The 57,671-nt window shown below is 33.9% G+C and carries 52 protein-coding genes, 2 tRNA genes and 4 pseudogenes (2 of these 58 running past the window's edge); 14 read left to right on the top strand and 44 right to left on the bottom strand.

The window, feature by feature from the left end:
- Positions 1-999 (top strand): annotated as a pseudogene (locus CALKRO_RS03875) (IS110 family RNA-guided transposase); it begins 247 nt to the left of the window's first position.
- A gap of 483 nt (positions 1,000-1,482) precedes the next feature.
- On the opposite strand, the gene CALKRO_RS03870 reads toward CALKRO_RS03875, so the two are convergent.
- From CALKRO_RS03870 to CALKRO_RS14060, 3 genes and pseudogenes are all read right to left on the bottom strand, one after another.
- Positions 1,483-2,256 carry a DUF1829 domain-containing protein gene (locus CALKRO_RS03870; protein WP_013429799.1) on the bottom strand — a complete coding sequence of 258 codons (774 nt, stop codon included), beginning with the start codon at positions 2,254-2,256 and terminating at the stop codon, positions 1,483-1,485.
- On the bottom strand, positions 2,257-2,649 hold the full coding sequence (locus CALKRO_RS03865; RefSeq protein ID WP_408605134.1) for a DUF6978 family protein: 393 nt from the start codon (positions 2,647-2,649) through the stop codon (positions 2,257-2,259).
- Between the two features lie 453 nt (positions 2,650-3,102).
- A pseudogene (locus CALKRO_RS14060) lies at positions 3,103-3,339 on the bottom strand (PIN domain-containing protein); the annotation flags it as partial.
- 197 nt (positions 3,340-3,536) lie between these two features.
- Here CALKRO_RS14060 and CALKRO_RS03855 point away from each other — a divergent pair.
- Positions 3,537-5,240: an IS1634 family transposase gene (locus CALKRO_RS03855; protein ID WP_013429287.1), complete on the top strand. Its 1,704-nt coding sequence runs from the start codon at positions 3,537-3,539 to the stop codon at positions 5,238-5,240.
- A gap of 946 nt (positions 5,241-6,186) precedes the next feature.
- Here the strand turns inward: CALKRO_RS03855 and CALKRO_RS13805 are convergent.
- Positions 6,187-6,282, bottom strand: a pseudogene (locus CALKRO_RS13805) (Uma2 family endonuclease); the annotation flags it as partial.
- A 91-nt stretch (positions 6,283-6,373) separates the two neighbouring features.
- On the opposite strand from CALKRO_RS13805, the gene CALKRO_RS03850 reads away from it, so the two are divergent.
- Genes CALKRO_RS03850 through arsB form a run of 3 tightly spaced genes read left to right on the top strand, consistent with a single transcriptional unit; the run spans position 6,374 to position 8,209 of the window.
- Positions 6,374-6,745 (top strand): ArsR/SmtB family transcription factor, encoded by a 372-nt coding sequence (locus CALKRO_RS03850; protein ID WP_013429797.1) that lies wholly within the window; start codon positions 6,374-6,376, stop codon positions 6,743-6,745.
- Between the two features lies 1 nt (position 6,746).
- A complete protein-coding gene (locus CALKRO_RS03845; RefSeq protein ID WP_013429796.1) occupies positions 6,747-7,160 on the top strand; it encodes an arsenate reductase ArsC in 414 nt (137 codons plus the stop codon).
- A gap of 2 nt (positions 7,161-7,162) precedes the next feature.
- Positions 7,163-8,209 carry an ACR3 family arsenite efflux transporter gene (gene arsB, locus CALKRO_RS03840; RefSeq protein ID WP_013429795.1) on the top strand — a complete coding sequence of 349 codons (1,047 nt, stop codon included), beginning with the start codon at positions 7,163-7,165 and terminating at the stop codon, positions 8,207-8,209.
- A gap of 112 nt (positions 8,210-8,321) precedes the next feature.
- Here the strand turns inward: arsB and CALKRO_RS03835 are convergent, their stop codons facing one another.
- The 3 genes from CALKRO_RS03835 to CALKRO_RS03825 all read right to left on the bottom strand — a co-directional run bounded on the left by CALKRO_RS03835 (position 8,322) and on the right by CALKRO_RS03825 (position 10,347).
- Positions 8,322-8,678: a hypothetical protein gene (locus CALKRO_RS03835; RefSeq protein ID WP_013429794.1), complete on the bottom strand. Its 357-nt coding sequence runs from the start codon at positions 8,676-8,678 to the stop codon at positions 8,322-8,324.
- A 5-nt stretch (positions 8,679-8,683) separates the two neighbouring features.
- Positions 8,684-8,890: a 4Fe-4S dicluster domain-containing protein gene (locus tag CALKRO_RS03830; protein ID WP_013429793.1), complete on the bottom strand. Its 207-nt coding sequence runs from the start codon at positions 8,888-8,890 to the stop codon at positions 8,684-8,686.
- A 269-nt stretch (positions 8,891-9,159) separates the two neighbouring features.
- Positions 9,160-10,347 carry an ISL3 family transposase gene (locus tag CALKRO_RS03825; protein WP_013429792.1) on the bottom strand — a complete coding sequence of 396 codons (1,188 nt, stop codon included), beginning with the start codon at positions 10,345-10,347 and terminating at the stop codon, positions 9,160-9,162.
- Between the two features lie 129 nt (positions 10,348-10,476).
- Between CALKRO_RS03825 and CALKRO_RS03820 the strand changes: the two are divergent.
- Positions 10,477-11,666, top strand: a pseudogene (locus tag CALKRO_RS03820) (IS1634 family transposase); the annotation flags it as partial.
- Between the two features lie 118 nt (positions 11,667-11,784).
- Positions 11,785-12,231, top strand: a complete 447-nt coding sequence (locus tag CALKRO_RS03815; protein ID WP_013429791.1) for a C-GCAxxG-C-C family protein — start codon at positions 11,785-11,787, stop codon at positions 12,229-12,231.
- An 83-nt stretch (positions 12,232-12,314) separates the two neighbouring features.
- Here CALKRO_RS03815 and CALKRO_RS03810 read toward each other — a convergent pair whose 3' ends face one another.
- The 20 genes from CALKRO_RS03810 to CALKRO_RS03715 all read right to left on the bottom strand — a co-directional run bounded on the left by CALKRO_RS03810 (position 12,315) and on the right by CALKRO_RS03715 (position 39,153).
- Positions 12,315-14,780: an MBL fold metallo-hydrolase gene (locus CALKRO_RS03810; RefSeq protein WP_013429790.1), complete on the bottom strand. Its 2,466-nt coding sequence runs from the start codon at positions 14,778-14,780 to the stop codon at positions 12,315-12,317.
- Between the two features lie 3 nt (positions 14,781-14,783).
- Positions 14,784-15,695 carry a DMT family transporter gene (locus tag CALKRO_RS03805; RefSeq protein WP_041741923.1) on the bottom strand — a complete coding sequence of 304 codons (912 nt, stop codon included), beginning with the start codon at positions 15,693-15,695 and terminating at the stop codon, positions 14,784-14,786.
- 122 nt (positions 15,696-15,817) lie between these two features.
- Positions 15,818-16,609, bottom strand: a complete 792-nt coding sequence (gene ehuA, locus CALKRO_RS03800) for an ectoine/hydroxyectoine ABC transporter ATP-binding protein EhuA (protein ID WP_013429788.1) — start codon at positions 16,607-16,609, stop codon at positions 15,818-15,820.
- The gene (locus CALKRO_RS03795) at positions 16,596-17,258 is read right to left on the bottom strand and encodes an amino acid ABC transporter permease (RefSeq protein ID WP_013429787.1); all 663 of its coding nucleotides are present in this window, start codon (positions 17,256-17,258) and stop codon (positions 16,596-16,598) included. The genes ehuA and CALKRO_RS03795 overlap by 14 nt, the downstream gene beginning before the upstream one ends.
- Before the next feature lie 17 nt (positions 17,259-17,275).
- Entirely contained in the window at positions 17,276-18,076 is an 801-nt protein-coding gene (locus tag CALKRO_RS03790) for an ABC transporter substrate-binding protein (RefSeq protein WP_013429786.1), read from the bottom strand.
- Between the two features lie 103 nt (positions 18,077-18,179).
- Positions 18,180-19,013, bottom strand: a complete 834-nt coding sequence (locus CALKRO_RS03785) for an S-layer homology domain-containing protein (protein ID WP_013429785.1) — start codon at positions 19,011-19,013, stop codon at positions 18,180-18,182.
- 36 nt (positions 19,014-19,049) lie between these two features.
- On the bottom strand, positions 19,050-22,655 hold the full coding sequence (locus tag CALKRO_RS03780; RefSeq protein WP_013429784.1) for a fibronectin type III domain-containing protein: 3,606 nt from the start codon (positions 22,653-22,655) through the stop codon (positions 19,050-19,052).
- 19 nt (positions 22,656-22,674) lie between these two features.
- Complete coding sequence (locus tag CALKRO_RS03775) at positions 22,675-26,472, bottom strand: fibronectin type III domain-containing protein (protein ID WP_013429783.1); 3,798 nt, start codon at positions 26,470-26,472, stop codon at positions 22,675-22,677.
- Between the two features lie 86 nt (positions 26,473-26,558).
- Positions 26,559-27,716, bottom strand: coding sequence for a non-hydrolyzing UDP-N-acetylglucosamine 2-epimerase (wecB, locus tag CALKRO_RS03770; protein ID WP_041741920.1), 1,158 nt, complete (start codon positions 27,714-27,716; stop codon positions 26,559-26,561).
- Positions 27,717-27,745: 29 nt separating this feature from the next.
- The gene (locus CALKRO_RS03765) at positions 27,746-28,648 is read right to left on the bottom strand and encodes a radical SAM protein (RefSeq protein ID WP_013429781.1); all 903 of its coding nucleotides are present in this window, start codon (positions 28,646-28,648) and stop codon (positions 27,746-27,748) included.
- A gap of 18 nt (positions 28,649-28,666) precedes the next feature.
- Positions 28,667-30,133, bottom strand: coding sequence for a coproporphyrinogen III oxidase (locus tag CALKRO_RS03760; protein ID WP_083789244.1), 1,467 nt, complete (start codon positions 30,131-30,133; stop codon positions 28,667-28,669).
- Between the two features lie 56 nt (positions 30,134-30,189).
- Positions 30,190-30,786 carry an MBL fold metallo-hydrolase gene (locus CALKRO_RS03755; protein ID WP_013429779.1) on the bottom strand — a complete coding sequence of 199 codons (597 nt, stop codon included), beginning with the start codon at positions 30,784-30,786 and terminating at the stop codon, positions 30,190-30,192.
- 37 nt (positions 30,787-30,823) lie between these two features.
- Entirely contained in the window at positions 30,824-31,273 is a 450-nt protein-coding gene (gene dtd, locus CALKRO_RS03750) for a D-aminoacyl-tRNA deacylase (RefSeq protein WP_013429778.1), read from the bottom strand.
- A 6-nt stretch (positions 31,274-31,279) separates the two neighbouring features.
- Positions 31,280-33,460 (bottom strand): RelA/SpoT family protein, encoded by a 2,181-nt coding sequence (locus tag CALKRO_RS03745; protein ID WP_013429777.1) that lies wholly within the window; start codon positions 33,458-33,460, stop codon positions 31,280-31,282.
- Positions 33,461-33,491: 31 nt separating this feature from the next.
- On the bottom strand, positions 33,492-34,019 hold the full coding sequence (locus CALKRO_RS03740) for an adenine phosphoribosyltransferase (RefSeq protein ID WP_013429776.1): 528 nt from the start codon (positions 34,017-34,019) through the stop codon (positions 33,492-33,494).
- 177 nt (positions 34,020-34,196) lie between these two features.
- Complete coding sequence (locus CALKRO_RS03735; protein ID WP_013429775.1) at positions 34,197-34,889, bottom strand: stage II sporulation protein R; 693 nt, start codon at positions 34,887-34,889, stop codon at positions 34,197-34,199.
- Between the two features lie 71 nt (positions 34,890-34,960).
- On the bottom strand, positions 34,961-36,256 hold the full coding sequence (locus CALKRO_RS03730) for a Ger(x)C family spore germination protein (RefSeq protein ID WP_013429774.1): 1,296 nt from the start codon (positions 36,254-36,256) through the stop codon (positions 34,961-34,963).
- On the bottom strand, positions 36,246-37,352 hold the full coding sequence (locus CALKRO_RS03725) for a GerAB/ArcD/ProY family transporter (RefSeq protein ID WP_013429773.1): 1,107 nt from the start codon (positions 37,350-37,352) through the stop codon (positions 36,246-36,248). Before CALKRO_RS03725 ends, CALKRO_RS03730 begins: the two co-directional genes overlap by 11 nt.
- A complete protein-coding gene (locus tag CALKRO_RS03720) occupies positions 37,349-38,944 on the bottom strand; it encodes a spore germination protein (RefSeq protein WP_041741551.1) in 1,596 nt (531 codons plus the stop codon). Before CALKRO_RS03720 ends, CALKRO_RS03725 begins: the two co-directional genes overlap by 4 nt.
- Before the next feature lie 14 nt (positions 38,945-38,958).
- Complete coding sequence (locus CALKRO_RS03715; protein ID WP_013429771.1) at positions 38,959-39,153, bottom strand: CLC_0170 family protein; 195 nt, start codon at positions 39,151-39,153, stop codon at positions 38,959-38,961.
- A 129-nt stretch (positions 39,154-39,282) separates the two neighbouring features.
- Here CALKRO_RS03715 and CALKRO_RS03710 point away from each other — a divergent pair, with 129 nt between their 5' ends.
- From CALKRO_RS03710 to CALKRO_RS03695, 4 genes are all read left to right on the top strand, one after another.
- Positions 39,283-39,735 carry an ACT domain-containing protein gene (locus tag CALKRO_RS03710; protein WP_013402750.1) on the top strand — a complete coding sequence of 151 codons (453 nt, stop codon included), beginning with the start codon at positions 39,283-39,285 and terminating at the stop codon, positions 39,733-39,735.
- Positions 39,736-39,764: 29 nt separating this feature from the next.
- Positions 39,765-41,021, top strand: a complete 1,257-nt coding sequence (locus CALKRO_RS03705; RefSeq protein ID WP_013429770.1) for a homoserine dehydrogenase — start codon at positions 39,765-39,767, stop codon at positions 41,019-41,021.
- 29 nt (positions 41,022-41,050) lie between these two features.
- Entirely contained in the window at positions 41,051-41,974 is a 924-nt protein-coding gene (gene thrB / locus CALKRO_RS03700; RefSeq protein WP_013429769.1) for a homoserine kinase, read from the top strand.
- Positions 41,975-42,070: 96 nt separating this feature from the next.
- The gene (locus tag CALKRO_RS03695) at positions 42,071-43,300 is read left to right on the top strand and encodes an aspartate kinase (RefSeq protein ID WP_013429768.1); all 1,230 of its coding nucleotides are present in this window, start codon (positions 42,071-42,073) and stop codon (positions 43,298-43,300) included.
- 58 nt (positions 43,301-43,358) lie between these two features.
- Here CALKRO_RS03695 and CALKRO_RS03690 read toward each other — a convergent pair whose 3' ends face one another.
- From CALKRO_RS03690 to CALKRO_RS03645, 10 genes are all read right to left on the bottom strand, one after another.
- Positions 43,359-45,050, bottom strand: coding sequence for a peptidase domain-containing ABC transporter (locus tag CALKRO_RS03690; protein WP_013429767.1), 1,692 nt, complete (start codon positions 45,048-45,050; stop codon positions 43,359-43,361).
- Positions 45,051-45,052: 2 nt separating this feature from the next.
- Positions 45,053-45,619 (bottom strand): hypothetical protein, encoded by a 567-nt coding sequence (locus CALKRO_RS03685; RefSeq protein WP_013429766.1) that lies wholly within the window; start codon positions 45,617-45,619, stop codon positions 45,053-45,055.
- Positions 45,616-46,350, bottom strand: coding sequence for a YhfC family intramembrane metalloprotease (locus tag CALKRO_RS03680; RefSeq protein WP_013429765.1), 735 nt, complete (start codon positions 46,348-46,350; stop codon positions 45,616-45,618). The genes CALKRO_RS03685 and CALKRO_RS03680 overlap by 4 nt, the downstream gene beginning before the upstream one ends.
- A gap of 12 nt (positions 46,351-46,362) precedes the next feature.
- Entirely contained in the window at positions 46,363-46,905 is a 543-nt protein-coding gene (locus tag CALKRO_RS03675; protein WP_013429764.1) for a PH domain-containing protein, read from the bottom strand.
- A gap of 160 nt (positions 46,906-47,065) precedes the next feature.
- Complete coding sequence (locus tag CALKRO_RS03670; RefSeq protein WP_013429763.1) at positions 47,066-47,275, bottom strand: hypothetical protein; 210 nt, start codon at positions 47,273-47,275, stop codon at positions 47,066-47,068.
- Between the two features lie 5 nt (positions 47,276-47,280).
- Positions 47,281-48,126, bottom strand: coding sequence for a PqqD family protein (locus tag CALKRO_RS03665; RefSeq protein ID WP_013429762.1), 846 nt, complete (start codon positions 48,124-48,126; stop codon positions 47,281-47,283).
- A gap of 2 nt (positions 48,127-48,128) precedes the next feature.
- Positions 48,129-49,505 (bottom strand): radical SAM protein, encoded by a 1,377-nt coding sequence (locus CALKRO_RS03660; protein WP_013429761.1) that lies wholly within the window; start codon positions 49,503-49,505, stop codon positions 48,129-48,131.
- Positions 49,506-49,516: 11 nt separating this feature from the next.
- The gene (locus tag CALKRO_RS03655; RefSeq protein WP_013429760.1) at positions 49,517-50,014 is read right to left on the bottom strand and encodes a hypothetical protein; all 498 of its coding nucleotides are present in this window, start codon (positions 50,012-50,014) and stop codon (positions 49,517-49,519) included.
- 25 nt (positions 50,015-50,039) lie between these two features.
- Complete coding sequence (locus tag CALKRO_RS03650; RefSeq protein WP_013429759.1) at positions 50,040-51,080, bottom strand: radical SAM protein; 1,041 nt, start codon at positions 51,078-51,080, stop codon at positions 50,040-50,042.
- 904 nt (positions 51,081-51,984) lie between these two features.
- The gene (locus tag CALKRO_RS03645; RefSeq protein ID WP_013429758.1) at positions 51,985-52,791 is read right to left on the bottom strand and encodes a sugar phosphate isomerase/epimerase family protein; all 807 of its coding nucleotides are present in this window, start codon (positions 52,789-52,791) and stop codon (positions 51,985-51,987) included.
- Positions 52,792-52,938: 147 nt separating this feature from the next.
- On the opposite strand from CALKRO_RS03645, the gene CALKRO_RS03640 reads away from it, so the two are divergent.
- A complete protein-coding gene (locus tag CALKRO_RS03640) occupies positions 52,939-53,337 on the top strand; it encodes a nucleoside triphosphate pyrophosphohydrolase family protein (RefSeq protein WP_013291047.1) in 399 nt (132 codons plus the stop codon).
- Positions 53,338-53,430: 93 nt separating this feature from the next.
- Positions 53,431-53,994, top strand: coding sequence for a DUF4364 family protein (locus tag CALKRO_RS03635; protein ID WP_013429757.1), 564 nt, complete (start codon positions 53,431-53,433; stop codon positions 53,992-53,994).
- 47 nt (positions 53,995-54,041) lie between these two features.
- On the opposite strand, the gene CALKRO_RS03630 is transcribed toward CALKRO_RS03635, so the two are convergent.
- Together CALKRO_RS03630 and CALKRO_RS03625 are read right to left on the bottom strand one after the other, a co-directional pair.
- Positions 54,042-54,117: transfer RNA gene (locus tag CALKRO_RS03630), tRNA-Ile, on the bottom strand.
- Positions 54,118-54,127: 10 nt separating this feature from the next.
- A tRNA-Asn gene (locus CALKRO_RS03625) sits at positions 54,128-54,202 on the bottom strand.
- A gap of 240 nt (positions 54,203-54,442) precedes the next feature.
- On the opposite strand from CALKRO_RS03625, the gene CALKRO_RS03620 reads away from it, so the two are divergent.
- Complete coding sequence (locus CALKRO_RS03620) at positions 54,443-55,060, top strand: GNAT family N-acetyltransferase (protein WP_013429756.1); 618 nt, start codon at positions 54,443-54,445, stop codon at positions 55,058-55,060.
- Positions 55,061-55,120: 60 nt separating this feature from the next.
- Here CALKRO_RS03620 and CALKRO_RS03615 read toward each other — a convergent pair whose 3' ends face one another.
- The 5 genes from CALKRO_RS03615 to panC all read right to left on the bottom strand — a co-directional run.
- A complete protein-coding gene (locus CALKRO_RS03615) occupies positions 55,121-55,402 on the bottom strand; it encodes a spore coat protein (RefSeq protein ID WP_013429755.1) in 282 nt (93 codons plus the stop codon).
- 20 nt (positions 55,403-55,422) lie between these two features.
- Positions 55,423-55,623 carry a hypothetical protein gene (locus CALKRO_RS03610; protein WP_013402742.1) on the bottom strand — a complete coding sequence of 67 codons (201 nt, stop codon included), beginning with the start codon at positions 55,621-55,623 and terminating at the stop codon, positions 55,423-55,425.
- A gap of 81 nt (positions 55,624-55,704) precedes the next feature.
- Positions 55,705-56,376, bottom strand: a complete 672-nt coding sequence (locus CALKRO_RS03605) for a L,D-transpeptidase family protein (RefSeq protein WP_013429754.1) — start codon at positions 56,374-56,376, stop codon at positions 55,705-55,707.
- 124 nt (positions 56,377-56,500) lie between these two features.
- Positions 56,501-56,887 (bottom strand): aspartate 1-decarboxylase, encoded by a 387-nt coding sequence (panD, locus tag CALKRO_RS03600; RefSeq protein WP_013429753.1) that lies wholly within the window; start codon positions 56,885-56,887, stop codon positions 56,501-56,503.
- Between the two features lie 5 nt (positions 56,888-56,892).
- A protein-coding gene (gene panC, locus CALKRO_RS03595; protein ID WP_013429752.1) for a pantoate--beta-alanine ligase crosses the window boundary here: on the bottom strand, positions 56,893-57,671 show its 3' portion. It continues 70 nt past the right edge of the window; only the last 779 of its 849 coding nucleotides appear in the window; the start codon falls outside the window, past its right edge; its stop codon occupies positions 56,893-56,895.

Genomic DNA, 57,671 nt, shown 5'->3' with positions numbered 1-57,671 from the left:
CTGAACTGCTGCTATATAAACCAACTTTTTATGTTCTCAACCCAAGCATAGTCAAAGGCTTTAAAAAAATCTACACTTTCTTGCCTAAAACAGATAGCATCGATGCAATTATCATCGCTGAATGTGTCAGGTTCAGCAAACTCAACCCAACACCTTTACCTGATTTTAAATATGCTACACTACAACGCCTTACCAGAATGCGCTATCATCTTGTTCACAATTTGACACGTGAAAAAAACAGAGCTCTCAATCTCATATACCTTAAATTCTCTACTTATTCTCAAGACTGCCCATTTTCAGATATATTCGGTAAAGCTTCTTGTGCTATCATCGAAAACTTTACACCTGACGACATTGCCTCCATGCCTTTAGAAGATTTAATTAAATTCGTATCCGATAACGGCAACAATAGACTCTCAGATGTCAATAAAATCGCTGAAATACTTAAAACTGCTGCTAAGCGTTCCTTTAGATTACATCCTCTGTTGGCTGAGGCAAATGACTTAGCTTTGTCTATGACTCTTGAAAACATCAGATTTATGCAAGAACAACTCAAAAAACTCGACAAAGAAATCTCTAAACTACTTAAAGCTTTCTCTCAAACCCTGACTACCATTCCTGGCATAGGAGATGTTCTTGCAGCTGCTATCTAGGCTGAAATCGGTGATATTAAACGCTTCAAAAATGAAGCTGCTTTGGCAAAGTATTCTGGCCTGGTTTGGACTCAGTACCAATAAGGCAACTTCAATGCCCAGGAAACCTCATTGGCTAAGTGTGGTAACCAATATCTGAGATATTATCTTGTTGAGGCTGCTAACTGTGTTAGGGTGCACACAGTACGCTACAAAGCCTTCTACAACAAGAAGTTCTCAGAGGTTACCAAGCACCAGCATAAACGTGCCCTCGTCCTAACCGCAAGACGCTTAATTCCTTTGATCTTTGCCATGCTCTAGCCTTGGTCAAATATATCAAGAAAGAGGTGATGTTTACAATACTTAGTTAGTCCCAATTTTTTAATTTAATAGTCCTTCCCAAACAAGCTGCCAGTTAAATTTTTCCATGCTGAGCGGCTCGGTATTCTATTGTCTTTTTTGCCCTAATTATCTAAAAAAAATTCTTTAAAAACCCCCTTGACATTATACCGTTTGTCTTCTTGGATATTTTTGTTTATATTCTGATTCTTACCAAGAAGGAGGTCCTTATACTTTACACAAAATTATTTATAGTCTCGTCTCTTCAATTCCATTGAATACTTCGCTATATCTTTCTTATAACTTGCTATCTCCACTATGCCTTCTCCAAACATATTTGAAAGTTTCTCTATCTTTGCTATAATATTATCAATTACTTTGCTCCCTCATTTGGTCCGTTTTCCTTTTAGTTTTTTTATTTTCACCACATTATTTTATATCATTCTTTCTTTTCTACCAAGAGGAGGGAGCTATTTTTCTATCTCAAATCCTATAAATATTTTACACTAAGTTATGCTGCTAACTCATCTATATACTTCTTTCTTTCTGTCCATTTTATAGGTGTTATCTCATACTCTAAAAAAGCTCTTATTATATCTGATGAAACATCGTTGTCTTCATCGTTTAAGATTGTATACAATTTTGTTTCACCAGTTCGCGTTACCTTTGTATCATTCCATGCAAATATTATTGACTTTGTAATATCTTTGGTAGGATTATTTACAGCTTTTATAAACCTCTCCGGAGCATTTTTAGAATATGGTATAACAAAATCAAATCTATAATTAAAACCACTTTTTCCAATTAAGCTAAAACCTGGGACATACCTAATATTATTTGCTTTTAGAAAATTCTCTACATCTTCTAAAAATATCGACATTACATTCTGGCGCGACAACATGAACATATCATTGATTGCTAATATTGCCTGTATTAAGTTATGCTTGTACAAAGGAAAAGTCTTTAAATCGCACTTAACTACCAACGCTTCCTTTTCTAGACTAATACCAAAGCCATTTAAAATAGTTTTTAGAATTTGTTTCCTTCTTTCTGTGTTCATTTCCATTCCTGACATGGCTAAATCATTTAGCGTATATCCACCGTCGGTCAAGGTCAGTTTGTCACCTTCTTTTACCACATAAATTTGGATATAGTCGTTGTGTCTATCAAGAAAGGGAGTAGTCAGTTCAAAAACATTATTCTCTAATTTTTTTATATCAGTATTCTCTTTTAACCATTTTAAATAAGAATCGATAAAAAATTTTGCTTCTAACACTTCACTCATCTATGTCATCACCGCCTGAACGGTAGGAATTTCTATGATATTGCAAAATCTACAAAATTCTACAAATGTTTGTATTAGGTCTTTAGGATTTTTGAAACACTTAAAGTCCTCTAATGGATAAGCCCACTTATCTCCATATCCTTCTTTGTATATATGTATGTGGTTAGGTCCAATAACTGTTCCATCTGGATTCCTGTGAGGTTTTGTATCAATATCCAATCTTACTAAGGTTATAACTGTCTGATATCTTTCGTTGTATGTACAACGTGTTAGTTTAAACGTACCCTTTCTATTAATATCTATTAATAGTCTTTCCGAAATATTATCTAAACAAACTACGTTTAAAGTTAACGAACTATCTACCATAGGAAAAACAATTTGTTTTTCAAGGATTGCTTTTTTGGTTTAAATCAAGTAATTAGCTAACTCCTGTTCAAGCAAAATAATTCCTCCTAAAACTAATACCATTACTCAAGATTATACACTAATCTTCTCACATTTTCTATAAATTCTTTGCTTGCCAAATAAAAGTTTTAACAATTCGTTAATCGTGTTCTGCACCTAAAATTCCTGTCTTCCTACTTAGCCTTCTTGCTATTTGCTTTAATAGCTTCAAATCTTCCTCCTACAGATTTTGAACCAGCAGCAACAACTCTTTTATATCGTCAGAGGCAGTTTCTTTGTTTGCATCTGATGGAGTTTGCAGTTGACAGTTTTTTGTGTCTTACTTTTCAGAAGAGCGCATATCAGTCCTGCATAGCAGATAATATATGTTTACTAAAAAGAAATCAGCAATTTTATTTAAGGGTGCTGAGGTTGGTTCTATGGATACCATTTTCACTATTCCTAATCTGTATTTAAAATTTCCATATCAAGTCTTGAAAAATGTTTCTTATCAAAAGTGAATATCTTGTTGTTCCCCAACTTTGCCATGTGATGAGAAAGATATGCATCAATGAAATCAACATTGCTTTCTTTGTAGCTTTTGAGTGCAAAAAGAACAACATCCCCTTCTTCTGCTTCAATACCATCAGAACATATGAAAGCACTTAAAATATCAGCTATCTCCTTCCTTGGTACCTCTTGACTTTGTCAATTAGGAGTGGTTATTGAGCTAACAAAAAATGACAAAGTCTTAATTTATGCGGGTTTTGAAAATAGAAAAATAAAAAATTTTAAAAATTGTAGTGGCAAATTAGAGTCTGAAATATGCTATAAATACTTGACATTTTGAATATTTTGTGGTACAATTATTCAAAATACCTTTGAGGAGCTACCATATGTTTGTCAAAATAACTAATGCTGGCGGTTACCAGTATGTTAGATTAGTCGAAAACTATCGTGAAAATGGCAAGGTTAAGCAAAGAGTGCTATTCAATTTTGGTAGACTTGATCTCCTCAAAAATGATCCTGCTTTTAGAAACATTGTAAAAAAACTATCTGATATTGTTGAAAGAACAACTACTGACAATACAGAAGCTGTTACTATTGAATCTGAAGAGGATGTATCGGATGCAGTTATAAAAAATTGGGGGTACATTGTATTCAGAAAGTTATGGGAAGAACTTGAAATAGATAAATTTTTAAAAGAGAGAGCAACAAGGGGGAGAAAGATAAAATTTGACGTAGACAAAGTAAGTTTTTTAATGACCATACAGAGATTGATAGAACCTATGAGCAAACTGAGAACTTATCATGAGAAGAATAGATATTTTGGATTTGAAGAGGATATAGATTTAAATCAATTATACAGGTGTTTAGATTTTCTTGACAGTATAAAAGAGGATTTAGAGACATACCTGTATCAGAGAAATAGGGATTTATTTAAGATGGTGGTTGATATAGTTTTTTATGACGTGACGACAATATACTTTGAGAGTTGTAGAGCCGATGAACTTAAAAATTTTGGTTTTAGCAAAGACAACAAGATAAATGAAGTACAGGTTGTGTTAGGGCTTTTGGTAGACAAAGAAGGCAGGCCGATAGGTTATGAACTTTTTCCTGGCAATACAATAGATAGCAAAACAATGGTAAAGATATTGAGGAAACTGAAGGAAAAATTTAGTATAGATAAGATAGTGATAGTAGCAGACAAAGGGCTCAACAGCAGATTAAATTTAAAGATGATAAAAGAAGCGGGATATGATTATATAGTAGCAAGCAGATTAAAGAATGCAAGTAAAGAAGTTTTAGATGAAGTATTTGAGCAAGAAGGATATAAAAGGCTTGATGGAAAAAGTTGTTTGAATGCTGAAGAAATTTATGGAGATGAATTCAAATATAAGGTATTGGAAAGAACAAATGTTATCAAGGATGAAGAGGGTAAAGAGTTTAAAATAGAAGAGAGACTGATAATAACGTATTCAAGCAAGAGAGCTAAGAAAGACAAAGAAGACAGGGAAAGACTTGTATCAAAAGCCAAAGAGCTTTTAGAGAACAAAGGAAGTATAACATCCTTAGAGAAAAAAGGTGCGAGGAGATATTTGAAGAAGAAATCAAAGACAGAAGAATATGAATTGGATGAGGAAGCGATAAAACGAGATGAGAAGTTTGACGGTTATTATGCAATACAGACGAGTAAAAAGGATATGGATGTAGAAGAAGTTTTAGGAGCATATCACGATTTATGGAAGATAGAACAGTCATTCAGAGTAATGAAAAGCTGTTTAGAAGTACGACCGATATATCACTTTACAGAAAGTAGAATAAAAGGACATTTTGTGATATGTTTTTTGGCATTTTTATTACAACGGACATTGGAATATATTTTGAGGAAAAAAGGTAAAGAGATAAGTAGTGAAAGGATAATGGAAGCGATAGATTCAATGAATTTTATTGAAATAGAGATAAAAGGGAAGAAATATTTGATAAAGCAAAGGACAGAAGGAGGAGCTATAGACATCCTGAATGTGATGAAGATAAAGGGGCCAAAAAATTTCATGACATATGAGGAAGGTTTAGGATTTATTGGCATTAACAAATGATGTAGTGACAAAATTGAGGTCCAAATTTTGTCAATCCCAGTCCTCCCAAGCTTTTTGAGTTTCAAACTGACAAAGTCAAGAATACCATCAGAACATATGAAAGCACTTAAAATATCAGCTATCTCCTTCCTTGGTACCTTATAAAACGATTCAAGAGTCCATACAACCTTCGCAATTGTAATTGGTGCAACAAGCAGTTTTAACTTCCCTTGCTCCGCCTCAAGCATAATCTTTTGAGACTTCTGAAAAAACTCCTGGTGGTCTTGCAAAAGATATCTCAAAATAACATTTGTATCAACCCAAACTTTTTCCATTATTGTGGCCCTTTCACTCTTTTTTCCCAGATCTCTTTTGTACTATTTGCTTCATGTTCCAAATACGTGAACGCAACTGATGACTTCAAAGACCCGCCAAGCTCTGATAGTTTTCTCTTCTTATTACTTCAATTACAACTTTGCCATCGTCCTGCATCGTGAAAAAGTACGGTGTTTCCTATCTCCCCACCAATAATTTTCCATATCTAAGCTGGCAGTTATACCTGACTCTTCCAGTAATCTTTGACGTTGCCTGTATCACCTAAAACATCTCTCTACAAAATTGTTCTGAGTTTATTATAATCCATGAAGTTAAAATCTCAATGAGTAGGTACATTGTTCATTGAATGCTGAATAATGAATAACTATATAACAAGAAAATAGGGTTCACCAACAAAAAGTTCAGCCATAAAAATAACCAATTTTTTATAAAACCTTTGCACAACCCCCAAACATACAATCAACTTACAAAAGTTTTCATGGGTTCTGCATAATTCACGTCATCTGTACCCTTTTTAAACCTCCAGAACATAAAATTAGGGAACCTTATTGTATTCTACAAGCTCGTTTACTCTGCAATAGCTTCCAGAATTATTTTCTTCATTGGTTGTTTGAACTGATTATTATAAGAATTTGAGAAAATTTTTTATCATTGTTGCAAGCTCTATAACAATTTCTTGGTGCACTCTTGAAGGTGCAGGGTTCACATCGTAAATAACGCCATTAATATTTTTATTTTAACTCTATTGACAAAAAAGTGTCAATCTTGTATTATATATGAGTGTAGTTGCATATAATCATAGAATGAAGGGGGTAATTATGAACTTAGCTGAAATTTTAAAAATTCTTGGTGATGAGTGCAGACTTCGAATAATCAATCTACTTTTGGAACAGAGGCTTTGTGTGTGCGACATAGAAAAAATATTGGGCACAACACAGTCTAATACTTCAAGGCATCTAAACAAGCTGAAAGTAGCTGGTGTTTTATCTGCTTCAAAAAAATCACAGTGGATATACTACAGTATGAACGAAAGGTTTTTACAAGAAAATGAAAAGTTAATTGAATTTCTAAAGGAAAAGTTTTCTCAGCAAGAGATTTTCAGAAAGGATCTAATTCGGTTAAAAGAGTTGAAAGAAAAAGGCGAAGAGTGTGAGCATGTTTTAACAAAAGTGCAAAGGAGTGATATTTAAAATGAAACCAAGAGTTGCTTTTGTATGTGTTGGCAATTCATGCCGAAGCCAGATGGCAGAAGGTTTTGCCAAACACTATGGAAAAGATTTGATTGAAGTATACAGTGCAGGAACAGATATCGCAAAAGAGGTAAACCCGCTTGCCATTGAGGTCATGAAAGAGGTTGGAATTGATATCTCTTCACATTTCCCAAAGACAATATTCGATATCCCCAAAGAGGTAGACTTTTTAATCACAATGGGCTGTGGTGTTGAGTGTCCGTTTATCCCATGCAAGGTCAAAGAAGATTGGGGACTACCTGACCCAGCAGGAAAGCCTATTGAAGAATTTAGAAGAGTAAGAGATGAAATAGAAAAAAAGGTATTGGAGCTGCTTGAACGAATTAAAAAAGAATATCATGGGGAGGGAAAATAAAAATGGAGCAGAAAAAAGGTTTGTCGTTTTTAGATAGATTTCTGACAGTTTGGATTTTGCTTGCTATGATTGTAGGTGTTCTGGTAGGGTACTTTTTCCCAAACTTTGCAAATGTGCTAAATAGGCTTAGCATTGGAACAACATCAATTCCCATTGCTATTGGGTTAATCCTGATGATGTATCCTCCTCTTGCAAAAGTAAGATATGAAGAGATAGGAAAGACAAAAACTGGCAAAAAACCTTTTGGTATTGCAATTTTATACAACTGGTTTGTTGGACCTGTTGTCATGTTTTTGCTTGCCATCTTGCTTTTAAGAGATTATCCGCATTATATGATAGGAGTAATATTGGTAGGCTTGGCTCGATGCATTGCAATGGTCCTTGTGTGGAATGACCTTGCAGATGGTGACAGGGATTTTGTTGCAGGGCTTGTTGCTCTCAATGCAATCTGGCAGGTTCTGACCTATTCAGTACTTGCATATGTGTTTATAAAGATACTTCCTCCACTTTTTGGAATAAGCACATCTGCAATTGCTCTGCATATTTCAATGAAAGAAATAGCAATTTCGGTGTTTATTTATCTTGGTATTCCTTTTATAGCTGGAGTATTGACAAGAATTTTTTTGGTCAGAAAAAATGGCAGGGAATGGTATGAAAAGAGTTTTGTGCCCAAGATAAGTCCAATAACTTTGGTTGCACTGCTTTTTACAGTCATTGTGATGTTCTCATTAAAAGGAAAGTATATTGTTACACTTCCACTTCATGTATTGAGAATAGCAATACCCCTTTCGCTGTATTTTGTTATAATGTTCTTGATAACATTTTTTACTTCATACAAAAGAAAGTATGATTATCCTGAAAGTGCGACTGTTGGCTTGACAGCAGCAAGCAATGACTTTGAGCTTGCAATTGCAGTTGCTGTTGCAACCTTTGGTTTAGGGTCTGGTGAAGCATTTGCAACAGTTATTGGTCCTCTGATTGAAGTTCCTGTTATGCTTCTTTTGGTAAATGTTGCTCTATTTTTGAAAAAGAAACTTTATGCTAAATAAAAGAGGAATTATTAAAGTTAGTGACATCCCTACAAACAGTAGGGATGTTTTTATTTTGAAATTCAAAAAATAAGCTGTCCGCACTTTTTTCGGACAGCCTTGAAAATATTTTTTATTTATGCTCTTCAACAGCCTTTTTAATTGCATCAATTGCTTGTTGAGTATCCATATTTCTGATTTCAACACCAATATGCTTTTCTTTTGGAAAACCCACTGCCTCAAAAGCATCACGGTACATTTTCTTTTGCATTGTTGGATCGCAGCCTGCCACATAAAGCTGATCTATCTCGGCACCTTTGAGTAGTTCTCTCAAATACTTATCACCATCATCAGAGCAAAGCTGTGGATGCAATCCTACCCATTCAAATATGCCTTCTCTTCTTAAACTGTTTAACACCTCGAAAATATCCATCTTATGAAATGAAGGACAGGTCCCCTGACAAACACATAAAAGCAATCCTCTTTTCATATTTTTCACCTCTCCTCTCCAAAATACTTTATAGCCTCATTAGGGCAGATTTTTTGACATCCTCTACAAAACTCAACACAATTATCAGGATTTTTTACATTTGGATATCCATCTTGACCTATCTCATAGACATCATGAGGGCAAAAATTTACGCATTGATAACACTGAATACATTTTTCTTTGTCTATGATAGGATACCAATTCTTAGCCAAAATTATCACCTCCCTTCTAAAACTTAAAAATTTCTGAGTTTTTAAATATGCGAATTATAAGTATATTTGAATAATCAAATATATTTGTCAAAAAAAAATCACGGCTCTTTGTCAAGAGTTGGGGTGGGTACTCTGAATGCCCACCTTTTTCAGTTTTATCAACCAAGCATTAATTGTAATATATGCCTATTACAGGTAAATAATTTTAAAAACCTAATATTGCCTTTCCCCGCGACTTTTGCGGGTTTTAAATATTCTCTTTCTAACTCCTAACTACCACAACTGTATAAAATCCTCTTTCTAAATCTCTCAAAATTTCTATATCCAAATGCATTTCTCTTTAAAACTTTTATCTTATTGTTAAAACCTTCTGTTACACTATTTGTATATGGAACATCAAATGAATTTACTATCTCTGAAAACCAGTTCCTAAAAACCTTTATACATCTGCAAAATTCAGAAAGGCCACTTCTCTCTGCTGCCTCTATCCATTTTTTTAATTCAACTTTTGCTTGTGCTGAATTACTGCTTTCCAAAACTTTTCTAAATTCTTCCTTGAGTCTATGCGCTTTCCTTAAATCTCTACTGTACCAAAACATCACTTCTAACTCTTCTCTCTGCTCCGCTGTAAGTTCTTCATAAGACTTTAACAGTAGTTTCCTGCTTCTCTTGAAATACTTCCTTAAATTATCTTCTAATTCCTTTTGTACTCTCTTCCTTACATTTTCTAACGCCCAATACACATATCTTGTAAAATGAAATTTGTCTATTACTATTTTCGCGTTTTTAAAATATATCTTTGCTGTCTCCACAAATTGTCTCCACATGTCACATACAAAATATTTTACTTTATCCCTATCCTTCAATCTCTTAAAATATTCAATCAAAACATCTTGTCTTCTGTCTTTTAAAATTTCTACTATCTGCTTTTTCACAGGGTCCACAATTATACACTGATATTTAGCTCCACCTACATTTCCTTTGAATTCATCTATGCATATCGCCTCAGAAGAAAAATCCTCTATTTTCTTGGTAGGACTTACCTTATCAAATAACCTCATAACTGTTGTAACTGATACATTTGTCTGTCTTGCCACTTCTTTCATACTGCTTAAGCTACTGAGCTGACTTATAATGTATGCTGCTAATCTATTTGTCATTCTTTGTCTCTTGCCTAAAAAATTTATGTGTTCAAAAAATTTCTTTCCACATTCTTTGCAAACATATCTTCGCTTTCTTAAAACTAAATATGTTCTCTTACCCATTATTGGTACGTCCTTTACTCTTTGGACACGATAATCATGTATCTTGCTTGTGATACTACCACACTTAGGACACTCGTGAGGTTTTTGCGTCTGACTTATGTGCAGTTCTACCTCCTTTTCGCTTTCTACTACTTGGTGGAGAATGATATCTTTTGATTTCAAAAGTTCTGTGATATAATTATGATTGAGCACTTATTCTGGATGCCTCCTTTCTTTTGTGTGTTTTTTTTATCTCTAAAAACAATTTTAATTATAGCAGGCATTCAGAATAAGTGCTATATTTTTTCTTTTCTTACCACCCCAATATTTATTATAGAGCCGACATACCTGTATCAGAGAAATAGGGATTTATTTAAGATGGTGGTTGATATAGTTTTTTATGACGTGACGACAATATACTTTGAGAGTTGTAGAGCCGATGAACTTAAAAATTTTGGTTTTAGCAAAGACAACAAGATAAATGAAGTACAGGTTGTGTTAGGGCTTTTGGTAGACAAAGAAGGCAGGCCGATAGGTTATGAACTTTTTCCTGGCAATACAATAGATAGCAAAACAATGGTAAAGATATTGAGGAAACTGAAGGAAAAATTTAGTATAGATAAGATAGTGATAGTAGCAGACAAAGGGCTCAACAGCAGATTAAATTTAAAGATGATAAAAGAAGCGGGATATGATTATATAGTAGCAAGCAGATTAAAGAATGCAAGTAAAGAAGTTTTAGATGAAGTATTTGAGCAAGAAGGATATAAAAGGCTTGATGGAAAAAGTTGTTTGAATGCTGAAGAAATTTATGGAGATGAATTCAAATATAAGGTATTGGAAAGAACAAATGTTATCAAGGATGAAGAGGGTAAAGAGTTTAAAATAGAAGAGAGACTGATAATAACGTATTCAAGCAAGAGAGCTAAGAAAGACAAAGAAGACAGGGAAAGACTTGTATCAAAAGCCAAAGAGCTTTTAGAGAACAAAGGAAGTATAACATCCTTAGAGAAAAAAGGTGCGAGGAGATATTTGAAGAAGAAATCAAAGACAGAAGAATATGAATTGGATGAGGAAGCGATAAAACGAGATGAGAAGTTTGACGGTTATTATGCAATACAGACGAGTAAAAAGGATATGGATGTAGAAGAAGTTTTAGGAGCATATCACGATTTATGGAAGATAGAACAGTCATTCAGAGTAATGAAAAGCTGTTTAGAAGTACGACCGATATATCACTTTACAGAAAGTAGAATAAAAGGACATTTTGTGATATGTTTTTTGGCATTTTTATTACAACGGACATTGGAATATATTTTGAGGAAAAAGGTAAAGAGATAAGTAGTGAAAGGATAATGGAAGCGATAGATTCAATGAATTTTATTGAAATAGAGATAAAAGGGAAGAAATATTTGATAAAGCAAAGGACAGAAGGAGGAGCTATAGACATCCTGAATGTGATGAAGATAAAGGGGCCAAAAAATTTCATGACATATGAGGAAGGTTTAGGATTTATTGGCATTAACAAATGATGTAGTGACAAAATTGAGGTCCAAATTTTGTCAATCCCAGTCCTCCCAAGCTTTTTGAGTTTCAAACTGACAAAGTCAAGAAAATATAGCAAATCTTTTATGGAGGTGCAGCATTTAAATGAACAGAAGTGAACTTGCCAAGGAAAAATTCCTAAGTGGATTTACCTGTTCTCAGGCAGTCTTTTCCACTTACAGTACTGAGCTCGGCTTGGACGAAAAAAACGCAGCAAAGATTGCTTGCCCTTTTGGTGGCGGTTTAGGAAGCTTAGGCCATGTATGCGGAGCAGTTACAGGCGCTTTGATGTTGATTGGATTAAAATACGGAAGTTCGGAGCCTAAAGACAAAGAATCAAAAGCAAATGCATACTCAAAGGTTAGGGAATTCGTAAAAAAGTTTGAAGAAAGAAACAAAACTATAATATGCAAAGAATTATTGGATTGTGATATCAGCACACCTGAGGGAAGAAAGTATGCAGAAGAAAATGGTTTATTTAAAAAGGTTTGCCCCAAATTTGTAAAAGATGCAGCTGAGATAATTGAGGAAATGTTATTTAAAAAAGAATAATGGCAGGGTTGGGATTTCTTGGTCCCAACCCCTTTTATATTCTAATTTTAAGCCAATCCTATTATATCCCTATAAGAAATTTATTAAATTTTAATGTAAAATCCCGTCCTTTCAAAAAATTCATCTGATATTTTTTTTAAAATTTCTTCCTGTACCCCTTCACTTAGTTTTATCTTTACCTCTCTTGTTGAAGGATAAATACTGGGATTTTTTTGAATCTCTACATTATATTTTGACAATATCTCTTTTAATATGTTTATCATCTCAACCTGATTTATTGACTGAGACACTTTTATATCCCATCCAGTTTTCTCTGATAGTTCCTCAATCTTGTCTTTATACCTCTCACCCACAAAAGGTGTCACAAACGAAAGTTCTATATATTTTCCACCTTCTTTAATGCTTTTTTTGTAAATTTTATCTTTTTCATTTTCAAAATAGAGGTCAATCAAAAGAAGTGCTTTGTTTTGCTCCATCCTTGGCTTTTGTAAATCTACAATTTCCTCTTGCTTTTTGCCCTCTACATCAAATATTAGATTAACTCTAGTTTCTTCCAAAAATTTCTCGGATATAGTCTTCATTGCTTCAAAATCTTCTTTTATTCTTACCACAATAGCATTTATTATAGGATTATACGAAAATTTCAAAAGCTTAACATTATAATCTCTTAGAAGATTTTTAACATATTCTGAAGCATATGTCAGATTAATATTGGGATTTATGTCAACTTTCCAGAGTGTCAATTTTTCAAATTCCTTTATTTTTTCTTCAATCTTTTTTGAAACAGCTGGAAAGTGAAAGTAAAATGTAACCACTTTGTTTTCAATATCCATACCAACCTTATACAGTCCATATTCTGAAAACATTCCAAATGCAAGCTCTCGCATTTTGTTCTGCTCCATAGGCTTTGGCTTTAACCTTTCTTCTACCTCTTGGGCAGATAAAATTCTAAACAAGTAGGGTTTTCTGGGATTTTGTTCAAAATAAACCGACTTCTTTAAAAGTTCAAATACTCTATTTACTTCCTCTTTTTCTAAAAATTCTTTCCCATTCCAAATCAAAATGGCATGTTCAGCAGTTATATGATTTGACTCTTGTTTATTCTCTACAAGGTACTGCCACAAAAGTTTCAAGTCCTCTTCATTTAAAAGTTCTGGATTGTTCAGTTTCTTAACATTGAAAAATGATAGCTGCTTTCTTGGCTTTTCAATTGAAATTGAATTTATCTCACCATTTTGTGGAACAATTATATTTGCTTCAAGCTCCTTTACTGCCATATCCGAAATCTGCGAAATTGCATCTTCACTGCCATGTGCAAAAATGACAGTCCTTGGTCTGAGCGTTACCAAAAATCCAAGTATTCTATCTCTGTCGCTATGTGCTGAAAGCCCATACTTTTCAACCCTGCACTTTACTTCATATTCTTTGCCATTTAGATCAATCTTTCTTTCATTTTCAGGCAGTTCTGCAAGCTCTAAAAGTTTTCTTCCGGGTGCTTCTTCGTCCTGATACCCTGTTATTGCAATCAGTGCATTTTGATTTTGCACAATCTTTTCAGCATAAAAAACAGAAGGTCCACCTGTGAGCATACCAGAGCTTGAAATTATAACACATGGGTCTGAAGAAGAAATTATTTCCTCTCTTTGTTTTTTATCAGATATAACATTTATGTTATCTGCTAAAAATATTTCTTCACCTTTTAACACTCTCTTGTAATATCGCGAAGACAAATAAGTAGGGTTATTTCTATAAACTCTTATAACTTCCCTTACCATTCCATCAATGAAAACATTAAAACTAACCTTTCTTTTTTTCATAAAGTTTCTGAGGATAAGAATAATCTCCTGAGCTCTTCCAATCGCAAAAGCAGGAATTAAAACCTTTCCACCTTGTGATATAACCTCTGCTACTGTGTTAAAAAGTCTTTCTTCTTCAAAATTTCTGTTTGTGTGAAGCCTGTCACCATAGGTTGATTCACATATGACAACATCAGGTCTAATTTTGGGAACTGAAGCTTTGTCAACAGTCAACTGTCTGTCTGCTGAAAAGTCGCCTGTGTAAAGTATGCTGCCTTCTTGAGTCTGAATAAATATCATGGAAGCGCCAAGGATATGGCCTGCCGGGAAAAATGTTACCTTAATTCCTTCAATGGGTTCAAATGTGTAGTTAAATCCATAGGTAAGGGTTCTATCAAGCAAATCTTCTACATTCTTTTCAGCATAAATAGGTATTTCATCCTCTGCAATCTCCATTATCCTCAAGCTATCATACAAAAGTACTTTTATCAAATCCTTTGTTGGCTGATTTGTATAAAAGAAAATATTAGGATATTCTCTTGCAATAAGAGGAAGGCTTCCTATATGGTCAAGGTGAGCATGCGAAATAAGACAAACATCAACACCGCCAAGCTCGCGAAGAAGTTGCAAGTTTGGGAGCTTGTCTTCTTTCATTCTTATACCAGAGTCAATTAAGATGTTCTTGCCACCAGCTTTTATTAAAACACAAGACGCACCAACCTCTTTAGCACCACCTAAGAAAACTATCTCCATTTTTTAACTCAACTCCATATCAAGATTTTTGTCAAAGTTCAGTTCAGCTACAACCATCCCAATTAAGATTAAACCACATCCTACATAAGAAATCAAAGGTAAAATCTCAGTTGTGTTGTTTGGTCCAGACGGTATTATGGCAGAAAAAATTGCACCAAAAACAGGCTCAGCAGAAAAAATGAGTGCCGTATGAGTGGGTGTTGTGTATTTCTGGACAAACACTTGAGCAGTAAACGCCAACGCTGTCCCTAAAATACCTGTTATCAAAATAGTAACAATAGCTATTAGATTTATTTTAATATTTGTAAGGTTGAGACCAAATATCATTGAAAATATTATATATAAAAAAGCTGCGCTCATCAGCTGAAAAATTGCAATGTTTATTGTATTTATATTATCTTTTGCGGTGAATATGTCAATAAAGATAATTTGAAACACAAACCCAAGGTCAGCAAGAAGGGTAAGAAAATCACCAAAATTAAAATTTGAAAATTTTGTACCACTTAAAAGCCAAAGCCCAGCAAAAGCCAACACTACCCCGGCAGTAACATTAATTTTGGGTATCTTTCTCTCAATCAGAGCTACAAATACAGGAACCAAGATGACAGTCAGCCCAGTTATAAAAGCTGATTTTGATGCATACGTATATTTTAGTCCTATAACCTGCAATAGCATCCCACTAAATAGAAAAAATCCAATGATACTACCATAAAGAACTTCCCTTAATTTCAACCCTCTTAGATTTTTCCAGAATATTACTAAAACTATCAGCCAGGCAAGTGTAAATCTGACAGCCAAAAATGCCACTGGGTTCATATCTAAAACTGTGTTTTTCATGAGTACAAACGAACTTCCCCATACCATTGTAACAAAAAGCAAAATGGCATCTGCTAAAATCTTTCGTTTCCCACTCAAGTTTTTTCTTCCTTTCTGTATAAAAATCTTTTCTATCAAGCTAAAAAGGGCTGCCACTAAAACCCAAAAGACAGCCCTCTTATTATTTCTATCAAATTTTAAACATTTTAACAAAACCATAATTACAGTATCTTTTGTAAAAACTGTCTTGTCCTCTCTTGTTTTGGATTTGTGAAAATTTCTTCAGGCAATCCTTCTTCCACAATCTTCCCTTTATCCATAAAAACAACTCTATCTGCAACCTCTCTTGCAAATCCCATCTCATGAGTCACAACAAGCATTGTCATACCTTCCCTTGCCAGCTCTTTCATAACATTCAAAACCTCACCCACAAGTTCAGGGTCAAGTGCAGATGTCGGTTCATCAAACAGCATTACTTTTGGTTTCATAGCTAAAGCTCTGGCAATTGCAACTCTTTGCTGCTGTCCACCAGAAAGCTGAGCAGGGTATGAATCTGCCTTATCTTTAAGCCCCACCTTTTCAAGAAGCTCCATTCCAAGTTCAACAGCTTCTTCTTTTTTCATTTTATTTACAACAACAGGTCCAATTATAACGTTCTCAAGTGCTGTCATGTGAGGAAATAGGTTAAATCTTTGAAATACCATGCCTATCTGTGAACAAAATCTTGCTATCTCTTTCGAGCTATGTTTTTTATGTTTTTCATGCAGCCCCTTGTCTTCGATGACAAACCCGTCAATTTCAATATACCCTGAATTGATTCTCTCTAAATGGTTAAGGCAGCGCAAGAAAGTGCTCTTGCCAGATCCAGACGGACCTATTATAACCACAACCTCTCCTCTGTTTACCTCTAAGGACACCTTGTCCAGCACAAGATTGTGCCCGAAATATTTAACAATCTCTTTTGCAATTATTATCTTTTTACTATTGTTATTTACTGCATTACCGTTGTTCATACTTCCCCAGCCTCTTTTCAAGCCAATTAAATATTGTAGAAAAAACTGTAGTAAGAGCCAAATATATCACAAGTGCAGCTAAATAAATTTCAGCGTCCCTTCCTGTTGCAGACGCTTTTAATTGTGCAGCGCGCATAAGCTCAACCATTCCTATTGTTGACACAAGTGAAGAGTCTTTCAAAAGCGCAATAAACTCATTGCCAATTGGTGGTATCAATCTCTTGTATGTTTGAGGAACAATTACATATCTCATGGTCTGAAGGTATGTCATACCAAGAGCCTTTGCAGCTTCATATTGCCCTCTGTCAATTGACAGAATTGCTGCTCTTATTATCTCTGCAGTGTAAGCACCAGAATTTATAATCAGAGCAATTGCACCAGCTAAAAACGCTGGCAGTGTCAGAGCAGGAACAATTTTGGGAAGACCATAGTAAATAAAGAATATCTGCAAAAGCAGTGGTGTACCTCTGAAAAGCCATACATAAAAGCTGCCAATATAATTCAAAAGCTTTATTTTAGAAATTCTAAAAAGAGCTGCAACCAGTCCAAACACAAGCCCAATTGTAACTGCAATCGCAGTAAGTTCAATTGTAACAACGCTTGCTTTCAAAAGAACAGGAAAGTATTTTATTATGACTATTTCGGTCAATTCATGCCACCTCTATTTTATTTTGTTATGTCTTCTCCAAACCATTTTTCAGATATTTTCGCAATAGTCCCGTCCTTTTTTAACTGGTCTAAAATCTTTTGGATTTCATTGTACAGGTCCTTGTCCTCTTTTCTTAAAGCTATTCCCACAGGTTCTCTTTCAAGCTGTGCAGGTGCTATGTCAAACTTTTCAGGATTTTGTTTTTTATAATAGTAAGCAACAACACTGTCTATCACAACTGCTTTTATTCTCCCAATGTCAAGGTCGTTGAAAGCATCAGTTATTCTTTCGTATCGTGTGACATCCTTTTCATAGTTTATAAACTTCATCTTTTGAACAGCATTGTCACCTGTTGTGTTTGCTTGAACGCCTATCTTAATCCCTTTTAAATCTTCAAAATTTTTGATGGAGCTGTCACCCTTTTTCACAGCAATAACCTGACGAATGTAAAGATATGGCCCTGCTAAATTGAAAGCTTTCTTTCTCTCATCTGTTATACTAAAGCATGAAATAATTGCATCAAACTTTTTGGATTTTAATGCGCTCTGGATTCCACTCCAGTCAACAGCAACAATCTTTAGCTTTGCACCAAGCTTTTTTGCTATTTCGTTTGCTAAGTCTACATCAAATCCCACTGTGTTGTTGTTATCATCAGTAAATTCCATTGGTGGAAATGTGTTGTCCATACCAACAACAAACTCTTTGGTCTTTTTTATCTTTTCTAAGGTTGTCATGTTTTGGTCATTTGAAGCACATCCGCTTAGAAACGGAATGAAAAGAGCTATTAATAAAACCAATGCTAAGGCTTTTTTATACATTTATAAATATCCCCTTTCGTTGATTTAATTTATAAACATACCTTAATAATTATACATCTATTTTGAATTTTATCAATATCAAAATTATGCAAAGTTACTGTTTCTATTTAAATACAGCCTTGCTCAAAATGTATGCAACCCACTCTCTTGTTGCAAAACTATTTAATTTTAAACCTTTTATCTCGTCGGCATTTATAAGTCGATTGTCCACAAAAGCATTTATATACTGATTCGCCCACGACTTATAATCATTTTTTGAGGTAGATTTAAGTTTAAGATACCTTGCCAAAATTGCAAATGCCTGCTCATACGTAACTCCATCGTTTGGCTTGAAAACGAGCCTATTTTGTTTATCTTTTATCCCTGTGATAATTCCCATCTTATAAAGAGTTTCTATCTCAGATTTTGCCCAGCAGTTTTGAATATCTGAAAAAGAATACTTTTTGATGTTCTTTTCTATTTTTATATCAAATACATTTACAAAAAACTTTACAAACTCCTGACGGGTAACAATATTTTTCGGTCTAAAAGTACCATCTTTATATCCATCAATCTTTCCAATACTTGCAAGATATAAAATATGGTCTTTGTATGGTGAATTTTTAATGTCACTAAACAGCAAAGAACCATCAGAAGGCATAAGAATTACTCTAACCGGCAGGATAAACATGCTCTGCGGAATCAAAACCGAATTTGACTCAGACGAAAAAGTTTTTTTGTCAGAAAAATAAACTGTTAGCTGTCTATCTGAATCTCTTGTAAATCCCTTTACATAGTAGCTCTTGTTTGTCTTTGAATATAGCACAACTTGCATATTGTTCGTTCCATTAACGTAGTATTCAACCCTACAAAATACATCTGCTGCAAAAATTTTTTGTTGCCATAAAATGACTGCCGCTAAAATCAAACAAATTAGAGCTTTTTGAAAACCTTTCATCTTGCTTTATCACCTTCTTGTCAACAATATTTTTTATTACATACTTGAAACAACGTAATAGAAAAAGGCTAAAACATATTCTCTTGTGGCTGTTTCTTTGGGATTGAAGGTAACATAATCAAAAAGCCAACCCATCTTGTATGCTTTTTTCAATGACAAAATATATTTGTCGCTGGCAGAAAGTTTTGTCCATGTAACATTGTCTGCTGAGATTTCATTGCCAGTGTAAATCTCATAAAACTTTACTATCATATCTACAGCAGCTTCTTTTGTCAGAAAAGAATTGTCCTGAGTATTTTCAATTAGTCCTGCCTTGTACGCTTTTTTAATATACTCATCAATTATCTCAAACCTGTAGAGTCTCTTCTTCTCTGCAAAATATACCAAAAAAGAGGCAAGTTCCTGTTTTGACACAGCGTTTTTTATTCCTATTGTATCGCTTGTATCATCGCTGGCAATAGTCTTAAAAAGATTGTAAAGTTTTGTTGCATAGCTGCTTGAAATTATATCTCTGTAAAAGCCTTTTCTTACAATCACAACTGCCTGAGGTGTTTGCAAATTAAAGGTCACACTTTTATTGTCACTTGCAAACACAGCGTTTTCTGGTTCTTTCCAAGAAAGAGAGGTCAAATCAAAAACATATGGTATCGCAGCAGACCACGGCTCTCTGTTTATGAGTGAAATTTTAATTGGCATTGGAAAATATGATATTCCAATCTGCTTTGTCAGGCTTGAAGCTGTGTATCTGATATCATACACTTCAGAGATAGCATCTTTAACGTTATATTTGTCAGATGCTCTTATAAATATCAGTTCAGTATAAATACTTGAGGGTGATACGCCAGACACTGTCAGTTTATTTATGTCGCTACTGTCGATGGAAGCAAAATTGAACTGCGAAGACGCTCCATCTAATGTGACAAAGCAATCTTTATTGAGCTTAACAAGTGCTTTTAAAACATCGTATCTTATTTTTATCACAAACTGAAAAATAGATGAACTTGTTCTCTTTGTAAAATCAATTAAAACAGGCTTTGAGTCCAAAGACTCATTGACATATCTATAGGTAATCTCTATTATCATCCTGCCACTTGCAGGGTCCTCTACTGTCACAAATGGCGGAGTTGTGTCCTGTACAGTATCAAACACACCTGTGTACTCGCTCACATCCTTTTTGGTTACAAAAGAGATAATTTCAGTTGACTGGGATAGCTGACCGTCAGAAGCTATAGCAAAAAGTCTTGCCCAGTACCTTGTGTTGGGTTTCAAGCCTGTTACTTTATACTCTGTCGCATCTGTGTCGGTTGTGTATTTCTGGGAGTTTGAAAATGAAATATTGTCAGCTATCTCTATGACATATTTTCTTCCTGTCTCGGCAATCTCCCAAACAAAAATGGCATAATCCTTTCCATACTCTTTTATACCAAAAGCAATTGGTGTTTTTGGAGGTGGTACCTTTTGTGTCCTGGCAAAAACAGGACTGCTAAACTCTGAATACACTTTCTGATTGTCTTTGATTATATATGCTCTTACCCTAAAATAGTAAAGAGTATCAGGTTTCAAGTTTTGAACTGTGAAATAACAAAGGCCGGTGGTGTAATCAACCTCTTTTATAGATGGTTTAAAACTGTCAGATACAACCTGCCAGGCATTTGCGTTTTTGATGTCTTCTGATACCTGAATTTCAAAATATACATTCTCTATGTAGCTCCATGAAAGCAGGGCAGAGTTATACGTTGTTGTCACAACGTTCAAATTTTCAACAACTGGAACAGTAGGAGGCAGCGGCACTTTATACTTTATTAGCGTTGTTGCCATTACAACATTAGATGGTAGTGAATAATAAACGCTACTGTCAATCTTTCTCACCGCTCTTACAAAAAATACATACCTTGTGTTTGGCAAAAGACTGCTTACCCTGAAAACTATCTTGCCCGTTTGATCTACCTGATAGTCAGAAAGTATTATCTTTTGAAAACCTGTTATATCAAGATTTTCTGGATTAGTAATATCCATTCCATCCTGGTACACTGCATAGTTGACCTCATAAAAGATGCTCCTGTCCACAGTCGGTGGCTGGACACCTGCAATATTTATAGGCTGCCATGACAAAATTACAGAGTCGTAAGTTGTATACACAACAGACAAAAGGGTTGGAGTGGTTGGCGGAGTTATGTCGCCTGACAGTGTATATGAAATTGTCAAAGCAGGGGTTGATTCCTTGTAAATGTATGTCCCCTGTTCATAATCATAAAACCTCTTCTTCACCACAACCTTCAAAACATAAACAGTGTTTTTTTCAAGACCTGTGATGTCAAACCTATAATATCCTGTGGGAAGATTGTTCTCATCCTTTTCCTCATCAGAACTTTTCATCTGATAATTGGATACATAGAGAGAAAAATCAGCATTGCTATCCGAATACTTTTTGTAATAAAAATCATACACAACCTCTTTGTCGGTTGGTATTTTGAACCGCAAAGAGATTGTATCTTGAGATTTTGGGAAAGCTGTTAAATTTTCTGCTGCAGGTGGTGCAAAAGGCAGTGTATATGGATGAACATACAGGTCTTTTGACCTGATAGACACCTTTCTGCCGAAACTATCAAAGACATCAACCTGTATCCTGAAAAATACATCGTCTGTTAAGCTCACAACAGCAAAAAACTCGTTTGCCGAAACCGTACCAATCAAAGTAGGTATCTGGTCTTTGCTACCTTTGTAAATCTCATAGTCATTCTCAGCTATTGACACTTTTGCCCATCTGAGCCACACAACATTGTCAGCAATCCTCTGAGCCTCTGCCTGAATGTATGTTGCCGCCTCACCAATTACCCTAATATTTGGTGGTGTGTATGTCTGTGGGTCACGCCAGATTACCTCTTGAGGCAAATTTCTCGGTAAAACTTTTACATAGTAAAGGCTGCTTGGCGAAAGTCCTGCTGCTGTATATTTGAGTTTCCTGCCCGGCAGAATTTCAACTCTTCCACCCGGTTTTTGGCTTTGAAGAAGGGTTATCCTGTCACCATCAATCTGATACTTTGTTGGTGTTGTAAAACTTATGTCCTTTGATAAATATATGTCATAATCTATTCTCTTGCCAGAATAGTAAACATCGTCCCAGACTATGTCAATGGCATCTTCAGCATTTGTATAACATTCAACAAAGATAGGTGTCAAAAACATAATAGTGTTTGAATATGAAGAGTAATAAACAACACTTCCCGTCTGCTCCTGCAAAACCCTCACACTTCTTATCTTGGCATAAAAAATTGTCCCGCTTGGAATCTTTTGCCCGTTTGGAAGACTTTGAACCTTATAGGTATAGCTCCCGTTTGAGCCTGTGAGGTTTGGGTCGTTTTTGTATATGGTATATCCATAAGGAAATCTTGTAGGGTCATCACCAAGATACAGCTCAAAGTAATCAAAGTCAGAATAACTGTATTGCCAAGAAAAATAAAGTGTTATAGTTCCATCCTGAGCTACTTCCATCCTCGGAAGATTATTTACAACTGCTATATTCAAACCCTGAGGTGCAGGAAGAACAATTGCAGGCTGTGCTATTAGATTTTGGGGAACCAAAGCAATCAAAAAAGATATTAAAAGGAAAATCGAAACTACTTTAATTGCGATGGATTTCATCTTGTCACTCACCCATTTTTTAATATTTCAAAATCTTTTCAAGATTAACTATATAGTGAACAAACTCATCAAGCTTTATTGTCTCATAAGGGTCAAAATCGTTATCTACAATCCCAAGCGACATCATAGCAAGGATAAACTTTTTGTACCTCCCATCGGGCACAAAGCTTGTTGACTTTGTAATAACAACGTTGTCAATCGAAGATGATGTCTTCTGTTCATACACCCTCGCCAGGATATATATCGCTTCTTGCCTTGTCAGATTCCCGTTTCTGACTTTATCAACATCAATACCAAATACTCTTGTTATAAGTTTGGTTGCATAATCCTGTGAAAGGTTCTTATTAAAGTCATTGTAAAGTTCATTTAAGTTGTATTTTTGAACAACATATGCTATATCATCTTTGTACTTGCTGAGAGTGTAACTTGACACAGTCTGAGTTTTCAGCACTCCAAATGTGCCAGGCTTTTCAACATTAAAAGTTATACTGTTTGAAAGACTGTCAGTTGAAAAACTGGTTACAAAGCTGCTATTCGAAAAATCATATACAGCCCTTGTTTGGTTTGCTTGACCAGACAAACTTGCAAGCTTCAATGTAATATTCACAGGTTTTGCAAAGCTTGATACAACTTGTTCATCATTTTGGTAATATCTGGCAGTTACCTTAAATGTCATCACATCAGAGTCAATGTCATACCCATATGAAGGTGGCAAAACAGAAACTGAAGAAAGTTCTATTAAAATCATCACCAATCCTTTGTCAATTCCATATCTTTTTGAAATATTTTCAATTTCAGAAACATTCAAAGCACCCGGTGGAAGTTTTAACATACTACTTTTGTATCTCAAAACAAAATTCTTCTGCAACTTCTCAAGCGCATCTGCTACCTTGTATGAAAACAAAACCTGCCCTTTAGCAGAAGAATAAAGAGCTTTTGTAAAGTCTATAACAAACTCGTTCGAATTGATTCGCTGAATTTCATCCAATGCGTTTTGGTCATTGATATAAAGATAGTACTTATCAGAACTATTTTCAAGTACAATAGTAACCTGTTTCTGATTTTGAATATCCCTTATTCTGTTTTGTTCTTCTTCTTTGAGCTTTTGCTGCTGATTTTCAAAGTCGCTCTGGTTAAAAACTGTTCTCGCTAAAACCTCTGCAAAAATTGAAACCTTTCCACTTGGAATATGAATGCTTCTTACTCTGATATAATACAATGTATTGGAGCTTAAATTACCAATGTAATATTTATATACAGCAACTTTTGACGACACTATAGAAACTGGCGAAATCGAACCAGAATATACCAAACTATACACAGTGGTATTTTCTTGTCTTATAAAAATCTGATAACCATAATTTGGATTGCCATTCCATTGAATTGTTAGTCCATGTCCACTCGAATCTCTTGATATTATCATCAAATTTTCAGGCTTTTCAATTGATGATGTTGTCACGGCAATGCTTCCCCAAAGCGACTCTCTGCCATTTTCTATAGCTTTTATAGAAAAATAGTATAGTGTGTTTGGAGCAAGGTTTTTAAATGTCACCGGAGTTGTGACATCAATATATATCTTTGCACCAACAGGCGAGTTTTGCGAATATACGTCATACACAACCTGTTCAACCACAAAAGCTGAATCAGATACCTGCCTGTAGATTTCAACCTTTTGCCTGAGTATTTTAACAAAGTAATCCTTGACCTCGTCTATACTGAGGTTATTGCTATCTAAAGGTTTTGAAGTTTGCAAAATGACATATGACTGACCCGGTTTTGTATCCCATCTGAGTTTAACAGAGGTTTGTGTTACAGCATCATCCTCAGGTGCAATCATGAAATTTTTAGGAATCTCTGGCTGTGAAATAGTAGGTGGCACCTGTTGAGGTTTTGTTAAAGCAACATATGCCTTACTAAATTCTGAAAGATAGTCTTTGTCAAGATAAACTCTTACTTTAAATCTGATATAATAAGGAGTATTACTTTTGAGGTTTGATATATCAATGTAATTTGAAATATTCTCTGATGGCAGCTCAAAATAAATCTTCACATTCTTTTCGTCCCAAGATGACTCACAAACATATACCTGATAGTATACCTTTTCGGAGACTGTAAGATTCCCAGAAAAATAAGCTGATTGCGACACATAATCCACTACAGCTTGATGAACTCTTGATAACAGGTCGTCCTGATACACATAAATTCTTATACCTGTCTCAGAAGTCACAATTTGTCTTACAAAATTGTCATCAACAGGTGGCACGTTTAAAATGGCAACAGGTTTTGTTGTCCCAACAAATATAAGTGAAAAATCAGACTTTTTCTGGTTAGTAGTATTTATTATTCTAATCTTGAAATAGTAAACTGTATTTGGTAGAAGATTTGATATTTTATATCTATACCTTGTGCCATCTAAAATTAAATCACTTGGCAAAAAACCATCTGTGTTTGGGTCATATGAAGAAGTAGTGTACACAAGCTTGTACACAGTAGGATTTCCACTTGCATCAAGAACATCTTTATATTCTGTTGAAATCCAAATCTGATATACATAACTTGAGTCGTCTGAAACTGGTTTATCAAACGAAACCTCAATCTCTGTCTGTGAAATAGTTTCAGCTCTGCAGTTTTTAGGTGTTGGTGGAATATCACCAAGCTCTGTAACAGAAACTTTTATGAGAGCAGAAGGAATTCGTGTACCATCTGCAAAAATGGCTTCTACTCTTATGTAATAGTATTTTGTGGTCATAGAAAGACCAGGAATGTATGCTTCGTTCTGGTTATATGAGGTTGTTGCAAATATGTTTTGTGGTGGAAGGTTGTCCCTCGGAAGCTCATTCGCGCTTGTCGCATAATATGCACGATATCTTATCTCATCTTGTTTGTAGTTTCCAGGGTCAACACCTCGCCACTGAACTCTTACTAAAGCTAAAGTCTTCCCATCTTTTTCTATCTCACCTATCTTTGCAGCACTGACCTGCATAAGCGTAGGACATGCAATGTTTGTAAGAGGCTTGTAAATCACTTTTGTACTATCCATTTTCGGATTCATAAGAATGTAATACATCGTACCTGGCACAAGTTCATATGTGTCAATTCCGTCATACTTGTCATAAACAGTCATATTTACTGTTTGGTTGATTTCCTGCGCAAATTGCTGAACACCTTCTTTATAAAGCTTTATAGGAATTGTAATATTGTTTTCCTTTTGATACTTGTAAATTTCATTTGTATTATTATCAACATAATACTGATTAGCATCTGATGCTGTTTGGCTTTTTCCTACAAAAATGTTGTAACCCCTAAATCCAATGTCTGGTTGAAAATCATCCGATACATTGATTTTGTTAAAGGTTATTAAAAGTTTTGGATGTTCACCGCCTGAGCCAAGAGGTACATCCTCTTCTTTTTCTGGGTCTGGTTCTGGCTGAGCATAAAGTTTAAACTCTGTTATAACATAAATTGATTGCGAAGTTATAATCTGTTCATCTTCATTTTTGGCAACTACAGTTATTTTATACACTGTGGCGCTTTTGAGCCCTGTTATATCGCAGTATGTATTCTGGGTTACCGTTTGAAAATCTACCTGGGAATTTGAAAATGCAGCGTAAACTTCATATAATACTGCATCTTCAATGGGATTCCATATTATAGAAATAGAATTTCTTGTTATTTTATAAACTCCACTATTATCTCTTTGCACAGTTATATTCAAAGATGTTGAAAGGGTTTGTGAAAATGATTGAATGTTAAAGTTGGAAAATAAAAATGAAATCAAAATTAAAATAGAAACCACTCTTTTTATGTTTTTAAACATTTTTTATCCCACCTTAAAACACACTTAGAATTTGTGTTTTTCAAAGATATAATCGGCAACAAATTGCCATTTTTAAAGCACATTTCTTACACAAACTTATCGCTTCCACAAAATTCCTCAGGTTTTTTACTGCTTTTCCCAAAATAAAATAAAAGTGCTTCTTTTATTCTTTTTGAGGCATTTCCATCACCATAAGGGTTTATAGCTTTTGCCATCTTAAGATACTCTTCTTCATCTGTTAAGAGTTTTGTAACAATCTGAATTATCCTTTCTTTCTGTGTCCCTGCAACTACAACTGTGTTTGCTAAAACAGCTTCTGGTCTTTCTGTTGTGTCGCGCAGAACAACTACGGGTTTCCCCAAAGACGGTGCTTCTTCCTGAAGCCCACCAGAGTCTGTTAAAACCAAATAACTTCTTGCAATGAGATTGTGCATATCATCAACATCAATCGGATTAATCAATTTTATCCTTGGATTATCTTTTAAAATCTTGTGAGCAACATTTTTGACATTAGGATTTAGATGTACAGGATATACAAAAACTACATCGTCAAACTCATTTGCAATTGTCAGGACAGCCTCAAAAATATTCTCAAGCGGTTTCCCAAAGTTTTCTCTTCTGTGGGCAGTGAGTAGAATTATCCTTTTTGAAAACTCTATATTGTTTAGGCTTTCTTCCTTGAAAACATAATCTGACTTAACAGTAATTTTGAGTGCATCAATCACTGTGTTACCTGTTACAAAGATGGTTTCTTCTTTTACACCTTCTGCCATCAAATTTAACTTCGCCTTTTTTGTGGGGGCAAAATGAAGGTCGCACAGCGCTGCCGTGAGCTTTCTGTTCATCTCTTCTGGAAAAGGTGAATATTTGTTATATGTTCTCAAACCCGCCTCAACATGTCCTACCTTTGTTTTAAAATAAAAACTTGCAAGTGCTGATGCAAATGTGGTTGTTGTGTCGCCATGGACAAGCACAATGTCTGGTCTTTCTTTCTCCAAAACCTTTTCAAATCTCAAAAGCACATCAGAAGTTATAGAAAATAAGCTTTGGTTGTATTTCATTATGTCAAGGTCATAATCAGGCTTTATATCAAAAATCTCAAGTACCTGGTCAAGCATCTGTCTGTGCTGTGCTGTGACACATACTTTAACATCAAAATTAGAATCTTCCTGTAATTCTTTTACAAGCGGTGCCATTTTTATTGCCTCAGGTCTTGTCCCAAACACAATAAGTGTCTTTATCATTTTTAAGTGCCCTTCCTCTCTTGTAATTTTCATATGTCTTCTAAGTCAAATTCGGAGATGTATTTGTCTGTTGCCACTTCTTTGTCCTGAATGTATCCATAGTCAAGACCATTTTCGAGCGCAAAGTTGACAACCTTCTGATATTCTCTTGTTGTAATCCTTCTTGAAATTTCTTTGAATTCCTTTGCTTTGTACATTGGATAATACTGGCTCATAAGGCTCAGCATAACTTTGCCTTTCAAGTTATCCTTAATCCAGCTCAAAACCTTTATAGAATCATTTGCGTGCATTGGAAGTACCAAATGGCGAATTATAACACCTCTTTTCATTATACCATTTTCTATTACAACATCTCCAACAAGTTCAAACATTTTTAATATTGACTTTGAGGCAAATTCAAAATACTGAGGAGCATTGGAGTATTTTTGGGCAATTTCATCATCAAAATATTTAAGGTCTGGCAAGAATATATCCACATATCCTTTCAAGAGCTCTATGGTCTCTGGTTTTTCATACGAAGATGTGTTGTACACAATGGGAACTCTAAGACCATTTTTCCTTGCAATATCAATTGCCTCAATTATATATGGAACATAAATGGTTGGCGTCACAAGGTTAATATTATGAGCACTTTTTGCCTGAAGGTTTAAAAAGATAGTAGCAAGTTTATTTACATCTATGAATGCTCCAAACCTCATCTGGCTTATCTCGTAATTTTGGCAAAATACACAGCCCATATTGCACCCAGAAAAAAATACTGTGCCAGACCCGTTTTTGCCCGAGATACATGGTTCTTCCCAAAAATGCAAAAAAGCTTTGGCAACCTTTATACCACCTGCAATTTTACAAAAACCACTCTCACCTTCAATACGATTTACACCACATTCGCGCGGACATATTCTGCAGCTTTTTAAAAGCTGTTGGGAAAGCAAAAAGTCACTCCCCTTTTTTCAAATATCAACATTCAGAATCCTTGAAATGTAAAGCTTTATGTCAGCAGGATTAAAAACTCTTTCTATCCTGTCTCCTTCATACACAAACTTTGACACAGCTTTTGCGCCACATGCATAGATATTATGTTTTTCCTGCATTATCATCACATTGTAAAGCCCTTCAAATCCCCTTTTGCAGTATCCAACATTCTCAAAATTTCCTATCATATTTTTCTGCCTATACATGTAATATGGGATATAACCGTGTTCTTCTAAAACATATTGTGTCCAGTCAAGAAGGTTGTTTACAGTCTCTTCATCCATAAATTTATATTCATTCCATTTGAATCTCAAAAGGCTTGCCCTTTTTATTGAAAGTGTGTGAACGGTAATTGAAGCAGGTGAAAGTTTTAAAACATCATCAATTGTCTTTTTATAATCATTTTCATTCTCACCAGGAAGCCCTAAAATCACATCACTGTTTATATTATTAAAACCATATTCCTGCGTCAATGCAAATGCCTTTTTTATGTCCTCAAATGTGTGATTCCTGCCTATTATTTTCAAAGTGTTGTCATTCGAAGTTTGAGGGTTTATACAAAGCCTGATATTTAAATATCGATTAAGCTCAGCTAAATACTCCAATAAATCTTCGCTAATTGTATCGGGTCTTCCTGCTTCAAATGTAATCTCTTGAATACAGTTTTTTTCAAGGTTATCAAACAGATTTGTGAAAATCTTTTTTATATTTTCTATCCCTAACACTGCAGGACTTCCACCGCCAAAATAGATTGCAACAATTCTATTTTTATTTTCATCTATTTTCTGATATGTCTTTTCAAGTTCACAGATAATGCTATCTGTATACATTCCTAATAAACTTTTTATCTGCCTTGTCATCTCGTGGCATGAAAAAGAACAGTAAAGACACTTAGTCGGGCATATTGGAATACCTATGTACAAACAAGCTGAAGAAGGCTCAAGTTTATTCAAAATGTTAATTTCATTCCTTGCAACCCTTAAAAGAAGCTTTGATTTTTTATCAGAAATATAATATCCTTCTTGCAGGAACTTGTATATCTCTTCCTCTTTCAATCCCTGTTCCAACAAGGGGTAGACAATCTTTGTGGGTCTTATTCCTGTTAAGATCCCCCATGGAAGATCTTTTTTTGTCTCCTGTCTTAAAAGGTCATAAAGGTTTCTTCCAAATATCCTCTTTGACTCGTGTTCATCATACACAAGAATAAAATCTTTTTGAATTGTTTTATCCCGTGTTTGGAGTTTTAAAAATACTCTCATTTCTTCAAAATACGCCTCAAGATGAATGTCTCCGCCATGACCAAATTTTACCTCCGCACCAGGGTAAAATGCCCTTATTATATGCTGAAAATCATATAAAAACTTTTGACTGTTAGAAAAATATGTTATTTTCAAATTGTGCTCTACCCCTTTTGTAAAAAATGATTTTTCGCACAATATTCGCACAATAAAAATAAAAAACTTATAGCATTATTTTGTGCTATAAGTTAAAAATGTATTTATTAAAAGTTTTTCAGCTCATCACTAATGGTTGTTGGCACACCGTGACCTGGATAAACTTTTGTATTCCTTGGAAGAGTCAATAGCTTTTCTTTTATTGACTTATATATCATATCTTGATTCCCAAGCGGAAGATCAGCCCTGCCATATGAGTCTTTAAATAACGTGTCCCCTGAAAACAAAATATTATCAGACAAAAAACAGCTCGAACCAGGTGTGTGTCCAGGTGTATGTAATACTTTCAATGAAAAATCAGTAAATTCAAACACATCTCCGTCTTCAAAATATCCATCACATATCATCTTTATCTCCGAACCAATAAGGTACGAAAGGTTATATACTGGATTTAACAATACTTCTTTTTCTTCTCGGTGCGCGTAAACTGGAAGCTTAAACCTCTGCTTCAGATAGCAGCAGCCCAAAAAATGGTCAAAATGTCCATGCGTCAAAAGTATAGCTCGTGGAATAAGGTCATTTTCAACAATAATGTTTTCAATTTTTGTTGCATCATCTCCCGGGTCAATAATGACAACCTCTTTTTTTCCAAATACATAACAGTTTGTCACCACATCCCCAACCTCAATGCATTTAAAAAACATCAAATTTTTACCCCCTCTACTTTTTCAAAAAATCTGATCAGAAAATCTTCTTACTGTCGAGTAAAACTGTCACAGGCCCGTCATTTAATATACTTACCTCCATGTGTGCTTGAAAAACTCCACATTCAACCTTTCGTACTTTCTGTTTGAGCTTTTCAACAAAATAGTTATACAACCTCTCTGCCTTTTCTTTTTCTGCTGCAAACATGAAATTTGGTCTTCTTCCCTTTCTTGCATCGCCCATTACTGTAAAGTTTGAGATAACTAAAACTTCACCACCTATATCCATCAAAGAAAGGTTAAACTTCGAGGTTTCATCCTCAAATATTCTAAGGTTTGCAACCTTTTCACAAAGATAATCAGCATCCTCTTCTGTGTCATCCTGTGCAACCCCAACAAGCAAACAAAGACCTCTTTGAATTCTTCCAACCTCTTTGCCGTCAACTATTACAAAAGCTTCCTTTACTCTTTGAACGACAGCTCTCAATGTCTTTTAGCCTCCTTTTACACGCTGGACCTCAAATACACTGTCAATCTTCCTCAGCTTTCTTATAATCTTCTCAAGCTGCTCTGTTGAACTTATTTCAACAGTAAGATTGATATTGGCAATCCTATCTCGTGTGGTCCTTCCCTGGATAGCCTTAACCGAAATCTTGTTCTCACCAAGCAAGTTTGTGATATCCATAAGTATTCCTGTCCTATCATTTGCAAGAACGTTGATTGTAGCGTCAAACTTTGCATCTTTCGTAACGTTCCACTCAGCCTCAACAATCCTCTCTGGCTCTTTTAAATACTGTTCAACATTTGGACAGTCACGCCTGTGGATTGAAACGCCTCTTCCCCTTGTGATGTATCCTATAACTTTATCGCCAGGTACCGGGTTACAACATTTTGCAAACCTCACAAGAACATTTTCAACACCTTTTACAAGTATTCCGTTATTTGAAGAAGTTTTCGCAGGTTTTGGCTTTTCAATCTGAAATTCTTTTTGCTCATCTTCTTTAATGTATTTTTTTATCTCTTCTTTTATCCTCAGTGCTATTTTAGTAGCTGTAATACCACCATACCCAAGTGCAGCAAACATGTCCTCAGGGGTTCTATAGCCATATCTTTGCGAAACCGTCTGCAGCACATCCTCTTTTAGAGCAAATTGTAAAGGAAGGTTGAGTTTTTTGAGTTCCTTTTCCAATATATCTTTGCCTTTTTGAATATTCTCTTCTTTTCTCTCTTTTTTAAACCATGCGTTTATTTTGCTCTTTGCCTGAGGACTTTTGACAATCTTGAGCCAGTCCTGGCTTGGACCATGGACATTGGGTGATGTAATAATCTCAACAATATCACCATTTTTAAGCTCATAATCAATGGGAACAAGTTTGCCGTTTACTTTTGCACCTGCCATCTTGTTGCCTATCTCACTGTGAATTGCATATGCAAAGTCTATCGGCGTTGAACCCTGTGGTAGACTTATAACATCGCCTTTCGGAGTAAATACAAAAACCTCATCAGAAAACAGGTTTATTTTTAACGACTCCATAAACTCTTTTGCATCTTTGAGCTCTTTCTGCCACTCCAGAAGTTCTCTAAGCCAAGCAAACTTCTCATCTTCATCAGTTGATTTAATTCTTCCTTCTTTGTACTTCCAGTGAGCAGCAATACCATACTCGGCTGTCCTATGCATATCAAATGTTCTTATCTGTACTTCAAAAGGCTCACCTTCAGGTCCTATCACGGTTGTGTGAAGTGACTGGTACATGTTCGGTTTTGGCATTGCAATGTAGTCTTTAAACCTGCCAGGCATGGGTTTGAACAATGTATGAATTATTCCCAGAACTCCATAACAATCTTTTACTGAATTTACAATGATTCTAATAGCAAAAAGGTCATAAATCTCCTCTAAAGTTTTACCTTGCTCTTTCATTTTACGATAGATGCTGTAAAAATGCTTCGGTCGTCCGTCTATCTGACCAACCTCAATATTTGCCTCTTTAAGTTTTTCTGAGATAAGCGAAATAATCCTCTTTATATACTCTTCTCTTTCTACCCTCTTTTTTGCAATCTTTTCAACAAGGTCATAATATCCCTCAGGGTCAAGATAGCGCAGTGACAAATCTTCAAGCTCCCACTTTATTTTTGAAATTCCAAGCCTATGAGCAAGCGGAGCATATATGTCAATTGTTTCCTGAGCTTTTTGTCTCTGTTTTTCAGGTGGAAGATACTTTAAGGTTCGCATATTGTGGAGCCTATCTGCAAGTTTTATCAAAATCACCCTTATATCCTTCGCCATCGCAATGAGCATTTTTCGATAGTTTTCTACCTGTCTCTCAAGTTTACTGGTAAATTCAAGTTTGCCAAGTTTTGTGACACCATCCACAAGCTCAGCTATTTCCTTTCCAAACTCTCTCTCTACATCTTCTAAAGACGCAGAAGTATCCTCCACAACATCATGCAACAGTCCTGCAACAATTGATGGAATATCAAGTTCTAAATCTGCTAAAATTAATGCAACCTCAAGAGGATGCAATATATATGGTTCGCCAGAGTTTCTTGACTGTCCATCATGATGCTTTTGTGCAAATTCAAATGCTTTTTTAATAAGATTTATATCTTCTTCTGATGCATACTTTTTTACCCTTTCTATAAGCTCATTTAACTTGTCGCTCAAATCTAAATTCACCTCGATGGACCTCTATTTAGGTCCACTTGTTTTATATCAAAGAAGATTCAAACTGTACAACAGACCTGACGTCGTATCCTTTTAAATTCTCTCTTCCACCCAAGTATGTGAGTTCAACAAGGTATGCAATACCCACAACCTCACCACCAAGTTTCTCAACAAGCTTTATATTTGAAAGTGTTGTGCCTCCTGTTGCCAAAAGGTCGTCAATTATCACAACCTTCTGACCAGGTTTTATAGCATCAATGTGCATCTCAAGTACATCTTTTCCATATTCAAGCTCATATTCAACAGAGACTGTTTTGTAAGGAAGTTTACCTTTTTTTCTAACAAGAACAAGCCCTTTGTTCAGCACATACGCAACAGGTGCTCCAAATATAAAACCTCTCGATTCTGGTCCAACAATAAGTTCAAAGTCAAGGTCTTTAACCAAATTTACTAAAGAGTCTATAGCGTATTTGAACGCGTCCTTGTCCTGCAAAACTGTTGTTATGTCAATAAAATCTATACCCTCTTTGGGAAAGTTCAAAACATGTCTGAATTTCTCTTTCAAGTTCATTAAATCTTCCTCCTATTACTTTGAGATTTTTGATTATTACGTTATTAAGTATATCAAAAAATACTATATTTTTTAAATACTCTAAATGTCAAAAAATAAAAAGCTCCTTCAGCAAGCTTACAAAAAGCTTTGCCAAAAGAGCTTTCCGAAATACTATATAATACTGTAATCTGAATTCTATATACTTCTAAAGATTCGTTTAAACCATGCCTCTTTGTAAAATTTTGTTTTTAAAATCTCATATATTTTGAGTCTCAGCTTTACAGGCATCTTATCTATGCTTCCATAACTTGTTGCAATCAAATACTCTTTTCTGGAAAGTGAACTTTTGAGCTCTTTTTTAGCCTCAGTTGGAAGCTCTAACTTTGCCTCGTCTACTATGCAAAGAGGCGGAAATATAACACACCACCAGTTCTTTCCTTTACCATCGCCTATAAAAACTCTAACACAGTCATATATGCCAGAGGGAAAAAGAAAATTGCTATAAACCCTATTTGGAAACAGATCTCTTTGAATACTTACCTTCACATCATAATTTTTTCCTCTTTCCTTTATAGCTTTCTCAATGTAATCTTCAATCTGCAACTTTTTATTACTGATTTCTTTTATAACCTCATATTTACTCTTTGAAAAATCAATATTTCTTGATAAAAATTCTATAAGTTTATCCCGCACATAAATTTTTAGTTTCTGGTCTTCTTTTGAGTTACTGTTTGCTAAGATATGAAGTCTTAAAACTGATTTTGATAGATTTCTTTGTAAACCATCAATTTGTTCAAAGCTCAAATATCCATAAATTATTGTAAATATTATTATCGAAAAAATTGTAGGCAAAATATAATGTTTAGAAAAGAAAAATCTTTTTGACATATATTTTTACCTCTCTCAGTTTTATTTCTATTTTTAGCATTTACTCTAAAAACACTTTTTATACACAAAAATTAAAATACTGTTCCACTTCTTCGAAGTCTCACATCCGGTATGACTTCTATTTTAATTTTCTTTAGCTCAGTATCCCAGTTTTTCTTTAGCTTTTCCCATTCTTTTGGTCTGTGTTTAGATATGAAATCACCTATTGCCAATACATCTGCATTGTATTTTACATTTAACATATAACATAGTTGTTGTGACCTTTGTTTTATTATTCTATTCAGTTCAGTTTGTATATACCTTCTCATAGGATCATCCAAAACTTTATAATCACTTTTGAAAACAAATTCAGTAACTTCTCCTTCTATCCTTAAGTTATATATAATCCATAATTTACCTTTATTTTTCTTTATTTTTTTCTTTACCTGTATCTCTGTTGTCACAAACGGAATATAGGAAGATTTGTATTTTAAATCGTCAATAAATGTATGCTTAGCTTTTCCCATCAGAAGCTTATAGACTTGAAGCTGCTTTTCATCCATCCACCCTACAAATTTAAAGTTTTTAAATACAGCGGCACCAGCTATTTTCAATGTTTCAATTCCAGGCTCTACTCTTGAGATAACTGCACAGTTTGAATTTATAAAACTATTTACAACTTGACTCAATGGGGTATCAATAACCCTACCATAAATTGAAGCGCTTTTTGATATCTCAAAAAGATGAATACCAGTTACAGGTTGGACAAGTGGCATGGTATTAAGGATATCCCTTGCTGTTGTTTCAGAAACAAGTAAAAATGTGTTCTGTGGAATATCACTTTCTCTATTAAGTCCATCTAAAGCCTCTCTTACAAGTGCAGGGTCTTTAGCAAGGTCTTTCCCAAAAACAACCACTTTTAAATATCCATAATATAGCCTTTTGTTTATCTCTCTCTCAAGATAGTTTCTAATTCCAACAACATTATTTGTAGGTCTTACAAATAAAAATCTCATTTGTTCATCTGGCTTTGAATCCTTTCCTATAGTTCTGAGGTTTGGGAAAAGTACTGTCACTGCAAACTTGTATTGATTTTTACTACTTGGAAGAGGGGGTTTTACCTTTCTTTTTGTTTGCGGGTCAATACCCTTCTGGTTAGTCTTTATATCTGGCTTTTTTTGTTCTGGAGAAAATTTTTGAGTGTTTCTGTCAAGATTAATATATTCACTTGTTTCGTACTTGTTCAAATCACTTGGGTCATATTTGTCAACACCAAGTGCAAGAATGTAACCTCTGTCTTCTATCTCAACCCTATCCCAGCAACCTGACAAAAAAAGTATTGAAAAAATAATTAAAGTACCTAATACTACTTTTTTGCTATGTTTCATATTTTTTCACCTTCTTTTTGATTAAGAGAGTAATGAGAGTTATTAAAGGTAATAACAATACAACAAAAAATGCAAAAAAGTAGCTAAAATAATCCATAAATTTTTGTGTCTCTGCTATATTTTGTGGTATCAATGATAATATATAAATAAATGGCAGCTGAATGAATACAAAGAAATTATGTTCTTTCGTGTTAAAAATTCTTGCCAAAATCAACCCTGTTGTCATTAAAAATATAATCTCTGTGGTGTAGGTTGTAATCATCCATAAGGAAACAACAATACTTTCAGGTCTTTCAATAACTATTTCCAAAACTGTCACATCTCTAAAAAGATTTAGTGTCGGCCATACCATGGTTTGTACTACTTTTGAACCAAAATCAGCTGTCGCAAAGATTACTATAACCTCGTAGAGCAAAATCGTAACAAGAAATCCAAAAAAAGCACTCTTGATTAGCTTGTCCTTTCGCCTCACATATGGCATAAAAAATAAAAATACTTCAAAACCAAGAAAGCTAAAAATTGTTGTACCAATACCCTTAATAAGTTTTGTAAAAGGAATGTTTAAAACAGGAAGAAGATTTGAAAAGTCAAGTCTTTGGTATACAAAAAAGCTCAAAACAATAATTATAAGCACAATCCCCGGCATTAAAACTTCACACATGCGTGCAATTACTTCTATTCCATATCTTGAAATATAAGCACAAGTAAAAAGAAATGAAATAATCAAAACTTCATTCGGTGTGAGTGTAAATAAAAATTCCTTGGCTGTCTCTGCAATAAGCCTTGTTTCAAAAGCAGAAAATATTACAAAGTAAACTACATATATAAATGAAAGTACAGTTCCTAAAATCTTCCCAAACGCTTTATTTAAAAGTTCAATAATAGTCAAATCAGGGTTTATCATAGTAACTCTAAATATTAGAAGAAAAACTAAAAAAGATAATATTCCACCAAGCACCACAACAAACCATCCATTTTGTTCTGATGCTTTTGCAACAGACGCAGGCATAAACATTATACCAATTCCTATCATGACAGATACCAACAACACAAAACACTGGAAACTGGAAATTTTGTCATTGTCGTTTATTATCATCTTTTATCTTCACCTGCCGATGCATAATCTGGGGTTCTTTCATAAAGCATCCTTATTTTTTGCTGAGTTGAGGCAAATATTGGTCTTGACCAAAGATATCTTGTTGGAAGTCTTACAATAGCGTCCTTGTAATCCAAAATCTCAAATGAGACAAAAGGTGATAAATATGGAATTCCAAAACTTTTTGTTTTTACTAAATTACCAATAATTATTAAGCTCAATAGTATGAATCCATAAAGTCCCAAAGCGGCGCAGACAAGAATATAAACAAATTTAAAAAGCCTTAGGGAAATAGAAAAATTATATGCCGGGATAGCAAACGATGCAATTGCAGTTGTTGCAACAAGTATGACCATTATAGGCGAAATAATTCCTGCTTGCACAGCAGCTTGACCTATTATAAGCCCACCTACAATGCCTATTGTCTGTCCTATTGGTCCTGGAAGTCTCAAGCCTGCTTCTCTTAGAAGTTCAAGCATAAACTCCAAAAAAAGTGCTTCTAAAAATACTGGTATTGGCACACCTTCTCTTGTGGCTGCAATAAACAGACCTAAGTCAGGTGGTATCATACTTGGGGTAAATGAGGATATCGATATATAAAACCCTTGTAATGTCATGGCTAATACTGCTGCAAAAACCCTTAAAATTCGTATAACTGTTGCAATATGCCATCTTTCATAGTAATCCTCAGAATGTTGTATAAATGTAGCAAATGTCGCGGGAACAATAAGTGCTAAGTTTGTATTGTCAGTTAAAATTACAATCCTTCCTTCATAAAGAGCAGCAACTGCTGTATCAACTCTTTCTGTGTGTTGAATTGTTGGGAATAAGCAAAATATGTCATCTTCTATAAGTTGTTCTATCATGCCAGACTCCATTATTGCATCAATATCAATTTTTGAAAGTCTTTGGTTTACCTCATTTAAAATGTCCCTGTCCACAATGTCATCTACATATATAAGATACACATCAGTTTTCGACCTTCTTCCCAGTTTTAAATTCTTTACCCTAAGCCTTGTATCCCTTACTCTTCTTCGGATAAGAGCTGTCGAAAATCTCACAACCTCATTAAAACTATCTCGAGGTCCTCTTACTGCATTTTCAGATATTGGTTGTTGAATTCCTCTATTTGGAAAATTACGTGTTGAAATTCTAATTATTTTGTCAGATTTGTCAATAAATAGAAGCGTCTCTCCACATAAAAGGTCTAAAATAGCATCTTTAAAACTTGTTACCTCTTTAATATCAGATGTAGCAAGAAGGGTATTTAGTATCTTACTGTAGGCTTCATTCTGAGAAATATTTTTATCAAATAATTGTACCTCTACCATAAGATGCTTTATCACATCTCTGTCTATAATTTCTCTATTAACAAGCCCATCGATAAACACAGTTGCACATTTTATATCAGCTGCAAAAAATTCTCTTATAACAATATCATCATTATCATTGAGTACCTCTCTTAAATAATTTAGATTATCATCAATAGATATATAAATTTTTTCCTGCGCGCAAATATATTCCTTTGTCTCTTTCTTTTGGCTATTTCTAACCCTTTCCTTTCTTCGCTTTATTATCTCAATAAACCCCATTACTCTCACCACTTTCAGATAAAAACTCTTATTATAAACATCAAAACTCCTATAGCTATCAAAATTACTGCTGTTGTTTTAGCAAGCTTGACTTCTCTTTGTAAATTTTTTGATTTTAACTCTTTTAAGTCAAGTACAAGTATTAAGATACCACTGAGCACAAACATCAAAATGCTATATTTCGTTATTATATCTGAAAGCTTTATCATCTTATCCATATTCTCCTTTCTAAAAGTTAATATGCAAAATAAATTTTATTTTTATACTTGAATTTTTTAAAAGCATATGTTAAAATCCATTCCATAAAAACATTTGTCTTTTATAGGTGAACAACAATTATGTTAAAGAAAGATGCCACGTACTATATAGTTGAAGAAAGTGTTCTGCCAGAAGTCTTTTTGAAAGTTGTCAAGGCAAAAGAGCTATTAGAAAAGGGTGAAGTGAAAGCTGTAAACGAAGCTGTAAAGATGGTGGGTATTTCAAGAAGTGCTTTTTACAAATACAAAGACTGTATATTCCCCTTTTTTGAAAGCTCCCGTGGCAAGATTATAACTCTTGCTCTTGTTTTAAAAGACATTCCTGGGATTTTGTCAAAGATATTAAACATTATTTCTGAGACAAATGCAAACATTCTTACAATCAATCAAAACATCCCTCTTGGCGGGATTGCAACTGTCTCAATTTCTATCAGAACATCAGGGATGACAAAGTCTGTTAAAGATTTGATCCTTGAGATTGAAAAGGTTGATGGTGTTAAAAAGATTGAGATTTTGGGAAGAGAAGAGTACTAAAAAGGTTTTGAAAAAGGAGGGAAGCTAAAGTGGCAAAGGTTGCAATAATGGGATTTGGTGTTGTTGGATCAGGCGTTTGGGAAGTTTTGACGAAAAATGCATCATCAATTGCAAAAAGAGCAGGGGAAGAAATATCAGTAAAATACATTCTTGACATTCGCGATTTTCCTGACCATCCCGCAAAAGATTTGATGATAAAAGATTTTGATATTATATTGAACGACCCCGAAGTTTCAATTGTTGTTGAGACAATAGGCGGGCTTGAACCTGCATACACTTATACAAAAAAGCTTCTTTTAAACGGGAAACACGTTGTAACATCCAACAAGGAACTTGTTGCAAGGCACGGTCCTGAACTTTTAAAGATTGCAAAGGAAAACAATATAAACTACTTTTTTGAAGCAAGTGTTGGTGGCGGAATACCCATTATAAGACCTCTTCAAAACTGCTTGGCAGGAAATCAAATTACAGAGATTGCAGGAATTTTAAATGGTACAACAAACTATATTCTCACTCAGATGAAAAAGTATTCACTTTCGTTTGAAGATGCTCTAAAAGAAGCTCAGGAAAAAGGATACGCAGAAAGAAACCCAAGCAATGATATAGAGGGTCATGACGCGTGCAGAAAGATTGCAATCCTCTCATCTATTGCATACTCTCATTATGTAAACTATGAAAGCATTTACACAGAAGGGATATCAAAGATAACAAAAGAAGATATGGAGTATGCTGAAGAGCTTGGCTGCACAATAAAGCTCATTGCAATGAGCAAAAAGATTGATGACAAAAGAGTGTTTGCAAGAGTTTCGCCCCTTATGATATCTTACAAAAGCCCGTTTGCAAACGTGGATGACGTGTTCAATGCAATTCTGGTAAAAGGCGATGCAATTGGTGATGTGATGTTCTATGGCCAAGGTGCTGGAAAGCTTCCAACAGCAAGCGCTGTTGTTGGCGACATCATAGACATTGTTAAACACATTGACAAGTCTTATGTCTACACATGGGCAATCTCAGGGGACATTGAAGTTGTGGACATTGAAAATACATCCTGCAGATTCTTTGTAAGAGTCAAATACAAAGACTACACCAAGGCAAAAGATGCTGTTTCTCTCATATTCAATGACTGCATGATAGTAAACACACATAGACCAATAGGCACAAACGAATTTGCGTTTGTGACACATGAGTTGAAAGAAAGTGAGTTCAGAGAAAAGATTTCTCAGCTTGAAAAGATTTCTGTTGTAGAAAAGGTCTTATCTATTGTTAGATACGATGAAAATATATAAGCTAAAATGTCTGGAGGTAAGTTGAAAAAATGATTTCTGTAAAGGTTCCGGCATCGTCGGCAAACCTTGGTGCCGGATTTGACTGTATGGGTGTTGCTCTAAAGCTTTACAACATCATTGAAGTTGAAGAAATTGAAAAAGGACTTATAATTACTTCATCCCCGGATGACCCATCAATTGCAAAGGATGAAAATAACCTTGTGTTCAAAGCTATGAAGACGGTGTTTGATGAGGTTGGCTGGTATCCAAGAGGGCTTAGGATAAACCTTATAAACGAAATTCCTCTGACGCGCGGGCTTGGTTCTTCTGCCGCATGTATCTCAGGCGGAATCTATGCTGCAAATTTACTCAGTGGCGGAAAACTTTCTGAAGAAGAGATGATTTACTTGGCTGCAAAGATGGAGGGGCATCCGGATAACTCAACACCAGCAATGATTGGTGGACTTGTGTTTGCAGTGCTGGAAGATAAAAAGGTAAATTATATCAAGTTTGTTGTACCAGCAAGACTCAAGTTTGCAGTGTTCATCCCTGATTTTCAGCTGTCAACAGAATATGCAAGAAATATTCTGCCAAAATACATTGAGTTCAAAGATGCCGTGTTTAACATTGGCAGAGCAACGCTTTTTGCAAGTGCAATCACAACTGGAAACTATGAGCTTTTGCCGGCTGCAACACAGGATAGGCTTCACCAGCCGTACAGAAAAAAGCTCATTCCTGACTTTGATAAAATTGTTAACCTATCTTTAGAGTTTGGCGCAAAAGGAGCGTTTTTGTCTGGTGCAGGACCTTCTATAATAGCTCTTGTTGATGAGAATTATGAGATCTTTGAACAGAACGTCAAAAACGCACTTGCCAACATGGAGCTTGCGGCTAACTGGGACTTTATGATTTTGGAAGCTGACAATAGCGGTGCAACAGTTTTTTCTGTTCAGAGCACAAGTTTAAAAAGATAAAGCAAACTACTCAAAAGTGTAATATAATAGTATCAAAATGGTCTTGTGAAATTTTATTTTAGACCATTGACATTACTTACATGGGAGGGAAATATCTTGGGAATAGTTGTCCAAAAGTATGGTGGAACATCTGTTGCAGACAAAGAAAGAATATTTCGGGCAGCAAGGCGGGCAATTAGCGAGTATGAGAAAGGAAACAAGGTTGTGGTTGTTGTCTCAGCTCAAGGCGACACAACAGACGAGCTTATTGAAAAGGCAAAAGAGATAAACGAAAACCCTTCAAAAAGAGAGATGGATATGCTTCTTTCCACAGGTGAGCAGATTTCAATTGCACTCATGGCAATGGCAATTGAAAAGCTTGGGTATCCTGTCATTTCGCTGACCGGGTGGCAGGCAGGAATAAAGACAGACAGCCACTATTCAAATGCAAGAATCATTGAAATTGACTCAGAAAGGCTCCAAAGAGAGCTTGATAAGAGGAACATAGTTGTTGTTGCAGGTTTTCAGGGAATAAATAAGTATGACGATATAACCACGCTGGGGCGTGGAGGTTCTGATACAACAGCCGTAGCTCTGGCTGCAGCTTTGAAAGCTGACAAATGTGAAATATATACAGATGTTGACGGTGTTTATACAGCAGACCCAAGAATTGTTCCAAACGCATCAAAGCTCAAAGAGATTTCCTACGATGAGATGTTAGAGCTTGCCACACTTGGAGCAAAGGTACTTCATAACAGGTCTGTTGAGCTTGCAAAAAAATACAATATTCCCCTTGTTGTTAGGTCATCTTTCAACGACAATGAAGGAACAATTGTAAAGGAGGTAAATTCGGTGGAAAAGCTTTTAGTATCCGGTGTTGCGTGTGACAAGGACATTGCAAGGGTTGCAGTGATTGGAGTTGAAAATGTTCCGGGCAAGGCATTTCAGATATTTTCACTTTTGGCAAAAGAAAATATAAATGTTGATATAATTTTGCAGTCAATTGGAAGAGAAAAAACAAAGGATATATCGTTTACAGTATCAAAGAGCAACTTAAAGCAGACACTTGATGTTTTGACAAAGAATCTGCACATAATTGGCGCAAAGGATATAACATATGCTGACAATGTTGCAAAGGTCTCTATAGTTGGTGCTGGAATGGTCAACAATCCAGGCGTTGCTGCAATGATGTTTGAAGCTCTTTATGATGCAGGTATCAACATCGAGATGATTTCGACATCCGAGATAAAGATATCAGTCTTGATTGACGAAAAGGACGCTGAAAAAGCAGTAAGAGCTATACATGATAAGTTCAAACTTCACCTTTTGAACAGCAATGGGAAATAAAATAAGCAAGAGGGGCTGTCCAAAAAAGTTATGGATAGCCCCTTGATTAGTTACATCTTCAAATTTCTACAATACTTCCATTCTGAAACCTTAAAATCTTATCTGCTATTGATAACGTAGAAGCTTTATGAGTTATTACAAGAATTAATGAGTTTTTCTGTTTTAATTTAACGATTGAGTTCAGAATTATTTCTTCTGTTTCAGGATCAAGGAAAGATGTCGGCTCATCTAATATTACAATTTTAGGTTTTCTTAGTAATATTCTTGCAAGTGCTATACGTTGAGCCTCACCTAAGGATATTTGTGCTCCGCGAATACCAATATCCATATTTAGCCCCTTTGGATCTCTAGCAATTAAATCAGTAAGTCCAGCTTCAGCAATAACTTTTTTTACATCATCTAATGAGTAATTGTGATTTCCAAGGGTTACATTTTCATATAATGTACCATTAATTATAAATGCATTTTGTAGTAAAAATCCAACATTTTTTCTGAAGTCTTCTATGTTGATTTCTTCGATATTAACTCCGTCTATCAAAATTTCCCCCACTTGAGGTTTGAGTAATCTCGAAACAATTCTTGCAAATGTGCTTTTACCTGAACCACTCTTTCCTGTTAATGCAACAATACATCCTGGTTTAAGAATTAGATTCACATTATTAAGAACTGGATAATTGTTTTCATAAGCAAAAAAAACATTTCGCATTTCTAAAATTTCCTCAAATCTAAATGGCTTATTACCACCTTTTTCTATTAAAACAAACGGACTTTTATAATACTCTTCAAATCTTAGATAAGCAACTTTTAATTCTTGGCAGCTTAACACAATACCGGTCATTGACACGATTGGTTGATATAAAAGTCCTGCAAGTATATAAAATCCCATAAAGGTTCCAACAGTTATCTTACCTGAAAATACAAGATTTGCCCCAAACCATAAAGTACCAAATGACCACAATTGGTTCAACAAACTGGTTCCTGTTTGATACATTGATTGAATAAATACTAATTTAACGATAGCATCAATAAGATTCTTCATATTGTGGCTTACCCTTTCAAAAGCTATTTTTTCTAAACTTAAAGTTTTAATTAACTCTATTGCATTGAAATGCTCGTTAATTTCTGAAACAGTATTTTGTTCTATATTTTTTTTATTAAATACTGCTTTCTTTACTGGTTCTCTAAACCTCACTATAAGTATGACCTGGAACATAAATACTATTACTACTAATGACATTAAAATAGGTGACCACTTATACATTAAATACAAAATCAATACTACCCAAATTGTATACATTGGCATATTAATAATCAATTTCAAAAAATAATCTACCATAAATTCGGTATCATAAAACATCCTGTACTGGATTTCACCACTTTTTTTAGACATATGAAATACCAATGATGTGTGTTGAAGTTTATTAAAAAAATCCATTTTGATTCTGTAATTTAAAAAAGCAGTTAATCTTGCCATTAAATAGCTATTTAAAAGGTTTATAGTTGCAATTATAACAAATGCTAAGCTCATTAAAATTAACAATTTTATTAATAAATTCTTGTCGTGAGCAGCAAATATTCTATCAACAAGCATTTTACTTATTGTTGGGGATATTAAATTCGATATTGCTAATAAAGATGAAAGCAACAATACTAAAAAGATCTGAAAACTATATCCCTTAACATAAGGAAACATAGTTTTTAAATATTCAACAAAAACTTTTTTAGCCAATTTTTCTCCAATACATCTCATATTCAACTCACTCTTTCCATAACTGTTTTCCCATCAGTATAGTAAATTAAAGAGTAATCATCCTTACTATATTCGCAAATTGTGTAATAAGGTTGCCAGAGATAATATTTTAATAATTTGCAATTATTTGCACTCGATGTTTTGACTATAATTTGACCAATAGCAAACATTTCTGGAATAAATATATACAATCTTTTCATATTATATGAAGTTAAATTTTCGTATAAATTCTTTAATAAAAATAAGATCTGAAGCTTATCATATACCTTACCTGTAAACCACAAACACTTTTCTTTATAATAATTCTCTTCTACTAAAATCTTGCCTGGCGTCGTATAAGTAATATTAATTATTTTTTTATCCTGTCCATATTCTTTTTTAGTATGAGCTGAAAGAGGCAAATAATTATTCCCATTTATAATTAACCTTGTTTCTTCGATACCTAAAAGAGTTTCAATCTTTGAGTCAAAAAATATACGTTGATCATTTTGAAACTTGAGGTTAATAAATTGTTCACCAATTTTATGTCCTTGATTATAGATTATATAATTGTAACTTACATTTCTCAAAAGTATCCCTCCAAAGTTCGTATTTTATTAAGTATAATATTTACAAATATAATTACAAATATTGCAGGCCAAAACATTAATAAAAATTCATCCATTTTCTCATTTATTATGCGAATCTTCAGCTGATACGTAAAAGCACTTATGTTTACTGCTGTATGTAACAAAATAGCAAAAACTAAATTTAAAAAAGAAAAACTTTTTATATCTTTCTTCAAGCCAGTTAGTGCTACAACTGTAAGTCCAGCATGAATTATAACACCAAAAAACCTCTCAGTTGCAAAACCACCAAATAAAAAAAACGGATATCCTGCCATAGAAGGATTTTTTGTAATACCATGGGCAATATACCATATCTCGCCAATACCAAATCCAAAACCCAAAATATAGGCAATCCTTAGTAAAGTTTTTGAATCAACATTATAAAGTTTTAGAAAAAAAGAAGGTAGAATTTTTATTGTTTCTTCTGTTATACTTGGAAGAAATATGAAAATTATTAGATATCCAATTGGAGCTTTTAAAGTTGTATTTCCATGAATATTAAAAACCTCTTTTAAAATTTTAAGTAATGGAGCTTTTACTAATAAATTTACAATTGGACAACTCAAAGCACTTATTATACCTAAAAAAATATATTTATCAAGCTTTTCAAAAAAGTAATAGTAAATAAACCCACCCCAAAATACAAAAGCCATTAATGTAGAGATAAAAGCTGCAATATAAATGGAATACACCCTTATTCCTCCCTATTTTAAACCTGCCTTTTCAATTAAAATATTTTTAAATTCTTCTAAATTCTTTGGAGTAATACCCACCTTTTCACCGTTTTTTAAATAGATTACCAAAATATTCTTGTTTACTCTTGTTGCACACATGTATATATAACCCTTACCAAAATAATACACTTTACCTATTGCATAGCCTGGCACTTTAAAAACACTTTGAGTATCTGCAAGAAAATTGGCTTTTAAATTTTCAATAGTTACTTTTTCTATTTGGTTATAATAAATTGTTTTTTTATGCCATCCACATTTTAATATTAACTGCTCTGGAGTTAATTTATAATTCATGGTGAAGAAAAAAATAGTATATAGTATTCCTAAAGTTGCAATTAAACAATTTAATATAGACGCTATTAATATTGAGATAAAAATATAAGTCTTTTGAGGTAATCCCTTTACTATAGGTAGGTATACGCATGATAGAAACACAAAAAATGACAACAAGAAAACATGGAAAGGGAATAACCATCCCCATGAAAATGAAGGTTTTATTTTTATATAATTCATTCTAACTTGTTCCTCCTATAGTCTTGATTTCTAACAATTAATTACAGAAACTTTACTTAGTATTTTTAAAATAAAAATCCTAAAAATACTTCTCAAACGAAGACATTAGGTAATACAAAAAACTTAATGCCGACATTCTCCTTTTGTTTCCTTTGTACTATTAACAATCGTATCCTGCAGTAACATAATTAAGTGCAACACCCGCTACATGTACAACTGCTCCTATATTATTGTGTAGCCCAACAACAGTAAACCAAACTGCCACAAAGCCAGCATATACTGCTAAAACTGGCACAGATACTACACAAGTCATTGTATGCTGAACATCTGAAACTGGCGAAATTGTAGGTGGTTCATATATTTTATTCATGATTTTCACCCCCTTTCCTTTTTTATATCAAAGTAAAAGATTCTAATATAAGGAGAATGTCGGCCAAGCTCTTCCTTTAAGGTACCAGCATATTTAAAACTCCAATCTTGAAGTTTTTCAAATAGTATTTCATTATCATCTTTTAAATAAAAGAATAATCTTCTAATATCACGCAGGAGATAATTAATTTCACCCATTTTTTTAACACACCATTGGAGAAATTTCCTAATTATTTCACCTTCAATCGTATAATCTTCACAATAAAGATATCCAACTTCAGCAGAATTAACTTTAATTCTCAAAAGAGGAGAAAGTGAAAGAGTCAAAACATTTTTTCCTTCAGCAGTTAACGAAAAAAACATTTCAATAAACATAAACACTTTTTGCCGCAGTAACATTTCAGCATAAGATATATTTTCGTCAATATAAGGATTAACAAAGTGTGGTAACTCTTTTAATATTTGCAATACATCTATTACTTCATCTTCATATAACATTTTAAAAACATAATTTTCATATCTTTCTTGATAAAAAAAATCAAGTAAAGGATTTTCATTGAGCCATCTTATTAGACCAAATCTCCATAAACTGTGCAATATGTTAATAACATCTTCTAACACTCTTTCTGTGGTCGCACCTTTATATTCTTTTAATATTTCGTTCACAATTTCACCTATAGTATGATAACCATCACATTTGTCTAAAATAAATCTTGCTGTTTCATTTAGCTTCATTTGCTGAGTTTCAGGATGCTTTTTGCTCAAAAATGTAAGACTACCATCTTGTTCTAACCTTTTATAAAGAAGATTCTGCTCATCAAACTTCGGAATACTTTTCATAATATCTATCATCTTTAGCTCCTCCTTACCATAATAAAATTATCAAACACTAACGGCTCAATAAAATTTAGTAACATCTCGTAATTTTTAAAATCATATAACAATTCCTTTAAGCTTATCTCTTTAAAATTAAAAATTTTCTGCAAAGCATTAATCTGCAATGGCTCAAGTTCATATTCTTTTCTGTATACTCCACCTTGTTCATAATACCTTGTTAAAGATACTTTTTGATTTTGAACCGTCAACAATGTATTATCTCTAATTGAAAGATAATACTCATCAAAATGTCTTCTAATCAAATTAAATATTTCTTTTATTTTTTCCTTAGCTCTTGAACACCTTATTGAGATTTCTTCCTTAAATTGCTGTTGTATAATGTTTACTGGACAAGGCCTACAATCCTCTTTGTAATAACATTCACGACAAACATGAGGCCTATTTTCTTTTATCAAATTTTCTAACTGAATTTTAAAGTTTTCCAACTTGTTGATTTTCTCTTCATTCAACATTTTATCAAGAATATTTATACGTGGAAATTCTCCAACATCATTTATCTTGTCTAAAAGAGCTACACAGGGGACTATATCGCCATTGGGCAAAAGAGAGTAGTGTTCTTCTAATATACCACATTTTGGTATTACTGGGCAAAAGTCAGAGCCAAACATACAATTATAATACACTGCCTCAATTGGAAATAAAGATTTAGATGTAAGATAATATTTTTTATCTTTTAACTTTAAATAATTTACTAATATTACATCCCATATTTGTATGAATTCCTCTGGAGATAGTAATAAATCACTATTGTTTTTTGCATTCCCATCTAAAGAAAGTCCACCAATCACAAGAATATCAATTGGCAGATGATTAAAAAATTCAGGTACGTGAGCAGCTTCATTTTTATTCTTTCTATTTAGTGACATTTGAATTCCAATGATAATTTGCCTTTTATATTCCATTATATTTTTTAGATTACCTAATGCTCTCAATACCTGATCTAAGTTTCCTTCTCCCCTAATGTAATCGTTTGAATCTTTCGTAATACCTTCTACGCTAATACTGATAGTCCCAACACCACTAGATATAATTTTTTCAGCAAACAAAGTATTTTGTAATAATGTTCCATTAGTGACCAATTCCGTATGTATTCCTTTCACATTACAATAAGAAATAAGCTTATCAATATCTTTATACATTAAAGGTTCTTTCGATGAAAAAATTATTTTTTTTATTCCGCAATCACTTAATATATCAACAACAACTTTAGCTGTCTCAAAATCCATTTCCTTATATTTATCTAACTTTGATCCTACAAAACAATGACGACAATTTAGATTACATTTTGGTTCTATTTCCCATCTGATATTTGTAATTTGTATTTTTCCATCCATACTTGTCACCTTCAATTTATAAAATACGAATATATTAATAAGTCCGCATCGTCGAATTCTTCTTTTAATTCAATTTCTTTCTTAAATCCAATATCATTCATCAATTTTAACAACGATTTTAAATTTGGCATATTACTTTTTATATTGATTTTAATTTTACTTATATCAGGAAATACCTTTGTCAAGTTCAAGATTGAATTATATAAAAACATATTTATTGGTGTGCTTGTATTCTCACATCCTAACAAATACAATGTCGCACTCTTTGACAAAGTTGCTACATCAGGTAATTGATAATATGCAATTTTACTCAGTTTTTCGTCAATAAACTCACCATATACAAAAATTGTATAATTGAAAAAACTTTCTCTTAATATGAGTTCATTAAATGTGTGTTTGCTTATGAAAGGATTCAAATAATTAAAATTCTCTTCAAAGTTTACTCTCCTGAGAATCTCAATTATTTCATTGATATCAGAATCAGTAAGAATTCTTTCTAGAATTTTCATCTTTATTTTGTCCCTCCAAAAATTATTAATTTTTTGCAAAAAATTGTTCTGGCTTAACTTCTGAAATATCATCTTCAATAAGGTCAATATCTACACTCTTTTCCCAATAAACCTCTTTAAATCCTTTAGAAGAAAGATCCAAATCTTCTGTAGCTCTAATTTGCTTTGAAATCCACTTAACGATTGGTAAATTCCAAACATTTGACAAACCACTATTCCAATACTCTAAAATTCTATGTCTTCTTATATTTCCAAAAGTCAATGGTAAATAAGGAGATATTCTCAAATATCCATATGCATCTATCCCTATAAATGGATTATAACCACTTTCTCTATAGTTCGATCTTATAAGGTGATCTACCGGATCTCCCCATTCTACATTCATTCCTTTCTTTGCTATTTGTTGCAATTGTAACCATTTTAGCTTTGTTGCAAGAATTTGATAATCTCTATAGGTTGGAATATACCCATTTAAATTTCTCTTCGCTCTTCCCATTACCATTAGAGGCTGAACGCGAAATTCACAAACACCTAATTGCTCGCATAATTTTATCGCTTCATCGATTTCTGGAATATTTCTTAAAGTTGGTGTAAAAGCAACACCCACGTATAACCCAGCTTCCACAAGACATTTTATAGCATTGACAGCCTTGTTAAAACTTCCTATCTTATTTCGGAGCCAATCATGTGTTTCGGGTTTTGCACCATCAAGGCTAACCTGAATAAGATTAAATCCGGCTTTCCGTAAATTTCTTGCTACCTCATTATTTACTAATTCACCATTTGTAACTATATTCACTTTTGTATATCCATTAGTTCCCTTGACTATCTTTTCACAACACAAATAGAGAATTTCTCTTCTAATAAGTGGTTCACCACCACAAAAACAAATCACATTGGGCATTATATCTATAATCTGATCTGCTAAATAAAGTAATTCTTCATCTGTTAATTCTGATTCTAATTCATTTTCATTACTTCCGTTGAAACAATGTAAACACCTCATAGTACACTTGTAGGTAACATCAATTGACATTATTAACGGTTTAGGTACATTACAATTCACAAAAATCTCTCCTTTCCTCACCAAATAATTATTTGTTGACAAACCTAAAGTACTTAGAATTATAAATACTGCTAAAATTGCAAATCTTCCTGCTGACCATTAATCTTTATTTGTACACATTTATTCAACTATCAGTAAAAGAATCATATGAGAAGAAAGCAAAAGTAAAATGGATTGTCGATAAAAAATATATTTTCTCCACATGGTGTCAAGAATTGTTGTTAAGATTTTTATCACTGACTAAAAAAACTATTTGGGTGATTGCTTTACCGCAATCAATGAATGCTTATATGGAAATAGAAGAATTAAAAATTGAAAATAAAAATGAGGTAATTTGCGATAACACTCAATCATTGAATTTTTCAATTTTATTATTTTCGTTACGAAAAGAAATATAAAGCTCTTGTCAAATCTTCCCCACTGTGCTATTCTAAATAATAGAAGCTTTTTTTCATTAATTTACATTTTATCGCCTACAAGCGTAGCGAAGTTCTATTTATTATAATTCAATACTGTAAATATGTAAATTTCCATTTCTTCAATTCAGTTTAGCTTTATTCTATTTTTTTTTTATTCTCGTGTCAAAGTCGTTTTTTTTTTTTTACTCAATAATTGCTGATTTTTTAAGATAAACTTGTTTTTTCTCTTAATATCTTAATCTTTCTTTAATTTTCTTAAATTTTTAAAGTAACTTTCTAAGCAAAAAGATGTAAGCACAATCTTCCTGATAATTTACTAAAATTTGGGTAATTTTTTCAATTTTGTTTTATTAAATCTTTTAACACTTTTATTTAAAACCTGTTTGCTTTTTTAAAAGTAAAATACACTTCAGAAATTAACCTAAAACAAAAACCTCCTTTTTAAAGCCTTTATTTTTGGGCTTTTGTAAGGAGGCTTTTATTTTTTATTTTACTATTTTCTTAATCTTATCTATAAACTCCAAAAACACAATCCCCGGCTCTTCAAGGTCAGAAAACCATCTTTTTACCCATTCAAAAGAAATATAACCGCTGTAACCTTGCCGCAAAAGAAGATTTATCACCTTTTCAATAGGCACATCACCCTCGCCTATCATTTTAAACACAAGCTTGCCATTTTCAATTTTTGAGTCTTTTACATGAACATGTTTTATATACTCTTTCAAATTGCTAAAGGTTTTCTCAACATCCTCCTCAAAAAACCTGAAAGGATGGTGAATGTCCCACACAACACCAACATTTTTATACGGCACCTTTTCAAGCAAATCAGCAAGCCTTTTTGATTCTGCCCACACACCATTTGTCTCAATTAAAACGTCAACACCATACTCCTTTGCCATGTCGCACAAATTGCAAAGCATGTCTTTTACAAATTCTCTATCGACATCCTCCCCAGGTGTTATCCATCTGTCTCCCAAAACTCTTATGTATTTGCAAGAAAGATCCTTTGCAAGTTCAATGTGCGCTTTTGCAGACTCTAATGTATTTTCCTGGTAAGATTTATCAAATATATAACATGAGGTTGCCAAACATGAAATCTCTAAATTCAGTTCTTTTAATCTCTTTTTTGTCGATGGCAAGTTCTCAGGAGAAAAAGGTTCTGCTCTATATACTTCAAGTTCATCTCCAAGTCCTCTCAGTTCAATACCGTCATATCCAAAATCTTTTGCAGCAGCTAAGATCTCATCCCAGGTAAAGTTGGGACATCCTACTGTTGAAAAGCTAATCTTCATTAAAATGTATTTCCTCCTTCGCAAAAATGCTGTTTTTAATATTTTACTACTTTGTTTTTGTTATGAAAAGCCATCTTTAAAATTCTATTGACATTTGATTTTGAAGAAATTTATAATTAAACTAAAGTTGTTTTTTAGGAGTGAAAGATGTTGAAGGATATCTTTATAGACGATTTCCAATATGTCGTTGATGAACTTTTGATACGAAACAAAAGTATACTTGACAGCCTCACAAAGTTTTCCGAATCAGCAGCACGTGTCAACAGAAGCATAATAAAATCGGTCACAAACTGTGGATGCATAAGAATAAATGCTAAAAAACAGGAGATTCCTATAGATGTGAGCTTGAAAGAAGCAAAAAAGTACCTCAAAACACATGTTGAAGGACAGCTTTGTGAAAATTGCAGAGATCTGATTGAAAAAGAGATTGGAAGCACATTATTTTATTTAGCTTCAATCTGCAACACTTTAGATTTGAACTTGTATGATATCATAATCAAAGAAATTGAGAGAATGAAAACACTGGGAGAATTTAACCTCAGATAAGATGCCAGTTTTTAAAAAGGACAAAAATATACAAGCCGCCATATTTACAAACACGATATGGCGGCTTTAAAAGTAAAAAAGGAGTGGAAAAAGATGTCTGATGAATTCAACGAAATACATACCCTTGCCCAAAACAAGCTTATACTTTTACTTTTTTTGAGTAAGATAAACATCCCCATTCCTATCCAGCAGCTTGACGAGTTTGTCCTCTCAACAAAGTACATGAACTTTTTTGAATACCAGCAGTATCTCAAAGAACTCGAGGCTCAAAAGCTAATCCACAAATATGATGATGAGATTAGAACATACATTGAGATATCACAAACTGGTAGAGATGTTTTAAACATCCTTTTGGATTTGCTTCCAAAAGCTACAGTCGAGGAAGTAGAAGAATACATAAAGAAGAACTATAGAAAGATTAAACTTAATACAGAAATCTATTCTGATTACAAAATACTCAGCCCTACCGAATACATAGTTATATGCTCTCTGCGTGAAGGAAATAGTGTCTTGTTTGAAATAAAAGTAAATGTACCGCACGTTGAGATTGCAAAAAGGATTTGTAAAAATTGGAGTAAAAATGCTGAGACGGTATACAGACTACTTTTTGAAAATTTAGCACGAAATCATGAAGAGCATGAAAAAAATCAAGAATAAAACAAAAAAAGCAAGTCTTTAAAAGACTTGCTTTTTATTTTTGAAATTGGTGGGCCCTTAGGGATTCGAACCCCAGACCAACCGGTTATGAGCCGGCCGCTCTACCAGCTGAGCTAAAGGCCCTTAATAAAATTGGCTCCCCGGGTAGGATTCGAACCTACGACCCTCCGGTTAACAGCCGGATGCTCCACCGCTGAGCTACCGAGGAACCTCTCTTTCTTTTTGTCTTCGGCGTCTTCTGTCTCCCGCCGTCGACATTATTTATTATACTTATAAAAGATTTTTTGTCAATATCCTTTTTAAAAAATTTTTCTGTAATATTTTGGTAAGCAACCTCTACAAAACTCTTATTTTTCTTTCTTTCTTCTTTAAAAACGGCTATAATTTAAATAACAACACTATCAAAGCATTATTAAAAAGATTTATTATTTTCAGCAAGGTGAGTCATATGATAAGATGTGCAAAGTTTTCTGACCTTCCTCAAATCGCACAAATTTTCAGAGAAGCTTTTTCTGACAGCATTGAATTCTATTTTGAGAACAAAATCAAAAACTCTGCTATAGAAGACATATTCAAAGTGGTGCTCATTGCAGAGCCTCATGGTTTTTTGGTCTATGAAGATGAAGAAAATAAAAAGATCGCAGGGTATATATGTGTTGTCAGAGACATCAAAAGGGTGTGGATAGCTGCAATCTTGACCCTTTCGTTTTTAAAATGGACCATCAAATGGCTTTTGGGACTATATGGTTTTGGCATAAGACCTGTATGGAAAATACTTACCAACAAGATTGACTTTTTTAAGTTTCAGACAAAATATGCAAGAGAAATATCTGCACAAATTCTCTCTATTGGTACACTAAAAAGCTACAGAGGAAAAAGCATTGGAACAAAACTTGTTGAGGCAGGACTTGAATTTTTAAAATCAAAAGGAGTAAAAGAAGTAAAATTAGAAGTCAGACCAGATAATCTACCTGCGATAAAACTTTATAAAAAATTTGGATTCTATCAAATTGGAATGTCGCAAGACCCTCAAGGCAAGTGGATTGTCATGAAAAAAAGTTTTTAAAAATTCAAAAAGGGCAGACTTTAGAATAAACTTGCAGGTCTGCCCTTTAAACAAAGGTTTTTACATCGAAACCATTTGGATATTGTTCTGAATTGTTTGAACATCCCTTTGAGCCTTTGTAATGTCCTCTTGCTTTGCCATCTCAACAGGATACCAGCCCTTTTGCGAGAGAAAGTCAAAAACTTGTTTTTGATGGTCAAATACCCTGGTCAAAACTGACATAGCTTCTCTTCTGAGAGCATTGTTTGTGCTCTCTAAAACTAAGTTTGTCAAAGCTGTTGCCTGAAGCTTTAAAGAGTTCAAAAGCGAAAAAGCAATATCTCTGTCTGAAAGTGTCTTCATGACTATCACTCCCTTTTTTGTTATTGAATGTTTGGATTTTCAATAAATCTTGACAATATGTTTATGTCACTTTTGTAGTGGTTTACACATTGCTGGCACAGATTCTTTAAAGATACATCTGTAATCTGATCAGATACACCTGCAATAAAGTTGATAGAATTTTGCATCATCTTAATATTGTCTTCTAAAAACATGAGCTCTTTTGAGGTAATATTAGCCATTTTCTTTAAACCTCCTTTTTTTAAGTTTTACATCTGTGTTTTAAAATCTACACAGATTATTTTTTTATTTTTAAGCCGCTTTTATTCAAATAAATAAAAACCCATTTTCCTTAGCAAATAAGGCGTAATTTTGTTGGTTACAGGAAGTTTATTTTTCTTTTGGTATATATTTACTGCATATTCAAGTGCTGATCCATACTTGCCATCGATGCTCCCTGAATAAAATCCAAGTTCTTTAAGCCTTCTTTGAACTGCCATAACATCCACGCCAGTATCACCAGGGTAAATTGTTCTAAAACCGTTTCTAAACTCTCCATATATACCTTCTGAAATTACTACTGTTGTTCCAATAGGAATATATAAAAAGAGTTCCTTTACGTCCTTGTTCAGCATTCTGATACAGCCTTTGCTTACATGAGCTCCTATGTAACTTTCATATATTGTTCCATGAATTCCATATTTGCCATAGGGAACATTTAGCCCCATCCACCTTCCTCCAAACCCTTCACCCCAGTAGTCTTTTGATATAATCTTAAATGTGCCAACTGGAGTAGGAGTCGAAGTTTTCCCAGGTGAAATTGGATATGACTTGTATAAAATTCCTTCTTTAAATACATATAATTTACTGTCATCTATTGAAACATAAATAAGATATGGGTTCTTATTATAGTTTGATATGCTTGAAATAGTTACCAAAGATGTAAAAATAATAAAAATAGAGATTATAAACTTGAGAAAACTTTTACTTCTCATTTTTGCAATTTATATATTCGCACTTCAATAGATATAGTTTATGCAAAAGATAGAAACTTTATTAAAAATTAAAGGCGGGGATTGAAGATTAGTTTTTCCCCACCTCTAACAAACAAAAATTAACTTAACAGATACATTCTGATTGATTTTCTTTATCCGATAATCTTATAATTTTATTTTTATCATCCACAAATACAATCTTCGGCTTATGGTTATAATACTCTTCCATGGTAAGAAGGCAGTACGCCATTATAATTATTTTATCGCCTACTTGAACAAGGCGAGCTGCTGCTCCATTTAGACAAATGGCTCCGCTGCCTTTTTCCCCTTTTATCACATAAGTTTCAAATCTCTCACCATTGTTTATATTCACAACCTGCACCTTTTCATTTTCATATATTCCAGCTGCTTTCATCAATTCCTCATCAATTGTGATGCTACCCACATAGTTTAGATTTGCTTCAGTGACGGTTGCTCTGTGAATCTTAGACTTTAAAACTTCAATGAACATCTTTTCTATTTCGCCTCCACCACAATGTTGTCTATAAGTCTTGCCTTTCCAACAAAGACGGCAAGAGCTATCAAAACCTTTCCCTCAACTTTTGAGATTATCTCAAACGTATCATTGTTCACAAACTCAATGTAATCAATCTTTGTGTATTTCTCCTTTAAAATCATCTCTTCCATAGCCCTTTTTATGCTTGATACATCCTTTTGGCCTTTTTCAATCATCTCTTTTGCCAAATTCAAAGCTCTATACAAAACGGTTGCAGATTTTCTCTCCTCTTCAGAAAGATATACATTTCTTGAGCTCATTGCAAGACCATCTTGTTCACGCACAATCGGACATGGAACTATCTCAACGTCAAGATTTAGGTCTTTTACCATCTGCTTTATAACAGCAAGCTGCTGAGCATCCTTTTGTCCAAAGTATGCTCTGTCCGGATTTACAATGTTAAACAGCTTTAATACGACTGTTGCAACACCATCAAAATGACCCGGTCTCGACTTGCCGCACATTATTTCTGTTATTTTTTTCACTGACACAACTGTCTTAAAATCTTCTGGATACATCTCTTCTACCGACGGATAAAATATATAATCAACACCTTCTTTTTCGGCAAGGCTTTTATCTCTTTCAAAGTCGCGTGGGTATCTGTCATAATCCTCATTAGGTCCAAATTGAATGGGATTTACAAATATGCTCATAATGGTAATATCGTTTTGCTGTTTAGAAAGCCTTACCAAGCTCAAATGTCCTTCGTGCAGATAACCCATTGTTGGAACAAAACCTA

Source organism: Caldicellulosiruptor kronotskyensis 2002, from assembly GCF_000166775.1.
In the GTDB taxonomy this organism is placed as follows: domain Bacteria; phylum Bacillota; class Thermoanaerobacteria; order Caldicellulosiruptorales; family Caldicellulosiruptoraceae; genus Caldicellulosiruptor; species Caldicellulosiruptor kronotskyensis.
This window is presented reverse-complemented; position numbering and strand designations above follow the sequence as displayed.

What these genes read in the sequence shown, in the direction of transcription:
- CALKRO_RS03870 (WP_013429799.1), bottom strand. Translation starts at nt 2,256, where the DNA reads ATGAGTGAAGTGTTAGAAGCAAAATTTTTTATCGATTCTTATTTAAAA.
- CALKRO_RS03855 (WP_013429287.1), top strand. Translation starts at nt 3,537, where the DNA reads ATGTTTGTCAAAATAACTAATGCTGGCGGTTACCAGTATGTTAGATTA.
- CALKRO_RS03850 (WP_013429797.1), top strand. Translation starts at nt 6,374, where the DNA reads ATGAACTTAGCTGAAATTTTAAAAATTCTTGGTGATGAGTGCAGACTT.
- CALKRO_RS03845 (WP_013429796.1), top strand. Translation starts at nt 6,747, where the DNA reads ATGAAACCAAGAGTTGCTTTTGTATGTGTTGGCAATTCATGCCGAAGC.
- arsB (WP_013429795.1), top strand. Translation starts at nt 7,163, where the DNA reads ATGGAGCAGAAAAAAGGTTTGTCGTTTTTAGATAGATTTCTGACAGTT.
- CALKRO_RS03835 (WP_013429794.1), bottom strand. Translation starts at nt 8,678, where the DNA reads ATGAAAAGAGGATTGCTTTTATGTGTTTGTCAGGGGACCTGTCCTTCA.
- CALKRO_RS03815 (WP_013429791.1), top strand. Translation starts at nt 11,785, where the DNA reads ATGAACAGAAGTGAACTTGCCAAGGAAAAATTCCTAAGTGGATTTACC.
- CALKRO_RS03810 (WP_013429790.1), bottom strand. Translation starts at nt 14,780, where the DNA reads ATGGAGATAGTTTTCTTAGGTGGTGCTAAAGAGGTTGGTGCGTCTTGT.
- ehuA (WP_013429788.1), bottom strand. Translation starts at nt 16,609, where the DNA reads ATGAACAACGGTAATGCAGTAAATAACAATAGTAAAAAGATAATAATT.
- CALKRO_RS03790 (WP_013429786.1), bottom strand. Translation starts at nt 18,076, where the DNA reads ATGTATAAAAAAGCCTTAGCATTGGTTTTATTAATAGCTCTTTTCATT.
- CALKRO_RS03785 (WP_013429785.1), bottom strand. Translation starts at nt 19,013, where the DNA reads ATGAAAGGTTTTCAAAAAGCTCTAATTTGTTTGATTTTAGCGGCAGTC.
- CALKRO_RS03780 (WP_013429784.1), bottom strand. Translation starts at nt 22,655, where the DNA reads ATGAAATCCATCGCAATTAAAGTAGTTTCGATTTTCCTTTTAATATCT.
- CALKRO_RS03775 (WP_013429783.1), bottom strand. Translation starts at nt 26,472, where the DNA reads ATGTTTAAAAACATAAAAAGAGTGGTTTCTATTTTAATTTTGATTTCA.
- wecB (WP_041741920.1), bottom strand. Translation starts at nt 27,716, where the DNA reads ATGATAAAGACACTTATTGTGTTTGGGACAAGACCTGAGGCAATAAAA.
- CALKRO_RS03755 (WP_013429779.1), bottom strand. Translation starts at nt 30,786, where the DNA reads ATGTTTTTTAAATGCATTGAGGTTGGGGATGTGGTGACAAACTGTTAT.
- CALKRO_RS03740 (WP_013429776.1), bottom strand. Translation starts at nt 34,019, where the DNA reads ATGAACTTGAAAGAGAAATTCAGACATGTTTTGAACTTTCCCAAAGAG.
- CALKRO_RS03735 (WP_013429775.1), bottom strand. Translation starts at nt 34,889, where the DNA reads ATGTCAAAAAGATTTTTCTTTTCTAAACATTATATTTTGCCTACAATT.
- CALKRO_RS03730 (WP_013429774.1), bottom strand. Translation starts at nt 36,256, where the DNA reads ATGAAACATAGCAAAAAAGTAGTATTAGGTACTTTAATTATTTTTTCA.
- CALKRO_RS03725 (WP_013429773.1), bottom strand. Translation starts at nt 37,352, where the DNA reads ATGATAATAAACGACAATGACAAAATTTCCAGTTTCCAGTGTTTTGTG.
- CALKRO_RS03720 (WP_041741551.1), bottom strand. Translation starts at nt 38,944, where the DNA reads ATGGGGTTTATTGAGATAATAAAGCGAAGAAAGGAAAGGGTTAGAAAT.
- CALKRO_RS03715 (WP_013429771.1), bottom strand. Translation starts at nt 39,153, where the DNA reads ATGATAAAGCTTTCAGATATAATAACGAAATATAGCATTTTGATGTTT.
- CALKRO_RS03710 (WP_013402750.1), top strand. Translation starts at nt 39,283, where the DNA reads ATGTTAAAGAAAGATGCCACGTACTATATAGTTGAAGAAAGTGTTCTG.
- thrB (WP_013429769.1), top strand. Translation starts at nt 41,051, where the DNA reads ATGATTTCTGTAAAGGTTCCGGCATCGTCGGCAAACCTTGGTGCCGGA.
- CALKRO_RS03690 (WP_013429767.1), bottom strand. Translation starts at nt 45,050, where the DNA reads ATGAGATGTATTGGAGAAAAATTGGCTAAAAAAGTTTTTGTTGAATAT.
- CALKRO_RS03675 (WP_013429764.1), bottom strand. Translation starts at nt 46,905, where the DNA reads ATGAATTATATAAAAATAAAACCTTCATTTTCATGGGGATGGTTATTC.
- CALKRO_RS03670 (WP_013429763.1), bottom strand. Translation starts at nt 47,275, where the DNA reads ATGAATAAAATATATGAACCACCTACAATTTCGCCAGTTTCAGATGTT.
- CALKRO_RS03665 (WP_013429762.1), bottom strand. Translation starts at nt 48,126, where the DNA reads ATGATAGATATTATGAAAAGTATTCCGAAGTTTGATGAGCAGAATCTT.
- CALKRO_RS03660 (WP_013429761.1), bottom strand. Translation starts at nt 49,505, where the DNA reads ATGGATGGAAAAATACAAATTACAAATATCAGATGGGAAATAGAACCA.
- CALKRO_RS03655 (WP_013429760.1), bottom strand. Translation starts at nt 50,014, where the DNA reads ATGAAAATTCTAGAAAGAATTCTTACTGATTCTGATATCAATGAAATA.
- CALKRO_RS03645 (WP_013429758.1), bottom strand. Translation starts at nt 52,791, where the DNA reads ATGAAGATTAGCTTTTCAACAGTAGGATGTCCCAACTTTACCTGGGAT.
- CALKRO_RS03640 (WP_013291047.1), top strand. Translation starts at nt 52,939, where the DNA reads ATGTTGAAGGATATCTTTATAGACGATTTCCAATATGTCGTTGATGAA.
- CALKRO_RS03635 (WP_013429757.1), top strand. Translation starts at nt 53,431, where the DNA reads ATGTCTGATGAATTCAACGAAATACATACCCTTGCCCAAAACAAGCTT.
- CALKRO_RS03620 (WP_013429756.1), top strand. Translation starts at nt 54,443, where the DNA reads ATGATAAGATGTGCAAAGTTTTCTGACCTTCCTCAAATCGCACAAATT.
- CALKRO_RS03615 (WP_013429755.1), bottom strand. Translation starts at nt 55,402, where the DNA reads ATGAAGACACTTTCAGACAGAGATATTGCTTTTTCGCTTTTGAACTCT.
- CALKRO_RS03610 (WP_013402742.1), bottom strand. Translation starts at nt 55,623, where the DNA reads ATGGCTAATATTACCTCAAAAGAGCTCATGTTTTTAGAAGACAATATT.
- CALKRO_RS03605 (WP_013429754.1), bottom strand. Translation starts at nt 56,376, where the DNA reads ATGAGAAGTAAAAGTTTTCTCAAGTTTATAATCTCTATTTTTATTATT.
- panD (WP_013429753.1), bottom strand. Translation starts at nt 56,887, where the DNA reads ATGTTCATTGAAGTTTTAAAGTCTAAGATTCACAGAGCAACCGTCACT.